Here is a 42,833-nt window from a genome sequence, read left to right as displayed (position 1 = left end):
CAAAAATAAAATACCAATCCCTTTTTTCATGTCCACTATTTAATAACGGTTCCTTCTTTTTGCTGACGATAATGATCGGCACGCATATCTTCCAGCTTATCCATTTCAGGACCTTTCAGAATCTTATTCCAATCAATTGTTGTCTTGTACTTTTTCATGGCTTTATTCACGTCAAATATACGACTGTCGTGCATTTCCAAAGTATAAGGGGTAAAATCGGGTTGGTCAGTAAAAAAGTCTTGCAACAAACTGGAAGTAACATCGTATTGATTTACGTATGGAACACCCGAAATATTGTAAATAGTTTTTAAAATGGCTCCGAAATTAGCGTGAGTTTTACTAATATGCCCCTTCTTTACATAAGGCCCGGCCATCATTAAAATAGAACGATGTGCATCCACATGATCTACTCCTCCCTGCGGATCATCTTCTGTAATGATCACCAGCATATTTTTCCAGTACTTCGTTCGAGATAAAAAATGCAGTATACGCCCCAGCGCTAAATCATTATCTGCCATGAAAGAATGCGCACTGGTATATCCATCTTCAGGTCTCGCTTTGGCAATATGGTCATTCGGCAATTGAATAGTAATAAGTGACGGCATTAACTCTTTACCAATTAGCCATTTACTCGTGAATTCTTTTTCAAACTGATTAGCCCGATACTGATCAGGAATATTGGTATTATAGCCGGGATACATTCTGCTTGTTTTGCTAAATAAAGCTTTCTGCATGGGTACCATCACCCCATGTCCTGCACCAGTTGCCGTGTCGTACCATTCTTCTCTTACGTGCGCTGTTTCGTTCGCTTCTCCAAAATTGTAAAATAATTTTTTCTTTCGTTCAAATGCTTCCCAGATTCCTCCTGCTTCTGCAAAATCTTCCGGATCCATACTTCCTGTTGATCCCGGAAATCTTCTTCCAGGAGCTGATGAAAACAATTTGGCTGTTTTACTTACACTGGAATTAGCCTCCACCCATTCATTCGGAATTACACCCATCATCCAATGATGCCCATGAATACTGGCATCACTATCACAATAAAAGTTATCGCTAAATGCAAATTGTCTTGCAATCTTGTGATGATTGGGTGTTACACGTAATCCTTTAAATCGCTCCCGCTGATTAGCCAATAAAGTATATTCATTATCAAGTCCGAATCTAGCTAAGCTACTGTCTCCCTTTGCTTCTTTAATTTGACCGAATACTTCATCGTATGTACGGTTTTCCTTTGTTATGTAAACGATATGCTTAATCGGGCTCTGATAAACACCTGGCAAAGGGGGCAATGGATTTTGGTTGATTTCAACTGTTGATTGAAAAAAAGTGTTAGACAAAGTGGTGGCCGTATACTTTGCCAGTTGAACAGAGTCTGGCATAGCCACTTTATGAAAAGAACCCAATTGCAGATCACTAATAAAAGTACCCTGTATGGGTTTTTTATACCCAATTCCACCGTTGGGACCCGCTCCTAAACCTCTAGCAGTAATGATATATAATTCTTTTTCGTCTTTGTTCAACATTACCCTGGATGGCCCCCAGCCTGTAGGTATTAAGCCAACTGTTTTCTCAGAAGCGATATCAATTACGGCAACTGCATTAAAACCCAATAACGCAACATATAATTTTTTCTCATCTTTACTAAGTGAAATTCCAAAAGGCAATAACCCCCTGTATTTATCAAGCAATGAACTTACTTTCACAGGAATGTGTTTCACTATTTTCTGCGTACGATAATCAATAACAGAAATATTATCATTCGTGGCATTTGTAATATAAGCAAATTGTTTGCCTACCGCAATTGAATTAGGACTGGCGCCTCCCACTACTTCAATATCTTCTATCAATTCCCCAACCTGATGACCGGTCTTTAATTTACTCAGCACTTTGTTGGTTGTTAGGTCAATTACGAATACACTCATTGCTTCCGGGGAAGCAGGACTTCCAACCCCAGGAATTTTTTTGCCGTCAATGATGGTTCCATTGATAGATTCCTTTGTATTGTCTCCATAAGGATGATGTGAAATAAGCATTGAATCATAATTTTGCTCGGTCATTCCCTCAATCAAAGGATAGGAATACATTCCAACGTTTGCAACAAAAGCATACTTTTTATCAGGGCTTAATGACAAACCGAAGGGCAATCTTCCACAGGGAATAGATGCTACAATTTGCTTGGTCAGCATATTAATTCTTACCATGCGAAAATTCGCGCGGTCCAAAACCAACAATTCTTTTTTATCTGAATTATACAATAGATCGGAAGTAAAACTGTCTTCAAATAAGATACTTCCCACTTTCCCGTTAAGAGAGATAGAATCAATCCTGCGCATTTGCTGAATATCATAAATTAACACAGAACCATTATCACCGCCGCTCAAATACACAATATGGGATTGTTCCCCAAAATCTACCCCAAGAAAAGAACCCTTAGAAAATGGAGAAGGTGTTTTTCCATCATATGATGGAACTCGAGTAGGCTTCATACTGATTAAGTCAATAATGGTAAATACTCCATTATGTAATGTAACCGCTTTAGTACCATCCGGAGATACCCGCATTCCGAAAGGATCATGGGTAATACGAATCATTTCTCCGGCAGGATTGATATATCTTCCGCTGGGCAATACCGATACCCCTTTTTCATCAATACGAGCATACTCAAACTTACCTGGCACTTCCAGCGCAGTCACCGTTTTTTTAGTTTGCGCATTCGCTAAGTTTAATAACAAAAGAAATAAACTGGTAATTATATAACGCATGATTTAAAGATAACTGATTAATGATAAAATGAGGTGAATACCTAAGCATCCACCCCATTCACTAAAACTAAATCGAAATATGAGAAAAACTTACTTAGCAATCCACATCAGGGTGTTGATATCATCTGTCCCTTGCCTGGTTACAGCAGCTGCTCTATTTGCTCCATTTAATGCTTGTTCTGCAACGGGGTAAATAAATCTAACTGGTACTTTATTGTTATTCAAATTGTCACGTCCAGGTAAAATTTCAGGCATACCTGTTCTTCTCCAGTCGAACCAACCTTCTAATCCTGTAAAGAATAATGCAACCCATTTTTGTAATGCAATTTTCTCTAGCTTTGCTTGTGTAGTTCCGGTATAAGCTACAGCTGGTTGCGTAAAATAATCGGCACCTGGTGTAACATTTATTCCGTAAGAGGCAGGAACCATTGAAGCATAATAGGAAAAATTAGCATTTATTCCATTAAGGTAATACGTATTTGCAGTTGTTGAAGTATTAATCATGCCTTTCTCAGCTGCTTCAGCTAAAATAAATTGTAGTTCTGCATAATTCATAATAATGCCTCTGGCTACATTCGGCAATGGTGGCGTTTGACCATTATCATTACAAACCAAACAGGCATAACTGTATCCAATTCTTGAAACACCTTGCGGTCCACCATTGTAATTTAATGCAGCAACATCGCCCAAACCATTGGGAATGCCTTCGATTTTTGGATTTCCAACAGCAACTGAATTTTGAGAAGGTCTTCCGAAAACAAAAAGTCTTGGGTCATTAATAGCTGATAACCGATCGCTCAATGTTTTACTAACCCTTATTTCATCAATAGAACCAACACGAGAACTGTACAAAGGCCATTGATTGGCAGGAACATCAGCCAGATATTTCATTTCTGCGTTGTCATCATTGGAAGTCATCAAAGGATATAAAGTGCTATTAGAAACAATGGTTTGCATTTCGGCATTTACAGACTTCTTTTTAGACAAGCGCATTAATAATCTTAATCGCAATGAGTTAGCCAATTTTTTCCACTTAAGCACTGAACCATTAAAAAGGATATCACCGGTAATAGCTTCATTACTTGTTCCGAGAATTTCATTCGCCTTTTTTAAATCGACCAATAACCCATTATAAATTTCTTCCTGTGTATCATATTTAGGCAAATACACTCCGTTTGTTTTTGCCTTAATAGCTTCGGAGTAAGGAATATCACCATAAGCATCTGTTGCTAATGAGAACAACCAACTTTTTAAAACTAAAGCAACACCCAAATAATTCTGCTGTACTGGAGTGCTTGAACCAGCCAGGTCTATAATGTTTTGAACATTACGCATATTACCATATACGTTAGACCAAATTCCATTTTTCTCACCCCACAAGTAACGGTCTTCATTTACAAACTGAATTTTAGCTGTATACTGCACCAATAAATTACCTGTACCCCAGGCTTGCCCAACTTGCTCGTTAACAGCACTTTTAATGATACCCGATAAAAGAAGGTTGGGGGTAACTTTAGTTGGGACATTCGGATTGGTATTTACCTCTGTAAAATCTTTTGTACAAGCATTTAAAAACAACAGGGAAAATGTTGTTAATGCTAGATATATTTTTTTCATGATTGTTCTTTTTTGTAATGATTAGAATTTCAAACTTAAATTAACACCAAAGCTTCTCGAAGAAGGAATAGACATGTATTCAATACCTGGCAAAGCTGTACCACCAGAATAAGACATCACTTCAGGATCAACATGTGGAACATTTGACCATACTGCTAAGTTTCTTCCAACCAAACTTAATGTTGCCGCTTTAAATGGTGTTTTTCTTAATACTTGTGCAGGAAAATTAAACCCAATTTGCAACTCTCTCAACTTTACAAATGAAGCATCATACATAACGCCCTCTGCAATTGCTCTTCCTGCTGTCCAGGCTGTATGCCATTCACGAGCAGTAATTTTTACATCGTTTGGCACTAATTGTCCATTAACCACTTTAACACCTTCGCCTATTACTCCATTACCTGGCTTTGTTAAATCGTAACCATCTGCTCTACCTTCAAGGGTTTCAACAATGATTCCCCCTTCTCTTCCTACTGTTTGTGTATGAGAGTACACCTGGCCACCCATTCTTACATCAAACAAAAATCCTAGTTTGAAATTGCCATAAGTGAACGTATTATTTATACCAGCCAGCCAATCAGGATTGTAGTTACCTAACTTAATTCTTTCGGTTGTTCTGATTGGTCTGCCATTATTATACACCATCTGACCCACAAATTTGCCAGTGCCATCATAATAAGCACCATTAGGATTAGTATTTTGTACACGAGCAAAACCAATACCATACATGTCTCCCATTCTTTCCCCAACCCTTGCTTCAACAGTTACACTTCTGCTGGCCATTACTAAATTGGTTAACCCGTCTGATAATTCAACCACTTTACTGCGATTAGTAGAAAAATTCAAATCAACAGTCCATTTAAATCCATTTTTCTTTCCAATTACTGGCACTAAATTCAACATAGCTTCAAAGCCATAGTTTCTGATAAGGCCTGCATTTATAGATCTGGTACTATAACCAGATGTTTGAGAAAGTGGGATATTAATAATCTGATTTTTGGTGTTACTCTGATAAAAAGTAAGATCTAACCCAACACGATTATTGAACATTTTAAGTTCAGTTCCAATTTCAAAGGCAGTACTAATTTCCGGCTTTAATGAAAGATTCGCTAAACGGTCTGTTTCTCCATAAATCTGTGCCGTTCCATATGCAGTGCTTGGGTTGTAAGCTTGCGTAAATGTAAAAGGATCTGTATCGTTACCTACTTGTGCAACACTTCCACGAACTTTAGCAAAGTTAATTGCAGATGGCAATTTAACCATATCACTAACAATAGCACTTACTGCTGCTGAAGTATAAAAGAAAGAATTCTTTTCAGAACCCAGCGCTTTTAATTCTGCTGGCAAAGTTAATGCGCTACTCCAGTCATTTCTACCGGTAACATCTAAAAATAAATAGTTTTTGTAAGCAACTTGAGCAGATCCATAAAGACTATTCACTCGCTTTTCAGTAGTGGTTTGTGCAACATCAACTGGTACGCGATTATTGGTAATTTTATAAATCCCCGGAATATTTAGCTGACCTGCATTTACTTCATTAAAATCAGCTTTTTGTCTGGTTTGGTTGCCACCGAATGTACCAGAAATAGTAAAATCATTATTCAGTTTTTTATTAGCGGAAAACAAGAAATCTGTATTTCTCTCTTCTGTAATTACTCGGGCCTCTCTGTATTGACCAAATGGAAAACGTTGAGTGCTGAATGCTCTTTTGTAGGAACGAACTTCCGAAGCATAATCAGTTGCAGCACGCAATTGCAAACTTAACCAACTAGCGATATCATATTTAAGTGTAATATTACCAATAATACGGTCAACTACCTGACCATTGGTATTTTCATATACAGTCAGGTAAGGATTATCATGATAATTGTAATTCCATCCAAATTGTCTTATTCCCTCTAATCCTGGCTGCCACAATCTTTTCATATCTTCTATTCTAACAGATCTGGGAAACCAGCTCGTAAATAAATACATTATACTCTCTGTCCCATAACTAATAGAGGGTCGGTTATCACTAGAACTCTTGATATAAGAAACAAAAGCACGGGCACTGAATTTATCAGATAAATTATATCCGCCACTAAAAGAAACCGTGTTTCGTTTTAAATCTGTATTAGGAACAATACCTGTTTGATCAAGATTGGTAAATGACAAACGAAAGTCACCATCCTTATTACTTCCAACCAATGCTACATTGTTTGTAAGCGTTCTTCCTGTTTGAAAGAATTTAGCTACTCCATCAACATCTGCCACCCATGGCGTGGGTGTAATTACACTTCCAGCCGGGGCATTTAAATCTCCCCCCAAGAAAGGTATTGGCTGTCCATTTAATGTTCTGGGCGAATTATATTGAGGATATAATTGTCCTTTAAAGGCAGGACCCCAACCTTCATCAGTACCATCCGTTAATCCTGCTCCGCCTCCGTTTACATAAGCAAAAGCACCTCCATTTCCATTACCCTGACCGTACACATTTTGAAATTCTGGCAACTTCAATGCATTTTCAAAAGTTAAGTTTGAGTTTACTTCAACCCCAATACCCTTGCTGCTTTTACCAGACTTTGTCTTAATTACAATAACGCCATTGGCAGCCCTGGAACCGTATAAAGCAGAGGCAGCAGGTCCTTTTAATACGTTCATGCTTTCAATATCATCTGGATTTACAAAGCCGGCACCATTACCAAAATCAACTTCAAGGTTTCCTCTGCCACTTCCTCCAACAATTGAATTAGAAATGGGTACACCGTCAATTACATACAAAGGCTGATTTTTATTCATATCTACTGAACGCTCCCCACGAATCGTAACTCTTGCAGAACCTCCAATACCTGAATTTCCTCCAATAACTGTAACTCCTGCAATTTTTCCCGCAAGCTGACTAACCACATTGGACTCTCTGGCTACCGTTAAATTATCCCCTTTTAATTCCTGGGAAGCATATCCCAATTTTTTCTTTTCTCTTTTAATGCCCAATGCAGTTACAACAACCTCATCTAATTCAGAAGAAGAAGCTTCTAAAACAATCTGCATGAAATCTGCTGAAGCTCTTACCGTTTTATCTTTAAATCCAATATTACTAATGATTAACTGATCTCCATTAGACGCATTGATTGAAAAATTCCCTTGTAAATCTGAAACTGAATTTGTTTTTGATTTTACAACTGTAATAGTAGCACCAGACAAGGGATTACCCGAAGCGGCATCAACTACTCTACCTTTAATAACTGTCTGCGCAGAAGCAGAAAAATGAAAAAGCAATATTGACAAACTGTACAATATTGCTTTCATTAAATGTTTTAACTTACTCATAATAGTTTTGCTGTTTGTTGCGCAAACCTATCATTGTAATGTTAACTCAATGTATTGTTAATGTTAACTGATTGTTGTCAATTAATCCAAGGCATCAATCAATTTTTTTGCGAGTCCAAAACTCAACGTCATGCCTGCACCACCCAAGCCATTTAAAATATAAACACGATTAATAGGAGAATAAAAAACCAAGATGACCCATCTGTCATCTTAGGGTATATGCCATGCCAGCTTGCAGAGATTTTCCAATCCGAAGCATTCATGAATCTATTTAAATATTGAATGATCAAATCATTAATATCGTATCTGTCAAAAGGATCAAAAATATTACCATACTCGTGTGAATCACCAACAGTTAGCTCTCCTTTTTCATGCTGAGACACCATTACATGTATTCCGTATTGCAAATTCAAAGGAAAATTTTCTTCTGCAAATTTTTTCAGCAAAGGCAATGATGAAGATTGCTTAAAGCTTCCGTAATGCAGCAAAGATAACCCGCCACAAACAGACGTACCTATTGTACCATGTGCAGGCATTTGAAAACGCATCATCTGTAATTTACATTTTGTAATGGGAGTCTCATTAAAAACAGCAGGGAATAAAGTTTCCATCTCATGACCAGAACAAATAAAAACATAATCAGCATGCAATATTTTATCGCTATTCTTTATATACCCTTCTCCAATTTCTGTTGCCGAAAAATTCCATAGAAACTGAACATTCATTAATTCACTTAAATAAGTACTTACATGAGCAGCAGCTATTCTTGGATCAACAATCAACTCATCAGACGAAAACAATCCACCCAATAGAGACTGTTGATTAATATATGGATAAAGCTTTGCAATTTCCCCTTTTGAAAGTAATTGAACAGGCCTACCCTCTTTATTAAAAATATCGTACAATTCATTTAAGACTGTCCATTCTATTTCATTGTTAGCCACATGCAAACTACCACTTTGATTATACCACATACCTGTACCATCACAAACCAGCTTCCATATCTCCGCTGATTTTCTTGCCAACTGATACAACTCCCCGGATGGCTGACCTATAGGCCAGACCATTCCGAAATTCCTGACAGATGCTCCTATTGCCTTAGCAGACTTATCTACTACCGTTACATTATATCCTTTGTCTGCCAATGCCCTGGCAACCGACAAACCAACAATTCCAGCACCTACAACTATTGCTTTATTTTTCATGAATAATATTTATACGTTTTATTAAACTAATATGTCCTCTAAGAGAAAATAAAATCAGAATAACACCCATTATAGAAACCCCAATAAAAAGGATAGAAAAAAAAGACACCCAGCTTATCTGAACCCGAATAAATTCTTTTAATAGCAACACAAAAACGGTTCCCAGATAGCCGAATGCATCTGCTATATACATTACAAAGCCAACATTCCCCTTTACTTCATAAGTAGAAATCATTCTTTCAAAATAAAGACAGTTAAAGGGCAAATATGCCAGGTATAATCCAGTTGTAGAAATCACCATCCATTGAAGGGGGGTTAGCTGCTGACCATTATAAAGTAACGTGGCAGCAAGGGTAATAATGAGACCTGCAATTACCAGCAAATGCGTGTAAATAAAAGCCTGTCTGTTAGATTTTATGGTAAAGAAAGAACCAATTACAATCAACACAAAAACAGCAACAATAGAACTGGTCTGAAAAAATATACCGGCATTCTCCTTATACCCGGTTTCTATCCATAATTCATTGGCAAAATCTTCACTAAAATCTCTTACAATAGTAAATAAAGTATAACTAATTACTACAGGTAACAGCAAATAACCGAACTGCATAATAAATGCGCTCCGATCCTTTTGATTCATCGGCTTTCTTTCGGATCTGTTTTGAATATCTTCCATATCCGGCAAGGGAGTATGATGCAAAAGCCAAAGTGAAATTAAAACCGGAATTACAAAAAAGGCACCTGCTATAAATGGCATCCAGAAATCATGAATATTAAAGTTTAGCAACAGCCATTTGCCAATTGATTTAGCTAGTCCGGAAGCAAAAATGAAACTACTCACCAATACCGCACCCATAATCTCTGTTGTTCTTCGTCCTTCCAAAAAACTAAAAACCATTCCAAAAACCATTCCCAGCGGTAACCCGTTTAAGAACATACAAATAATATTATACGGGGCCGGGATAATACCAAATAAAAAAAGAGAAAACCAGGCAAGGGCAATGCAACTAAAAATACCCTGAATTCTATATTGGGCATCCATAGTAGAAATAATACGGATACCTATAAACTTACTAATCATGTATCCGATAACCTGTGCAATTACAAGACTTACTTTATAAGACAACCCTAAAAAAGTCCATTGTTCATAAACACCAGCTGTATATGGCTTTCTGAATCCATACATACAAGTGTAAACTGTAAAAGAGGCGAATGAAACAACTAGTAGCAGAAATCCAGGTGATTGCCTCATTTTACTGTTAAGCCTGTGGCCTAGATGATAAGACACAGAAGAACGCATCATACAATCGATAATATTTTGTCCAACCCATGAATTACAAAATCAGGATCAGCCATTAACAACATTTCCTCGTTTTGTGCACCAGTTGTAATACCAATCGTTAATCCACAACCTGCATTCTTACCTTCCTCTATATCTGTTATGGAATCCCCTACTTTCACAACAAAAGCCGCATCCCTTATTGCCATATTTTGCATAGCAAGAAAAATCATCTCAGGATTTGGCCTGCTACTGACTACATCAGATGCTGTAATGACAGCGTCGACTGTTTGTCCAACATGCCAGTTCAACTTTTCCAAAAGCAAACTTGCTATATTAGCGTCATAGCCGGTATTTAAAACCACTTTAATATTTCTTTTCTTCAATTCATTGAAAATCCTTTCTGCATAGGGCATTGGTTTTACGTCCATAGACTGATACGCTTCAACTAGATTTAAATGAAAAGATTCATGCAGTCGCATAGCAATATTATCAGGAGCAAAAACGCCTAAGTCAATCAGCAGATCTTTAAAAGCCTGTCTTTTTTCTTTTCCAGCCCCCAATGCAAGAACCATCTCAAGTGTACAGTCATACCCATCGTTAACCAGCATCTGGTGCATGAGTTTGTACACTAGATTATCTTCGTTTACTGTAGTACCTGCCATATCAAATACCACCATAGAATATTTCTGAGCCATATGTTTTATGCGTTTTGATCTAAATGACGAATCATCATTTCCTTATAAAAATCAAGATTAGCCGGTAGTGGCTTATTGGCTATTTTGGCCTGCTCATCTATTTTCCGAATGGCAATAATGTCTTCAAAAAAAGGATTTTGTTCAAAACGGATTGCTTCATGATAGGTCATCACGCCCCCTTGCAATTTGAGTGTTTGCAGGCTTGCTTCAGATAATTGGGATAAATAAGAAGGATATTTATAACAGAGGTATCGCTTGGCAGGCACATGATTCTCAACAGCCTGAATTATTTTTTCGGAAAACCCTCTGTCTTTTAAAAATTGAGCCCCCAGATATTCATGATCAAGAAGTCCTAGCCCTTCCATATCATTTTCTGAAGTCAAGGGTTCGCATACATGGCCAATATCATGCAATAATGCTGCTAAAATCAGATCTTCAGAACATGCTTTTTCTTCTGCTATTTCAGCACTCTGGACCATATGCTCCAGCTTTGTAACCGGCTCACCAATATATTCAGAACCGCCCTTCGATAAAAGTAATTGTACAATCTCTTCTGCAATAACAGCAGTATTTCTTTTCTGCATAGATATGTTTTAACAAACCTATGCAAGAGAAACCGAGAGAAAATAATTCCTGGATTATCAAACTATGAAGGAATTGTTACCAAATTATTTCTGAATGGCATTCAACGCTTTTTCTACCAGTATATCGGCAACATTCGCCACTACAAAATACCCATTCGTTCTCCAGCGCTGACGGGCAATCAAAGCTTTGATGCGGTTCTCAATAAATGCTTTGCTTCTAACATCAATCGTATTGAAATTCAACCCTTCTTTGGCCGCATACTGAACAAAAGACTTCCATTGAGCCGGGCTTACCTGGTATTGCTGGTTAAAGTCTGTTGCTGTTTTAAACTGTGAGTATTGAGCCCGATTGGTAACAAAATCGTAATACACAAAATCATTCAGTGTACTGGTCATGAGTACCTGCAAAACAGAGCGGGTATATAAGGAAGAATCAAACAACACGGTTGAGTCCGGTGTAATTCCCCCGCCACCAAAAACTGTTTTACCTGCAGGGGTTTTGTATTTTTTTACAGAGCGGGCAACGGAATCTTTTTTAGATGCAGAATCGGTTGCATGAAAACGACCCATCAATTCTTCATTGTATTTATCGTAGCCTTCTGCATAGGATTTCTGAATATTCCTACCCAGGGGAGTAAAATACCGGGCTACCGTTAAACGAACTGCTGCCCCATCACTTAGCTGAAACTGCTGCTGTACCAGGCCCTTACCAAATGATCTTCTTCCCATGATTACTGCACGGTCCCAGTCTTGCAGAGCGCCTGCCAAAATTTCGCTGGCAGATGCAGAAGTCTCATCAATCAATACAATTAACTTACCTGTCTCGAACAATCCCGGACGCTTGGCAGTAAAATTGGTTCTGGGAGAATTATCGCCTTCTGTATAAACAATCAATTTATTATCCGACAAAAACTCATCTGCCATATCTACGGCTTCTTTCATTAACCCACCCGTATTGCCACGTAAATCCAGAATCAGGTTTTCCATTTTTTGTGCCTGCAGTTTTTCCAGTTCGGTCATGAACTCTTCATAGGTTCTTTCTGCAAACTTATTCAGGCGGATAAATCCGACTTTAGGTGCTATGATATATGCTGCGTCTACCGAACTTACCGGAATATTTCCACGGGTAATGGTGGTTTCGAGCATTTTACCCGCTCTCAGGTATTTTACTTTTACGGTTGAATTGGCCGGTCCTCTGAAGAGTTTCCGAATGGCATTCCCATCCAGTTTTTTACCGGCAATGGCAATGCTGTCATTTACAAAAATCAACTGATCTCCCGTTTGCAGCCCCACTTTCTCTGCAGGACCACCGGGCATAATATTCATCACATTCACGGTATCATTAATCTGTCGGAACTCAATACCAATGCCCTGAAAATTACCCATGATATCTTCATTGGCAGCCTGTAATTCTTCAGAAGGAATAAAAACAGAATGCGGATCAAGGTGCTTGAGCAATTCATTCGACACCAGTCCGTTAATACTGTCCTGAGAAACCTTGTCTACATACCGGGTTTTAATTAACTCTGTTAATTCCTGCAAAGAAGAACGACTGCCGGGGTTGAAAAACTGAGGAGAAAGGGTTTTCTCCTTCAACTGGAATCCAATCATCATTCCCACAATCATTACTATAGCAAATAATAATGGTAACCAAACCTGCAATTTCTTAGGACCCATAAATGCGCATTAAATTATATGTCATGTAAGCATGCAAATATCTATATTTATTGCCGAATTAAACCTTTCCTATGCCTGCCATCTTAATTGCCGACAGCGGATCCACCAAATGTGAATGGTGTTTACTGGAAAACGGCAAGAAAAAAACAGTTTTGACCCCCGCAATGAGCCCCTATTTTGTTACAGGAGACGAAATGATTCAAATCCTGAACAAACAACTCATGCCCAAGATAAAGAACACAAAAGTGGACGCACTTCATTTTTATGGAACCGGACTGGGTAATCCTGCCAATGTTGCCATCATGAAAAAAGTGTTCAAACAACTTTTTCCAAAAACAAAAACCGAGATTAATACCGATTTACTGGGTATTGCCAGGGCATCCTGCGGCAAAAACAAAGGAATTGCCTGTATTTTAGGTACCGGTTCCAATGCCTGTTATTACAATGGTAAAAAAATTGTAAACATCAGCCCGGGACTGGGGTATGTATTGGGAGACGAAGGATCCGGTGCCTATTTGGGCAAAAAAGTGATTCAATACTTTCTCTACAAAACCTTTGATGAAGATCTGATGAATCGCTTCCAGAAAAAATATGGTGAAACCCACGCAAGTATTTTAGAAAACGTTTATAAAAAACCATTGGCCAACCGATACCTGGCCAATTTTGCCCTTTTTCTTGCTGAAAACAGGGGCCATTTCATGATAGAAAACATTATTGAAGACGGACTAAACGACTTTTTCTTTACACACTTGTATAAATTCAAGGAAAGCTGGACTCAGCCCATCCATTTTGTTGGAAGCGTTGGATTTGGATTTAGAGATGTTTTAAAGGAACTTTGTAACAGTTACGAATTAGAACTTGGAAAAGTATTAAAGACACCAATGCCCGGATTAGTGGCATATCATAATCAATAAAAGATGGGGAATTTTGTAAAAGTAACCGAGCAGTCTTCCAGATACAACAATCTGGAAAAAATGAGCATTCAGGAAATCTTAACCAATATCAATAAAGAAGATAAAACGGTTCCCGATGCCGTTGAAAAAGCCATACCTCAAATAGAAAAACTGGTAGCGGCTATTTCAGACAAAATGCTGCAGGGCGGACGTTTATTTTATATGGGTGCAGGCACAAGCGGCCGTTTAGGAATCCTGGACGCCAGCGAATGTCCACCTACTTATGGGGTACCTCATGGTTTGGTAATCGGGTTGATTGCCGGTGGCGAAAAAGCCATTACACAGGCGGTGGAATTTGCAGAAGACAGTGCAGATGAGGGCTGGAGCGATTTACAAAAACACTTTATTAACGATAAAGACGTGGTAATAGGACTGGCGGCCAGTGGCACTACTCCTTATGTAATTGGCGCACTAAAAGAGTGTCGCAAAAGAGGAATCATTACAGGCAGCATCAGTTGTAATCCCAACTCACCTGTATCTGAAGCCGCAGACTTTCCCGTAGAAGTGGTGGTAGGTCCTGAATTTGTTACCGGTAGTACCCGAATGAAAAGCGGAACGGCACAAAAACTGGTGCTGAATATGATTTCAACAGCGGTTATGATTCAACTAGGTCGCGTGGAAGACAACAAAATGGTCAATATGCAGTTAAGCAATATTAAACTGGTTGACCGTGGCGTTAAAATGCTGATGGATAATCTGGGACTGAATGATTATGAAAAAGCAAAAGACCTGCTGCTGAAATATGGAAGTGTAAAAAAAGCGGTGGAGTCTTTTGAGAGTGAATAGCCTATGCATGATATAGAACCTTTTTTTAACTGGCGTCATATTTATATTGCCGAAGAAGACAAGCGCTCTCCTTTCTTTGGCAGAACTTATTCTGAGTTTGAATTTTCGCAAACCGTCTACAATTATTTTATTCATCCCCAATGGGATGAATTCGGAAGCAGGACCCTCTACCTGAAAATCATTTACGTGGATTATGAATTGCATTTTGCCATCATTGAAATGATTGGGGAATGGAACGATGCCATTGAAAATGATATCATGGAACTGAAACGGGAAATTATTGACTTGCTGGAAAAAGAAGGCATTTATAAATATATTCTCATAACAGAAAATGTGCTTAACTTCCATAGTAGCGATAAGGAATATTATCAGGAATGGTTTGAAGAAGTAACAGATGAAAACGGATGGATTGTAGCCCTTAATATGCCACAAGCCACCCAACAGGATTTTAAAGGGAAGAAGTTGCATTATTATATTGAATTAATGGAACTGCCCGACTGGAGAATATATAAGCCTTATCATCTCTTTAAAAAAATTGACGACGAACTATCAAAACGCATTACACTATGAACCAGGAAATCATAGATCTTTACGACGAGTACACGCACAAGCCCTTGAGCAGACCCGAATTCTTAAGCAGATTGGCTTTGCTAACCGGAGGCATGGCAGCGGCATTAAGTGTTTTGCCAATGATTGAAGTAAACGCGGCCAACGCAAATATCACCGCCTCCGATGATCTGGAAACTGAAACCATAACTTACGAAGGTATTAATGGCACTATGAGTGCTTATGTAGCCAAACCCAAGAACGCAAAGAAACTGGCTGCAGTAATTGTGATTCACGAAAACAGGGGATTGAATGCACATATAGAAGATGTAGCCAGAAGGGCAGCAAAAGCGGGTTACCTGGCAATTGCTCCCAATATACTTTCTCCCTTGGGCGAACTCCCCAAAAATGACGATGAACTAAGGGCCAAATTTTCTACCCTGAAACCGGAAGAGAGCCTTGACAATTTTATTCGCGCTGTTGCTTATGCAAAAACCAGAAAGGATTGTAACGGTTCTGTTGGTTGCGTGGGATTTTGCTGGGGTGGTGCCATGGCCAATAACCTGGCGGTAAATATTCCCGATTTAAAAGCGGCTGTTGCCTATTATGGAAGACAACCTGAAACTGCTAAAGTTGCACAAATTAAAGCAGCAGTCATGTTGCATTACGGGGGATTAGACACGCGGGTAAACGAAGGGATTCCGGCCTATGAAGCAGCTTTAAAAGCGAGCAATGTTAAATACGAATTGTTTGTGTACGACAATGTTAACCACGCCTTTCACAACGATACAGCTCCGGCACGCTATAACGAGGCAGCAGCAAAATTATCCTGGGAAAGAACCCTGGGCTTTTTTGCCAAATACCTTAAAGCTTAAGCCGCACTGTTGCTGGCCACAAAAACAAATACAATATCTCCGGGATTGAATAAAAAAGATAGGGTATTTACTTTTAAGATAAATCCATCTACCAGTACTTCAATGGCATAGTAGGCGCCAAAGAATAGTACTTTCTGTACCACTCCTTCTACCCAATGTGGATGAGAAGGCTTTGTTACACTGATAGCCAGCTGCTCAGGTCTTATCAATGCTCTTTTGCCTCTGACGCCCTCTCCTAACATTTGTACAAATACTTCGTGGGTCTTGGTATTAATCAGATTGTATTCTCCCATTAAGGCAGCTACATATTCATTCACCGGATGATGATACAATTGTCTGGGGGTTCCCTGTTGAACCAACTGTCCGTCCTGCATAATTAATATGCGATCGGCCCAGGACAACAAATCGGTGGCATCATGAGAAACCAGCACACAGGTAACTTTTAGTTTGTCACTTATATCTTCAATTACGGATCGAATCAAAGCTTTGTGAACCCTGTCTAAATTGGAAAACGGCTCATCCAGCAATAAAAGTTTCGGATACGAAGTCAATTGCTTGGCAAGGGCAATCCGCTGTTTCTCTCCCCCGGATAATTCATCGGAACGACGCATCATCAGATGGGCAATTCTACAAACTTCGAATATTTGCTGCGCAGAACGATAGTCCAGCTGATTGGTCATTGATAACAGCTCATGCACTTTATAATTATTGCGCAGCTCATAATGCTGAGACAAATAGGCAATCTTAGGATGCCCGGGCAGCAACTGTTCATCAGGTCCCAATACCCGCATCCCTTCAAAATATACATTACCGCCTGTTGGCTGCGCCAGTCCTGCAATCAGCTTCAGTAGTGTGGATTTTCCAGACCCCGTTTCTCCGGCAATGGCCACCCGCTCTCCTTCCTGCATGGTAAAATGCAGAGGATACAATATCGTATTCTCGCCCTCCTGTTTAAATAGTTCCTGTAAGTCTAGAAAAACCATAACACAAATTACAAAATTGTACCTTCATGGTCTAATACAAATTCGTAAATGTTCAGACACCCTATTGGCAAGGAAAGTTTATTCACCAACCTTGCAGTAGCGTCTATCCTTTCCACTGTTGCGGGCATGGTAAACGTGGTAGGATTTCTGGCCATTCAGAAACTAACCACCAATGTTACCGGCCATTTCGCCTTCTTTATAGAAGCTTTTGATCGCTTTGAATTCTGGGAAGGCATCATATATCTCTATTACATTTTATTCTTTTTGCTGGGCGCATTCTGTTCTAATCTTTTGATTGAATGGTTAATTAGAACTGCCAGAAAATATGCTTTTTCTGTTCCCGTGCTTGTTGAAATTCTCTTGCTATCTGTTACGGGTTTATGGATGCCAGAACTGATGCAGAAAAACTCCGATGCCATTGCGTTTCTACTGCTTTTTTCAATGGGATTACAAAATGCAATGGTTACCAAAATATCCGCTGCCAACATACGTACAACCCATTTAACCGGGTTATTTACCGACCTTGGAATTGAGCTTTCCCAATGGTTTTTTTATCATAGTATTGAACAAAAAAAGAAACTGAGCAATTCCATTAAATTACGCTTTACCATCATTCTTTTTTTCTTTGCAGGAGGTGTAATTGCAGGACTTGTTTACAGTCGCTTACAGGGATTAACTTTATTACTGGCTGCCATTATTTTATTAATTGGCTTAGTTTGGAATAGAATTAAAAAAATGCTTTCATGATTACAGAACAATTACGCAATGAATTTCTGGTTCGCAAAGACCTTACTTTTTTAAACTTCGGATCCTTTGGTGCTTGCCCCAGACCCATTTTTGAGCGCTATCAACAATACCAGCTAGAGCTGGAACAGGAGCCTGTATTATTTATTGTAAAAACCGGATTGGAATACCTGCAACAGTCAAGAGAAGCATTGGCCGCTTTCCTGAATTGTTCTGCCGACGATATCGTTTATCTGATTAATCCATCTCATGCGGTAAACCTGGTTGCCAAAAACTTCCCTTTAAAAGCAGGAGACGAAGTACTAACTACCCATCTGGAATATGGCGCCTGCGACAGAACCTGGGAATACTATTGTGCGCAGGCTGGTGCCCATTATAAAAGACAACCCATTTCATTGCCTTTAACAACCAAAGAGCAATTCGTTGAAGAATTTTTCAAGGGCGTAAGCAACAGAACCCGTCTGATTTTCATCAGTCATATTACCAGTTCAACCGGTTTGCGATTCCCTATTGAAGCCATTTGTGCCAAAGCAAAAGAAATGGGCATCCCTACTTTTATAGATGGCGCACATGGTCCCGCACAAGCACCGATAAACCTGAATGAATTGGGTGCTGATATGTACACAGGAGCTTGTCATAAATGGATGATGACACCAAAGGGCAGTACGTTTCTGTATGTAAATAAAGCCTATCAGCGAATGCTGGATCCATTGGTAATCAGCTGGGGATTCAATAGCACAACGCCTTCCCACTCTTCTTTCTTAGACTATCATCAGACACAGGGAACCAGAGATTTCTCGGCCTTTCTTTGCATACCCAAAGCCATTGAATTCATGCAGCAATACAACTGGCACAATGTAGCTAAGGAATGCAGGCAATTGGTTCATGACAATGCACAACGTTTTTGTGAATTGGTAAACAGCCAAGCGCTTGCACCGGTAAACAAAGATTTTATTCTGCAATTATTCAGCATTCCTATTCGCACAAAGGATCCTGTTGCATTAAAAAATATGCTGTTTAATGAATATAAAATTGAAATACCTGTTATGCCTCATGGAGACCAGGTCTTCCTGCGATATTCCATTCAGGCATTTAATACACAGGCCCATCTGGACACTTTATACGCTGCAGTGAAAGACATTATTAAAACCACCGATTTAATTCAGGTAGATTAAAGCGTACTGATATAAAGGTCTTCAACTTTTTTTCGGGCCCAGGGAGTTTTACGCAAAAAGGTTAGCGAGGATTTAATACTCGGGTTGTTTTTAAAGCAATTGATATTGATGATTCTGGCCAGATCTTCCCAGCCAAAATGTTGCACTAAATAAGTTAAGATCCACTCCAGTGTTTTGCCATGGAGTGGATCTTTGGAAACAAAGTTTTCAGACATACTGCAAGTTAATTATAATGTCTGGACGCCCGGTTATCCTTGCCACGACCATTTCCATTTCCTCTGCCTCTTCCATTATTATTGAATTCCCTGCTACCCCTGCCGTGGGGCTCCTGACGCATTTCCCTGTTTGAAGGCATGGGGCGGGTTGGATAAACTGCAGGACGCATATTTACAGGAACCCTTTCTCTTGAAACCCGATAACCTACACTGAAACTTTGTGGACGGGAATAAGTGGTTCTGAAATATCCCTGCTGATATCGGTTCACATAAATGGGCGACCTGGATCTCCAGCCATTATTTCCGTAATGCCATTTATACCATCCAGGATTGCGATACACATTGGTTCTGCGGTAATACCCAAAATAAATATTGAAATAGTTGTAATGAAAACCGGCATACCAATGCCAGGAATAAGGCCTCCAGGGTCTCCACCATTGCGGATAACGGTTCCAGCCCCAGTTAGATACCCATGGATTATATGCAGGCACATATATATACTGCACAATAGGCCAGTTGGCTACCTCAACATAGGTAATATTGTTTTTTGCAGCAGGAATATATTCCTCTGCAAACTCAGACTGAAAGCCCGGATTCGGTCTTTCATTTCCTTCATAGTTGGGTTCAATGATATAGTTTTTCCCATACAGGTCTTCGTCGCCCACTACCTGAACGTATACTTTTTTTTCAGACTCACGTGTAACAACAAAAACGGCAATGTCCTGATCTTCGGACTTATCCAATCCCACTTTAAGAGTTATGCTGTGCACATTATCTTTCACCTTATCTTCTACCCTTATATAATCAATCTGATCGTCTCCATTTAAATCAAGGTTATTTATTTTTTCTCCGGATCATTAATGGCTCTTTCAAATGCCTCCAGTGTTTTGGATTCCTGAAATACTTTTAAGGCTGCATACAAATTAAAATTGTCGCCCGGGAATCCCAGCGACTTAGGAGTCTGTGACTGTGCCTGTACCTGTAAAACAGTGGCAAAGAGTAAGAGCATCCAGCTGGCTGTCTTTTTCATATTCCTGAGTTTTAGGTAGATAAAAACAAAATACATGCCAGTAAGATGGTAGTATTCTAATTTTGGCATTTATTTGCGTTTCATGAACCTACAAATCGCTTCACTGAATTCCGGCTCTAATGGCAATTGTTACTATATTGGCAATGAAGATGATGCGGTACTGATTGATATTGGGCTTTCGCTTAGAGAAACAGAAATCAGAATGAAACAAATGGGCTTATCACTTCAGAAAGTAAGGGCCATATTTATTTCACACGAGCATACCGACCATATCAGAGGCCTTTCAACTGTAGCGAATAAATACAAAATCCCCATTTACATTACACCTGAAACCGCAAAGGGTGGCCCTAAACTCATCAGACATTTATCTAACAGTTTCACAGAGAACCAACCCATTTATGTGGGCCGGCAAAATTCGGCCGACAACCAAATTATGGTTACCCCCTTTCGCAAGGAACACGATGCTGCAGACCCGCATAGTTTTGTAGTAAGTTATCAGGGCATTCATATTGGCGTAATCACCGATATTGGAATTGCCTGCGACCGGGTCTCCCATTATTTTCAGCAATGTCATGCTGCTTTTCTGGAATCGAATTATGATGAAGTGATGCTGCGCAATGGTCGTTATTCTCAGCCGCTGAAAGACAGGATTACCAACGGTCAGGGACATATATCGAACAGACAGGCATTGGAGCTATTCAGAAATTACAGGCCCAGAAACATGAGCCATTTATTGCTTTCCCACTTGTCAAAAGAAAATAACCACCCCGACCTGGCTTTGCAATCCTTCCTTCCCCATGCAAACGAAACGGAAGTATTAATTGCTTCCAGATATGGTCCAAGCCCCGTTATCACAATCAGCCCCGAAACAAGACACTCACTTGAACATTTAAAAACGAAGACCGCCACACCAAAAGCAACACAGGGCAGTCTGTTTGATTAGAATATCCTTACATTTAAGGAACAAATACGAATCATGAAAAAGTTCCTTTTTACCATTCTCTTTTTTGCAGCAAGTTTTGGTACAGCCTCGCCGCTTTTGGCACAACATAAAAGCCCCTACACCTTATTTGATGCGAATGGGAAAAAAGTTTCCTATGCAAAAATGATCCGCAAATTAAAGGAACAGGATATTGTTTTGTTCGGAGAGTACCACAACAATGCCATTGCACATTGGTTGCAACTGGCTGTTACCAAAGACCTGCATGCAGAAAGGCAAATGGTGCTGGGTGCTGAAATGTTCGAAGCCGACAACCAGGAACCTTTGAATCAATACCTGGCAGGCAAACTCTCTGCAAAAGGACTGGACTCCAACGCCAGACTTTGGAAAAATTATCCCACAGACTATGCTCCATTGGTGAATTATGCAAAGGCGAATGCCATTCCCTTCATTGCCACTAATATCCCAAGGAAATATGCGGCAATGGTAAACAAAGGAGGTTTCACCAAACTGGACAGCATTCCTGCAGAAGAAAAAAATGGATAGCACCTTTACCAATGGCATATGATGCCAATTTACCCGGCTATGTAAATATGATGAAAATGATGGGCGTTCACGCAACCGAAAATATGCCCAAAGCGCAAGCCAGCAAAGACGCAACCATGGCGCATTTCATATTACAAAATCACACACCCGGTTCCTTGTTTTTACATTATAACGGAGCCTATCATTCAGACAATTTTGATGGCATTAACTGGTACCTGAAACAACAAAAACCGAATATAAAAATTGGCACTATTTCTACGGTAAGTCAGGCCAATATAAAAAGTCTGCTTGCCGAGAACAAAGGCAAAGCAGACTTTATTATTTGTGTAGATACAGATATGACCAATACCTACTAAGGGTATAGCAAATATTTTTTACGCATGGATTTGTATTCAGACAACCCGGGTTCCCAGCTGGCATAAATTTCTTCCACAGATTTACCCTCTGCTACCTGCTTTCTGAATACATCGTTACCTATCAGTTTATTGATATCTCCAATTTGATTGCTCTGAGAACGATCAAAGAATTTGTCCTTTTCAGGAAACTTATTGTACAAATCAATCATCCACTGAATCTGGATCCTGTTCTTCTTTTTTAATTCAGCAAGATCTACCTTACGCAAATCAATTCCATAGCATACCTTGTCCATATGCAATGGCGTCTCAGCCATCCCTTTGATAGAGGTAGGTGTGTACGAAAAATCATAAATACCCTTGTACAAAGGACTACCAAAAATGGTAAAAGGATATTGTGTTCCTCTTCCGTGATTCAACACGGTACCTTCAAACAAACAGGTTGTAGGATAAAGTATGATGCTTTGTTGCGTATTCAGATTGGGAGATGGTTTTACCGGCAATACATAATCCATATCGTGTGCATAGTTCGCCACCTTAATGATTTTCAGTTTGGCCTGCATCTTATTGGGCAACCAACCTTCGCCATTAATCATCTGGGCAAATTCTGCAATGGTCATACCATGCGCAATCGGAATGGGGAACATCCCAATACCCGATTTGAATTTCATATCCAGAATAGGGCCATCCACCAGGTATCCGTTGGGATTGGGTCTGTCTAAAATCAACAACTCTTTCCCGTTTTCGGCACAGGCTTCCATGATATGGCTGAGCACATTAATATAAGTGTAGAAACGACAACCCACATCCTGAATATCAAAAATCATCAGGTCTACATCTGCCATGTCTTCTTTGGAAGGTTTGCGCTTAGGTCCATAAAGAGATACCACTTTAACACCTGTTGTCGGATCTACTTCATCGGCAACTTTAATTCCTGCACTGGCATTTCCTCTGAAGCCATGTTCAGGACCAAACACTTTTACAATGTTTACACCACGCTTTAACATGCTGTCTACAAAATGCTTGTCTCCTACAATGGTAGTTGGATTCGCCAGCAATGCCACTCTTTTCCCTTTTAAATAAGAGAGGTATTTATCGGTTTGATCAGCACCTGTTTTAATGGACTGATTTTTCATTGGAGCAGTTACGCGCAATTGACCGCCACGCATGGAATTGCCAGCTGCTGCTTTATTGCCTCCATTCTTATCAGCAACAAATGCAGAACCCAGCAACCCCAATCCAACCAGTATCCCAAAATATTTTTTCATTGTATATCTATTGTCTGAAATTAATTATCATAACCACCGGCACGCTTGGCCTTTGATTGTGCAGGCCATGTTTGCGGACCACGTGGACCTGCAGGCAATTCAGCCTTATCCGTTGGCAAACGCTCAGGATCTTCACAAGCCATGTATACCAAAATAGCTGTTAGAATAGCATTGTGTTTTACATCATCAAATACAATTTTATCGTAGGTATCACGATTGGTATGCCAGGTATAGTTGCCATAAGACCAGCCCAATGCACCTAAATTAAATGCAGGGGCACCCACTGCAATGAAAGAAGCATTGTCGGATCCACCACCCGCAGGAGAACCAGGGAAACTGGTCTTCACGGTATCTCTGATATAGGAAGGAGCGGCCGCTAACCAGCGTGTGATAAAGTCTTTGGCATATTTAAATCCGGCACCACCTAAATTAACCACACGACCTGTTCCATTGTCCTGATTAAATAAAGCCTGTAAATTTTTAACTACTTCCGGATGATCTTCCACAAAAGCACGTGAACCGTTTAAGCCCTGCTCTTCTGATCCCCAATGACCAACAAGGATTGTTCTCTTTGGATTGGGATAAACCGCTTTCAAAATGCGCATGGCTTCCATCATCACTAAAGTACCTGTACCGTTATCGGTAGCACCTGTTCCGCCATCCCATGAATCAAAGTGTGCAGACATCATTACATATTCATTGGGCTTTTCAGTGCCTTTAATTTCTGCAAGGGTATTGAATGTAGGAACCACACCTAACTCTTTGGATTGTGCAAACACATTCAGCTTAGGCGCTTGTCCTGATTCTGTTAAACGATATAACAATGCATAATCTTCCAGTGCAATATCAATAGTGGGTACTTTTTTGGTATTGGCTGCAAAAATTTTATTTACGCCAAAACCATTGCTCCACAAGCTTCCTATTACACCCACTGCACCTGCATTTTCCAAAGCCTGTGCTAGTTTGGCTGCATTTAATCCTGTTTTGCTGATACGTTTTCTCCATGCATCGGTAGCTTCCGCTCTCTCTTTGCGGATTTTATCAATGGATGCTTTGGTACCAAATTCATTCCAGTTATAGTCGGGTCTTCCGGTTGGTTGCGGCATGGCAATCAACACATATTTTCCTTTTACATTGGGCAACCATGCCTGAAAAGCAAGGGAGTCTGCTACATCCGCCAGGATGATGGTTTCTGCAGTTACCGGCTTTTTCATAGAAGGGCTGAATGCCAGCTGTGTTCCTTCCAGTGATTTGGTCCAGGGTGCTACCATATCAATATGGGTAACGCCACGATCCCAACCTCTCCAGGTACCATAGTTTTCTCTTTTTGCTTCTATACCCCAGTTCTTGTACTGTGCAATAGCCCAGTCACTGGCCTGCACCATTTTAGACGAACCCACTAATCTGGGTCCAATTCCGTCCATCAATTCATGACCCAGTCTTTTTAACTGAGAGTTGTCATTGGCTTCTTTAATGATGGCTTGAACAGTTGGATTCAATTGTTCCTGAGCCAGAACAGGCATCGAAATAAAACCAAGACCTACTGCCAGCAAGCCCAGTTTTTTGTTGAAAGTTTGTGGTATGTTTTTCATAAAGTAATAATACAAAACTTATGCATGTACCCATGCGGTTTTGCGGTTTTTATTATAAATGGATGAATATTATAAACCCAAATGATGTTTAGCTGCAGTGTCCTTGGCAATAGCATAACCCGCATCGGCATGTCTGATAACTCCAATGCCCGGATCGTTGCGTAAAACCCTTGCCAGTCTTGCTTCTGCGGCATCGGTTCCATCGGCAACAATCACCATGCCTGCATGAATGGAATAGCCCATTCCTACCCCGCCACCATGATGCAGGGATACCCAGCTGGCACCTCCGGCAGTGTTCATCAGCGCATTTAATATAGGCCAGTCTGCAACGGCATCAGAACCATCCATCATGGCTTCTGTTTCTCTGTTGGGAGAAGCAACAGAACCTGTATCCAAATGGTCTCTTCCAATAACAAGCGGGGCTTTTACTTTTCCGGTTCTTACCAGTTCATTAAATGCCAATCCTGCTTTTTCTCTTTCCCCCTGACCCAACCAGCAGATTCTGGCGGGCAATCCCTGGAAGGCAATTTTTTCTTTTGCCATTTTCATCCAGCGTTGCATGCTTTTGTTTTCGGGGAACAGGTCTTGTATTACCTGATCGGTCACTGCAATATCAGCAGGGTCTCCGCTTAAGGCAGCCCATCTGAAGGGCCCCTTTCCTTCACAGAATAAAGGACGGATATAGGCAGGCACAAATCCCGGAAAATCAAAAGATCTTCCGGCAGGTAGAGTAAGTATATTTCCCTTCGCTGATTGCTGTTCTTCGTATTCCTGAGCCCTTGCTCTGATATTGTTTCCATAATCAAAAGTAATGGCCCCCTTGTCCATTAAACGCAACATCAGTTGCACGTGCAGATACATGCTTTCATAGCTTCTGGCAATATATCCTTCGGGATCAGACACGCGCATTTTAGCAGCCGCTTCATTACTCATGTCATGCGGTGTATAACCAATCAAAGGATCGTGTGCAGATGTCTGGTCTGTTAAGGTATCCGGAATAATATTTCTGTTCAGCAATGCATTTAACAAATCCACCGCATTGCACAATACCCCAATACTTTTGGCTTCACCTCTTTCCTTATACATTAGCGCCTGATCAATGGCCTGATTGATGTCCGTGAATTTTTCATCAAGGTAACGAGTCTCAACTCTTTTGCAGATCCGCCATTCTTCTACTTCTGCAATCAATGCCACCCCTTCGTTCATGGTGATGGCCAGCGGTTGTGCTCCCCCCATACCTCCCAAGCCTGCCGTTACATTCAGCGTGCCTTTTAAGGTTCCGCCAAAATGTTTATCAGCAAGGGCTGCATAGGTTTCAAAAGTTCCCTGCACTATACCCTGCGAGCCAATATAAATCCAGCTGCCTGCGGTCATTTGACCATACATCATCAGTCCCTTCTGTTCCAGTTCGGTAAAGTGTTTCCAGTTGGCCCAGTTGGGAACCAGCTGCGAATTACTGATAAGTACACGAGGAGCATCTGCATGTGTGCGCATGATACCCACGGGCTTTCCGCTTTGAATCAACAAAGACTCATCGTTCTCCATTGATTTTAATGCAGCAATGATGGCGTCGAGGGCTTCAAAATTCCGGGCGGCTTTACCTCTTCCACCGTAAACAATTAAATCTTCCGGACGCTCTGCCACCGCAGGATCCAGGTTATTCAGCAACATGCGTAAAGCAGCTTCCTGAATCCAGCTTTTACAGGAAAGCTGAGTGCCTGTTGGGGTTTTGTACTTGTGGGTTTCGTAAGACATGGCAATCTTTTAGAAATCGTTAAAAATTATTTGTGCAATACAGCTTTGAAGATCGGTTTAATAAACCAGGTCTTCATAAGCAGCCTGTAATTCATTATAGGCATGCTGATCTTTGGCTTCCTTAGCCGCTGCCATCCCCTTTTCGTACCAGGATACAGCCAGTTCATTCTCCCCTGTTCTTTCCAATAATTTAGCCAGATGGTAATAAGATCCTACATAATCCGGGGCATCCGAAAGAATGGCTTCAAATAACAGACGGGCTTTGGCATCCTCCCCCACTTTAATCCACTCCAGTGCCAATGCATGTCTAAGAAACAGATCCGCAGGATTATCTTTCAGCATTTCTTGAATTCGCTCTATTCGGTTCATGCAACTAAAGTATGAAATTCCGTAGTTTTACAAGGTGGAAAAAGACCAATACAAAGAAGACGAAAAAGAATTAGACAAAGCCCTCTCCAACGAAGCCTTGTCTAAGATGGATAATTCATTAACGAATTCAGAATTGGCTGCCCTGGCGGCATTTTTTGCGAAAGAAAGCAAGAAAGAAGATGATAAGTCTTCAACTAAGGAATGATGCCTGAAACTTTTTGGTTATTTTTTGGTTAAATACAAACAGTTATTAGTTTCTCATAGTATATTTGCGATAGTTGCATAAACAACTATTTAATAGATAAATCATAACCATATGAAGATTTTAGTTTGTGTTAGCAAAACACCGGACACCACTGCCAAAATTGCCTTTACCGATGGCAATACCAAATTTGATGAAGCAGGTGTGCAATGGATTATTAATCCTTACGATGAATGGTATTCGTTGGTAAGAGCCATTGAATTAAAGGAAGCCAACCCGGCAGCTACCATTCACCTGGTAACTGTGGGCAATGCAGATGCAGAGCCCATCATCAGAAAAGCATTGGCCCTGGGTGGTGACGAAGCCATACGTGTGAATACCGACAGCAGTGATGCTTTCTATATTGCTGCACAAATTGCGGAAGTAGCCAAACAAGGCGGATATGATTTGGTTTTTACCGGAAAGGAAACCATTGACTACAACGGATCTTCTATTGGAGGTATGATTGCTGAATTGATAGATGCACCTTATATTTCCCTGGCCACCAAATTTGATTTGAATGGCACTACTGCAACAGTAGTTCGTGAAATTGAAGGCGGAGAAGAAACAGCAGAAGTAGCACTACCCTTGGTAGTAAGTTGTCAGAAAGGCGTGGCTGAACAGCGCATTCCCAATATGCGTGGTATCATGGCTGCCAGAACCAAGCCATTAAAAGTGGTTGAACCTGCTGCAGTGGATGCATTAACTACTGTAGTTGGATTTGAATTGCCGCCGGCAAAAGCGGGTGTAAAGCTGGTAGCACCAGACAACGTGGAAGAACTGGTAAGATTATTACACGAAGAAGCAAAAGCCATCTAAATTTTCAAAGCATGTAAATGCTTTTAACCATTCAAATTGTATAAAATGTCAGTTTTAATATTTATCGATCAAACAGAAGGTCATGTAAAAAAATCTTCTCTGGAAGCCATCACTTATGGTGCTGATCTTGCCAAACAATTGGGCACTACTGCAGAAGGTATTGTGTTGGGAACTGTTACCGAAGATCTTTCTGCATTGGGCAAATACGGCGTAACTAAAATTCATCATGTTGCCAATGAAACATTGAATCACCTGGATGCACAATTGTATGCTAGTGTAATCAGTGAAGCTGCTGCTGCAAGTGGCGCAAATGTGATTGTATTTTCTCACAACCAGACTGGTAAAGCTGTTGCTGCCCGTGTAGCTGCAAAACTAAAAGCAGGATTGGTAGCAGGTGCTTGTGCACTTCCTGATACCAGCAACGGTTTTGTGGTTAAGAAAACGGTTTTCTCCGGTAAGGCTTTTGCTAATATCAGCATTCAGTCTTCTGTAAAAGTAATTTCATTGAATCCGAATTCCTATAAAACAGTTGCAACTGAAGGAACCGCCTCAGTTGCTGATTTTGCTGCAACCGTTGGTCAGCCTCGTGTAAAAGTAACGGCAGTAAATAAAATTACGGGTGAAGTACCTTTAACTGAAGCAGATATTGTGGTAAGTGGAGGTCGCGGATTAAAAGGACCAGAGAACTGGGGTATTTTATTAGACCTTGCCAAAGAATTGGGAGCTGCTACTGCATGTAGCCGTCCTGTAGGCGATGCGCATTGGAGACCTCACCACGAACACGTTGGACAAACCGGTGTTCAGGTTGCTCCTAATTTATATATTGCCATCGGCATTTCCGGTGCCATCCAGCACCTGGCAGGTGTAAACCGCTCTAAAGTGATTGTTGTAATTAATAAAGACCCTGAAGCACCTTTCTTTAAAGCAGCTGACTACGGTATTGTAGGAGATGCTTTTGAAGTGGTTCCTCAGTTAACTGCAGCTATTCAAAAATTGAAAGCAGGCGCTTAATTCAAAAGGGTTTTATCCCAATTGAATCCCACCTTTTTCTCGATAGTCTTCACGCACAGGCGTGAAGACATCGAGTATAAAGCAATCTGTTATAGCTCTTCCACTGTGCAAAGCATTGGAAGGGATCACAAAAACCTGACCAGGGCTTAGTTCATATGGTACATCTTCAACGGTCAGTTCAAATTTTCCTTCCAGTATATAAGACACCTGTTCCTGCGGATGCGAATGTGTTGGCAGTACCGCACCTGCTTTGGCTTTCACGTGAGAGTAAGTAGCTTGTGCTGTATGTATAAACTGTGCATCATAACCCTCAATTAAGTTGCAAGAAGGTATCTCTTGAATATTGTATAAAGGCATAACTGGTATTTAGCTTCGTAATATGCATAAAAATTTGGGTAAATTTGCAGCCATGCAAAAAACAACAAAGCAAAACCATCCACTTTTCAGTGCAGTAGGTTATGTAGAAGGAATTTCTTTACTGGTTTTATTGGCTATTGCCATGCCCCTGAAATACCTGGCTGGTTTTCCCCTGGCAGTTAAATATACAGGCTGGGCTCACGGCCTTTTATTTGTTGTATATCTGGCTTTGGCACTTTGGGTAAAAGAACAGGAGAAATGGCCTTTCCGCTACCTGATCTACGCTTTTCTGGCGGCATTTTTCCCATTTGGAACTTTCTATTTTGATAAATGGCTGAAGAAACAGCAGCGGGCATAAATCATTCGCTTTTTTGAGTTAATTTAGCAACCACTATGAAGAAGATTGAACTGGAAATTGTTGCACTTTCACATAGCATTACACAGACACACTCTTATGCAGTTGTGCTGGGTGAAGTAAACGGACTTCGTCGTCTGCCCATTGTGATTGGAGGATTTGAAGCTCAGGCCATTGCAGTAGCGCTGGAAAATATGCATCCCAGCAGACCCCTGACCCACGACCTCATGAAAAACTTCATGAATGCCTTTGGCGTGGAATTACAGGAGATCATCATCAATGATTTACAGGAAGGAATTTTCTATTCAAAACTGGTTTGCTATACCGATAACGATACGGTTGAAATTGACAGCAGAACCAGCGATGCCCTGGCATTGGCGGTACGCTTTGGATGTCCCATATTTACCTATGATAATATTCTGGAATCTGCAGGCATTGCCCTGGAAGAAGGCGGAGCTGCCAAACCCAAAATGGAAGGGGTGGGTATGGAAGAGCCCGCAAGCAGCAGCGACCGTTCCGACTTAAGTTCCCTGAACATTGAAGAGCTCAACCATTTATTGAATGAAGTGCTGGAGCAGGAAGATTATATCAGAGCCATTGCCATTCGCGATGAATTGAAAAAAAGAAAATAGTGCCTTGCACTAAACCTTATGGTTGTTTTTCCCAATTGTAAAATAAATCTTGGATTACACATTACGGGTAAAAGACCGGATGGCTTTCATTCATTGGAAACTGTATTTTATCCTGTTGCCCTGACGGATATGCTGGAAATAATTACAGCTGATGCTGTTTCCTTTCACTCTACAGGACTCACCATTCCCGGCGCTACCGAAGGCAATCTTTGTTTGAAAGCCTACCATCTTTTAAAAAAAGACTTTCCAGATCTGCCACCTGTGCAAATGCATTTGCACAAAAACATTCCCATGGGCGCTGGTCTGGGTGGAGGAAGTGCTGATGGCGCATTTGCTTTGCAATTGTTAAATAACAAATACAAGCTGGAGCTAAGTTCCGAACAACTCATTGCTTACGCCGCCCAACTGGGCAGCGACTGTCCTTTTTTTATTCTCAATCAGGCTTGTTACGCAACGGGAAGAGGAGAAATACTGCAACCGGTTTCTCTTGATTTATCCAGTTGGCAGTTTGTGCTGGTGAACCCTGGCATTCATGTGAATACAAAATGGGCTTTTGAACAAATAACCCCTGGTCCATCGGGGAAAAATCTGGTATCGATTATTCAGTCTCCTGTTGAAGAATGGAAAGATTCATTGAGCAATGATTTTGAAGCGCCCATCGCTAAAGCTTACCCTGCCATTCAGGAAATCAAAGATCAGCTGTATGCATTAGGCGCAAGCTATGCGGCCATGAGTGGAAGCGGATCAACTTTGTTTGGACTATTCAATAAAAAGCCATCACCGGCAATAAGCGAATATTTCAAGGGAAACGTATACATTACATCTTAAATCTTTTCTAATCTAATTGTCTTTTTATTAGATTTTATTCACACTAACGCCAATTAGTTTAAATATTATTTTTTATTGAGGGCCTTTTTCTTTAATTTAGGTCAGATTGCCGCCATTATTAACCCACGTTTAAACTGGACTAAATGTTTAGTACCCAAAACAATGGAGGCCTCTACAATGCCGCATTTGAACACGATGCCTGCGGCATAGGATTCGTTGCCAATATCAACGGACACAAAAGTCACCAGCATATTTCAGATGCGTTAACGGTTTTAGAAAACATGGAACACCGTGGTGCCTGTGGTTGCGAAAACAATACAGGGGATGGAGCAGGCATTCTGATTCAGATTCCACATGAATTCTTTTTCGACGAATGCATTCAGTTGGATAAGCACTTGCCTGATGCTGGTAAATACGGTGTCGGCATGATTTTCTTTCCCAAATCTGTCGGCCTTCGTGAAGAGTGCAGAGACATTTTTAATCGCGCAGCAGAAAAACTGGGATTGGAAATCATTGCCTATCGCAAAGTTCCTGTTAACAAAGAAAATATTGGCCCTTCTGCCCTATCGGTTGAGCCCTGTATGGAACAGGTATTCATTGCCTGCCCCGACACTATTCAGGACCAAGAGGCATTCGAAAGAAAATTATTTATTCTTCGCAACTATGCTTCGCACACCATCAACAATACCATCAAGAAAGATGAGATTGGATTTTACATTGTCTCGCTTTCTTCCAGAACCATCATCTACAAAGGCCAGTTAACCAGCCATCAGGTTCGTCATTACTTTACCGACCTGAACAACAAAAGAATGGTATCGGCATTCGGACTGGTTCACTCCCGTTTTGCCACCAACACTTTTCCTTCCTGGAAACTGGCACAGCCTTTCCGATACATTGCACACAACGGCGAAATCAATACGCTTCAGGGTAATTTAAACTGGCTTCGATCCAGCGAGAAAGGATTTACGACTCCGGCTTTTACTAAGGAAGAACTGGATATGATTCTTCCCATTGTTACCAGTGGGCAATCGGATTCGGCCTGTTTGGATAATATGATTGAATTACTCACTTTAACAGGCCGTTCTCTACCACATGTAATGATGATGCTGATTCCGGAAGCCTGGGATGGCAACGATAGCATGGATCCGGTAAAGAAAGCATTTTATGAATACCATGCCTGTTTAATGGAGCCCTGGGATGGACCTGCTTCTATTTCTTTTACCAACGGACAAATGATTGGTGCCACATTAGATAGAAATGGTTTAAGGCCATCCCGTTATACCATCACATACGACAACAGAGTCATCATGGCTTCGGAAACAGGTGTGTTACCCATTGACCCGGCCAATGTAAAAGAGAAAGGAAGATTGCAACCGGGAAAAATGTTTGTGGTAGACATGAACGAAGGAAGAATCATTTCCGACGAAGAACTCAAACAAAAAATCTGTTCACAGAAACCCTATGCTGAGTGGCTGAATAAATACAAAATCCGATTAGAAGAACTACCCGAACCGCGTGTAATGTTCACGCATCTGGAGCACGATCAGGTATTCAAATACCAGAAAGCTTTTGGCTATACAACCGAAGACCTTGATACTATTATTGCTCCCATGGCCATTGATGGAAAAGAACCCATTGGATCCATGGGCAACGATGCACCGCTGGCAGTGCTTAGCAATAAGCCACAACACCTGAGTTCTTACTTTAAACAACTATTTGCACAGGTAACCAATCCCCCGATTGATCCTATTCGCGAAAAAATGGTGATGTCTCTGGCAACTTTTGCAGGAAGCAACGGAAACCTGTTGGTGGAAGAAGCAACGGCCTGCCATAGCGTGGCTTTGCAGCATCCGATTCTGAACAACCATGAACTGGAAAAAATCAGAAGCATCGATACGGGAGTATTTCAGGCCAAAACCCTGCAAATGTATTTCAGAGCAGATGGAAAGCCAGGCTCTTTAAAAGCGGGGATTGATCGTCTTTGCCGTTATGCAGTAGATGCAGTTCAGGATGGATTTGAAGTGATTATTTTAACCGACCGCGCCATTGATTCTGAACACGCTCCTATTCCTTCTTTACTCGCCACAGCAGCCGTGCATCATCACTTAATTAAAAAAGGCTACAGAGGTCAGGTTGGCATTATTGTAGAAGCCGGAGATGTGTGGGAAACGCATCACTTTGCCTGCCTGATTGGATTTGGCGCAACAGCTATCAATCCATACCTGGCATTGTCTTCTATCAGAGACATGAAAATGTCGCAGAAACTTTTAACCGATTTAGATGTAGAAAAACTCAAGAAAAATTATATCAAAGCCGTAAATGAAGGTTTGCTGAAAGTGTTTTCCAAAATGGGGATTTCCACTTTGCAGAGTTACCAGGGCGCACAGATTTTTGAAATCATTGGCATCAATAGTTCCGTTGTTGATTCCTATTTCACAGGAGCCACTTCCCGTATTGAAGGAATGGGACTGGATGAGATTGCCAGAGAAACTTTGGCCAAGCACTTCTTTGCTTTCAGCAAGAAAAATAAAGTAATTGACAGGCTTCCGCTAGGTGGCGTATATCAATGGAAAAGAGAAGGCGAATTTCATTTGTTCAATCCACAAACCATTCACTTATTACAAGATGCAACAAGGAAAAACGATTATAGCATTTTCAAAAAATATTCCTCGCTTATCAATAATCAGAGTGAACATGCATGTACTTTGAGAAGTCAGTTTGAATTTACTAGTCATCGCCCTTCTATTTCTATTGACGAAGTAGAACCCGCAGAAAATATCTATAAGCGATTTGCAACGGGTGCTATGTCTTTCGGCTCTGTTTCCTGGGAAGCCCATACCACACTGGCCATTGCCATGAACAGACTGGGAGGAAAAAGCAATACCGGAGAGGGTGGTGAAGATGAAATCCGTTATACACCATTACCCAACGGCGACTTCATGCGCTCTGCTATTAAACAGGTAGCTTCTGCCCGCTTTGGGGTTACTTCTTTGTATTTGTCTGAAGCAGATGAAATTCAGATTAAAATGGCTCAGGGGGCCAAGCCTGGAGAAGGCGGACAATTACCCGGACATAAGGTAGATGAATGGATTGGTAAAACCAGACATGCTACACCTGGTGTTGGTTTAATTTCCCCTCCACCCCATCACGATATTTATTCCATTGAAGATCTGGCACAGTTGATATTCGATTTAAAAAATGCCAACCGCGCCGCACGCATCAATGTGAAGCTCGTGTCTAAAGCAGGTGTGGGTACCATTGCAGCTGGTGTGGTTAAAGCCAAGGCAGATGTGGTATTGATAGCAGGGCACGACGGAGGAACAGGTGCTTCTCCGGTGAGTTCCGTGAAACATGCGGGATTGCCATGGGAAATAGGACTGGCAGAAACCCACCAGACACTGGTTAAAAACAAACTCCGTTCAAGGGTTGTGGTGCAGGCAGACGGGCAAATGAAAACAGGAAGAGATATTGCCATTGCTGCTTTACTGGGTGCGGAAGAATGGGGCGTTGCCACCGCAGCATTAATTGTAGAAGGATGTATCATGATGCGCAAATGCCATCTCAATACTTGTCCGGTTGGTGTAGCTACACAGGATGAAACCTTACGCAAACGCTTTACAGGTAATCCGGACCATGTGGTTAATTTCTTCCGTTTCATTACACAGGAACTGCGTGAAATTATGGCGGAGCTTGGCTTCCGTACGGTGAATGAAATGATTGGCCAATCCGCCTATTTACAACAGAGAACAGATGTTGAACATTGGAAATACACCCAATTGAATTTGTCTAAAATCTTATTTCAGGAACCCGCTAAAGATGGAACGGGTTTATTTGCATCAGAATTGCAGGACCATGGTTTAAGTGAAGTACTCGACTGGAAATTACTGGCTGCAGCAAAACCCGCAATTGAAAAGGGAGAAAAAGTACAGGCAGCTTTCCCGATTATCAATACAGACAGAACAGTAGGCACCCTTGTTTCCAATGAAATTACCAAAGTATACAAGAGTAAAGGATTGCCCGAAGACACCCTGCACTTCAGCTTCAAAGGCACAGCTGGTCAAAGTTTTGGCGCTTTCAACACCCATGGACTTACACTGGAACTGGAAGGAGATGCCAACGATTATTTCGGCAAAGGATTGAGTGGGGCCAAACTGATTGTGTATCCGGATGCCAAAGCAGGATTTGTTGCAGAACAAAACAGCATTATCGGCAATGTGGCTTTGTATGGTGCCACATCAGGAGAAGCCTTTATCAGAGGGAAAGCAGGAGAACGTTTTGCAGTAAGAAATTCAGGTGCTAAGGTTGTTGTGGAGGGAATTGGAGATCATGGTTGCGAATATATGACTGGAGGCATTGCTGTCATACTGGGTTCTGTCGGTAGAAATTTCGGGGCCGGCATGAGTGGCGGCATTGCATTTATGTATGACCCTGCTAAAACATTTGCCTCCAATTGCAATTTGGAAATGATAGAGTTGGATCCGCTGGATGAAGGGGATGCTGCTGTATTGAAAGAAATGATTGAAAAACATTACAGATATACAAAAAGCAGTGTTGCCGCATTCCTCTTAAAGGATTTTGAAAATCAGCTGACACAATTCATCAAAGTGTTTCCAACCGATTTTAAAAACGCACTGGCAAAGACAAAAGAAAACAGCACTGTATTAAAATAATTTGTTTCCACTTAGCATTTCGGGTAATTGAAAAATCATTTTATGGGCAAACCCACTGGATTTTTAGAATTTCACAGAACAGCTCCTGCAAAAGAGCCTGCATTAAGCAGAGTAAAACATTATAAAGAATTTGTTGCTCCCATGCCGGAAGAAATATTAAACCAGCAAAGTGCCCGGTGCATGAATTGCGGGGTTCCTTTTTGCCACAATGGTTGTCCGTTGGGCAATGTAATTCCGGAGTTTAACGATGCTGTATACCGGAAGAATTATGCAGAAGCCTATGAGATCCTTTCTTCTACAAATAACTTCCCAGAATTTACCGGACGCATCTGCCCTGCACCCTGTGAATCTGCTTGCGTACTGGGTATCAATCAACCTCCGGTTGCCATAGAAGAAATAGAAAAACATATTATTGAAATTGCGTTTGAAAAAGGATTTGTACAACCTTATAAACCCCTGTATCGTTCCGGCAAAACAGTGGCTGTGATTGGTTCCGGACCCGCAGGCCTGGCTGCAGCCGCACAACTGAATTACGCAGGCCATCAGGTTACTGTTTTTGAAAGAGACGATAAACCCGGCGGACTTTTGCGATACGGCATTCCCGATTTCAAACTGGAAAAATGGGTGGTGGAAAGAAGAATCGCCTTACTGGAACAGGAAGGCATTCAGTTTAAATGCAATGCCAATGTGGGTATAAACATCAGCATCAATGATCTCTTGAGAGAATACAATGCCATTATACTCGCTGGTGGTTCTACTATTCCCAGAGACTTGCCGATTGAAGGAAGAGAACTGAATGGGGTGCATTTTGCCATGGACTTTTTAAAACAGCAGAACAAGAGAGTGGCTGATATTGCTTTTGATGCTGCGCCAATTGTTGCCACAGGCAAACATGTAGTGGTGATTGGAGGTGGAGACACAGGAAGTGATTGTATTGGAACATCCAATCGTCAGCAAGCCGCCAGCGTAACGCAGTTTGAGTTGATGCCCAAACCACCGGAAAACAGAACCCCATACATGCCCTGGCCGCAATATCCCTTTATTTTAAAAACCACTTCTTCCCACGAAGAAGGTGCCAACAGGGAATGGGCCATCGCTACCAAAAAATTCATTGGCGACGAAAAAGGCAATTTAAAAGCATTGGTAACGGTGAGCCTGGAATGGAAAATAAATGAAGAAGGGAAAGCAGCAGGCTTTGTGGAAATAACCGGAACTGAAAAGGAAATACCCTGTGAACTGGCTTTACTGGCGATGGGATTTGTGAGCCCGCAAAAAGAAGGCTTGCTGGAAAAACTGGAAATTGAACTGGACACAAGAGGCAATGTGAATGCAACAGAAAAAACCTACCAGACCAATATTCAAAAAGTGTTTGCTGCCGGAGACATGCGCAGAGGACAAAGTTTAGTAGTATGGGCCATCAGCGAGGGAAGGGAATGTGCCAAAAAAGTAGATTCCTTTTTAACAGGGGCAGCGAATATTTGGTAATCCTTTGAGTGTTTTATATCTTTTGCCCTTATGGGACCCATTAAGAAAGGACTACTATTTGTATTTTCTATTTATGCCCTAATCACTTTTATCATTGTAATGCTGCTGGTATTCCCTTTTGCCATGCTGGCAGCAACGGCAGGTAAAATAAGAGGTGGAAATTTAGTATATCGTTGTTGCCGCGTTTGGGCGCAACTATGGTATTATACCATTGGCGTAGTACACGAAGAAATATATGAGCACCCCCACGATACCAGCAGGCAATATATTTTTGTTGCCAACCATATTTCCTACATGGACATCCCCCCTATTGTGCTGGCCATTCACCAGCCCATGCGCGCATTGGGTAAATATGAAATGGTTAAAGTTCCTGTATTCGGCTGGATCTATAAAGCAGCTGTTATCCTGGTAAACAGGCAAAACGCAACCAAAAGAGCACAAAGTGTAAGAGCTTTAAAAGCGGCCATCAAAAACAATATCTCTATTATCATTTTTCCTGAGGGTACTTTTAATGAAACCAGACAACCCCTGAAATCCTTCTTTGATGGTGCTTTCAGAATCGCCATAGAAACACAAACCCCTATTAAACCTATTTTGCTGGTAGACACATTAAAAAGATTGCACTATCGTTCTGTCTTTGAAATGACGCCAGGACAGAACAGGGTGGTTTATCTGGAAGAAGTTCCCGTAAAAGGACTAACCATGACAGACCTTCCTGCATTTAAAAACCATGTGTATAAAATCATGGAAGCTGGTTTAAAACGATATAACAGTTATCCAACACCATAGCTGTATTTTTGCTGTAATGAAGCCTTTGTTTGTTGAAGTCATTATTCCCCTTGCCCTGCCTAAAAATTATACATGGAAGGTGCCTGAGCAATTCCAGGATTCCATTGTACCGGGCATTCGGGTGGAAGTGGCACTCAGAAAAAACAAACGATACGCTGGTATTGTAAAAAAAGTATTGTCCGAAATTCCAGCCGGTTTAAATCCCGCCCCTATACTGAATATCCTGGATACCCAACCCGTTGTACATGCTGAACAATTACTGCTTTGGGAATGGATTGCCCAATACTATATGTGCTCCGAAGGAGAAGTGATGCAGTCTGCCATTCCTGCCAATTTAAAATTGTCCAGTGAAAGTATCTTACAGTGGAATGAAGAAAGAAGTCTTGATTTCAGCGACCTAACCGATGCAGAATTTATTGTGGCTGAAGCATTGGAAATTAAAGGCGAGTTAAAGATCAGTGAGGTTCAGCAATTACTGGATACGCATAACACATACCCGGTTGTAAAAAAGCTGATAGAGAAAGGAGTTTGCTTTGTTTGGGAGGAGCTTAAAGAAAAATACAAACAAAAAACAGAGACTTATATTTTATTGCATCCGCAATATGCAATAGAAGAGCAGCTGGAACAACTTTTAAACAACTGGAGCAGGGCACCCAAACAAATGGAATTGTTGCTGGCTTATTTGCATTTAAAGAATACAATCGGAATTGTAACTCAGCCAGAGTTGCTGAAAAAAGCCAGTGCAAGCGCGGCACAATTAAAAGGATTAATTGAGAAGGGAATATTGATTGCCGAAAAAAGAAATATTGACAGACTGCCTTCTCTTCCCAAACTATTGCAATTAGATTTTACGCTTTCCCCTGCGCAGGAAAAAGCACTGGAAGAAATCAGGAATAATTTTGAGAATAAATCTGTTTGTCTTTTACACGGCATAACTGCCAGTGGTAAAACTCAGATATACATGAAGCTGATTGAAGAGCAGATTCAACAGGGCAAGCAGGTATTATACTTATTACCTGAAATTGCACTTACTGCTCAGATGATCCGCAGATTGCAGAAAAGCCTGGGAGGGCATATTGCTATTTACCATTCCAAATTCAATCCCAACGAACGCGTTGAAATCTGGAATAAAATAAACTCAGGAGAAACCAAAGTAGTCTTGGGTGCCCGATCTGCTTTGTTTTTACCCTTTAACAACCTGGGTATGGTTATCTGCGACGAAGAGCACGATGCTTCTTACAAGCAACAGGATCCTGCACCCAGATACCATAGCAGAGATACGGCCATTTATTATGCATCCCTGTTTAAAGCAAAAGTATTGCTAGGCTCCGCTACCCCATCTATTGAAAGCTATTACAATGTGGAACAGAGGAAATATGGTCTGGTAACCTTAACTGAAAGATTTGCAGATGTAGCTCTTCCGGAAATTCAACTGATCAATTTAAAAAAGATACCTGCAAAAGAAAGAAGTGCCAAACCTCTTTCAGATGAATTACTGTCGGCAATTCAGGAAGCCCTAAACAATAAAAAACAAGTTATTCTTTTTCAGAACAGAAGAGGCTATGCGCCTTATCTGCTTTGCGATACCTGCGGATGGATACCCCATTGCAATCATTGCGATGTAACCCTGACTTTTCATAAGGCTAAACAGAAATTATCCTGTCATTACTGTGGCACCATCTATCCCCTGCTTCAAACCTGTCATGCTTGCGGCAGCCATCATTTTATTCAGAAAAATTTTGGTACAGAAAAAATAGAAGAACTGGTAGCCGAAGCTTTTCCGGAAGCCGTAATTGCCAGAATGGATTACGATAGTATCCGTGGCAAACACGACCATGATAATCTCATAAAACAATTTGAGCAACACAAGATAGATATCCTGGTGGGCACGCAGATGGTAGTGAAAGGACTGGATTTTGAAAAAGTAAATCTGGTAGGGATTGTAGACGCCGATGGTATATTAAATTTCACTGACTTCAGGGTTAATGAAAGAGCTTATCAGTTAATGGAACAGGTTAGCGGAAGAGCGGGCAGAAAAGATGGACTGGGCAAAGTATTGGTTCAGGTAAGTAATCTTCACCATCCGGTTCTCCCTTTTGTGCAGCAACACCACTATCAGGGATTGTATCAATTTGAAATTGCCAACAGAAAAGAATTCCATTACCCTCCTTTTACAAGATTGATACAGGTAATTTTTAAACACAAGGACAAACAGATTGCAGAAGAAGCTGCCAATATGATGAAGCAGGGACTATCGCCACTATTTGGTCAATATATCAACGGTCCTTCACAACCTGTTGTAGACAGAATCAGGAACCAATATCTTTGGGAGCTGCTGATAAAGCTACCCAAGGATGCAAAAACGGTTCAGTCCTGCAAAATAGCCATACAGCAACAAATGCTCATTCTGCATACGCATCAGCGATACAGATCTGTTCATATTATTCCAAACACCGACCCTGTTTATTAAAAATGAAAAAAATAGCACCTAATATTTCTTTGCAACCCTATAATAGCTTTGGGATTGATGTTTTGGCCAGACATTTTGTACCCGCTGATAGCCTGAACGAAGTAAAGGAAATATTGGAATGGAATAAAACCCAACAACAGCGATTGCTAATATTGGGTGGCGGAAGTAATGTATTATTTACGCACGACTACGACGGACTGGTTCTCCAGAATAATCTAAAGGGGATCAGCAAAATAAAAGAAGATGACCACTTCGTTTACATCAAAGCAATGGCAGGAGAAAACTGGCATTCCTTTGTACAGTTTTGTGTAGAAAACAAATACCAGGGAATTGAAAACCTGAGCCTTATACCGGGGAATGTGGGTGCTTCTCCTATGCAAAATATTGGCGCCTATGGTGTTGAAATCAAAGACGTTTTTGAAAGTTTGGATGCGTTGCACTTACCCGATGGAGAGATGGTTTCATTTACTCATGCCCAATGCAAATTCGGATACAGGGAAAGTATTTTTAAACAATCGCTTCGCAATCAGTTCCTGATTGTTTCGGTTACCTACAAATTAAGAAAGCAACCTAAGTTCACAGTTAATTATGGAAATATTGAACAGGCACTGGAACAAATGGGAGTGAAGGAATTGAGTATTGAAGCCATTGCCAATGCAGTCATTCAGATTCGGCAAAGCAAATTACCAGACCCAACTAAAATTGGAAATGCCGGCAGCTTTTTTAAAAACCCGGTCATTCATCAAACCTTTTACGAAGCACTACAGAAATTATATCCTGAAATTCCGGGTTTTCCGGGTAACGATAAGTTCATGACCAAAGTACCTGCTGCCTGGCTGATTGAACAAACAGGCTGGAAAGGATATCGAAAAGGAGATGCAGGATGCTATCCATTGCAACCATTGGTACTGGTGAATTACGGCAAGGCAAGCGGCACAGAAATCTATGCTTTATCCAGTGAAATCATTGAAAGCGTTCAGGAAAAATTCGGTATACTTTTAGAGAGAGAAGTAAATATTTACTAATCTAAAAATAAAAAACTAAGGCATTGGAATTATAGTTCAACAACTTGTGCTATTAAGGCTTCCATGGATAGTGCCCCTGCATTGAACCATACAAATTCCGGATCTTTTTTAAACCAGGTCATCTGGCGTTTGGCGTATTGTCGCGTATGAATCTTGATTTGCTCTATGGCCTGATCTCTGGATATTTTACCATCCATATAATCAAACACTTCTTTATACCCCACTGTCTGCAACGCAGTCTGGTTGCGATAAGCTATTACAGATGCGGCTTCTTCAAACAAACTAGCCGCTACCATTTCATCCACCCGTTGATGAATTCTTTTGGTCAATAATTCCATTGGCATTTCAAGCCCGATTTTTACAATGCGAAAAGGACGCTCTTTTTTTATTGCATTTCTGAAATGAAGAATGGACTTACCGGTTGCATTCAACACTTCCAAAGCCCGCATTAATCGCTGAGGATTCATTTGTTCCGCCACTTCCCAGAAGGCAGGATCTCTGTGTTTAATTTCAGATTGCAGCCATATCATGCCCTTAGCTTCATAGGAAGCAATGATGGCTTCTCGTATGGCAGGATCAATAGTGGGCATGGGATCAATTCCTTCGCAAAAAGCTTTGATATATAACCCGGTTCCGCCAACCATTACAAGTGATTCGTTTTGCGCCAATAACTCAGCTGTCTTTTGCAGTGCAAATTGTTCAAAATAAGCTGCATTAAGATTTTCACTGATGGAGTGGTCTGCAATAAAATAATGTTTAACTGCAGCTAGTTCAGTCTCACCGGGCCTTGCTACCCCAATGGCCAGTTCTTTAAAACATTGTCTGGAATCGGCAGAAATGATAGAAGTACCCAGGTGCCTGGCCAGTTCTATTGCAAAGGTAGTTTTGCC

At 40.9% G+C, this 42,833-nt stretch carries 36 protein-coding genes and 1 pseudogene; 19 read left to right on the top strand and 18 right to left on the bottom strand.

Annotated features, from left to right (window positions below; translation table 11 throughout):
- Positions 1–35 precede the first annotated feature (35 nt).
- The 8 genes from P767_RS0102530 to P767_RS0102495 form a co-directional block, all read right to left on the bottom strand.
- The gene (locus P767_RS0102530; protein WP_026763284.1) at positions 36–2,762 is read right to left on the bottom strand and encodes a bifunctional YncE family protein/alkaline phosphatase family protein; all 2,727 of its coding nucleotides are present in this window, start codon (positions 2,760–2,762) and stop codon (positions 36–38) included.
- 90 nt (positions 2,763–2,852) lie between these two features.
- Positions 2,853–4,379: a SusD/RagB family nutrient-binding outer membrane lipoprotein gene (locus P767_RS0102525; protein ID WP_026763283.1), complete on the bottom strand. Its 1,527-nt coding sequence runs from the start codon at positions 4,377–4,379 to the stop codon at positions 2,853–2,855.
- A gap of 21 nt (positions 4,380–4,400) precedes the next feature.
- Positions 4,401–7,688 carry a SusC/RagA family TonB-linked outer membrane protein gene (locus P767_RS0102520; protein WP_026763282.1) on the bottom strand — a complete coding sequence of 1,096 codons (3,288 nt, stop codon included), beginning with the start codon at positions 7,686–7,688 and terminating at the stop codon, positions 4,401–4,403.
- Between the two features lie 152 nt (positions 7,689–7,840).
- The gene (locus P767_RS15435; RefSeq protein WP_051417009.1) at positions 7,841–8,893 is read right to left on the bottom strand and encodes a TIGR03364 family FAD-dependent oxidoreductase; all 1,053 of its coding nucleotides are present in this window, start codon (positions 8,891–8,893) and stop codon (positions 7,841–7,843) included.
- Positions 8,883–10,145, bottom strand: a complete 1,263-nt coding sequence (locus P767_RS15430; protein WP_037352109.1) for a DUF5690 family protein — start codon at positions 10,143–10,145, stop codon at positions 8,883–8,885. The genes P767_RS15435 and P767_RS15430 overlap by 11 nt, the downstream gene beginning before the upstream one ends.
- 47 nt (positions 10,146–10,192) lie before the next feature.
- A complete protein-coding gene (locus tag P767_RS0102505; RefSeq protein WP_037351576.1) occupies positions 10,193–10,870 on the bottom strand; it encodes an HAD-IA family hydrolase in 678 nt (225 codons plus the stop codon).
- Positions 10,871–10,875: 5 nt separating this feature from the next.
- On the bottom strand, positions 10,876–11,454 hold the full coding sequence (locus P767_RS0102500) for an HD domain-containing protein (RefSeq protein ID WP_026763280.1): 579 nt from the start codon (positions 11,452–11,454) through the stop codon (positions 10,876–10,878).
- An 84-nt stretch (positions 11,455–11,538) separates the two neighbouring features.
- Entirely contained in the window at positions 11,539–13,131 is a 1,593-nt protein-coding gene (locus tag P767_RS0102495) for a S41 family peptidase (protein ID WP_026763279.1), read from the bottom strand.
- A 71-nt stretch (positions 13,132–13,202) separates the two neighbouring features.
- Between P767_RS0102495 and P767_RS0102490 the strand changes: the two genes are divergently transcribed.
- From P767_RS0102490 to P767_RS0102475, 4 genes are read left to right on the top strand one after another with little or no spacing between them, the layout of a single operon-like run.
- Positions 13,203–14,045 carry an N-acetylglucosamine kinase gene (locus P767_RS0102490; protein WP_026763278.1) on the top strand — a complete coding sequence of 281 codons (843 nt, stop codon included), beginning with the start codon at positions 13,203–13,205 and terminating at the stop codon, positions 14,043–14,045.
- 3 nt (positions 14,046–14,048) lie between these two features.
- The gene (gene murQ, locus P767_RS0102485) at positions 14,049–14,870 is read left to right on the top strand and encodes an N-acetylmuramic acid 6-phosphate etherase (RefSeq protein ID WP_026763277.1); all 822 of its coding nucleotides are present in this window, start codon (positions 14,049–14,051) and stop codon (positions 14,868–14,870) included.
- A gap of 3 nt (positions 14,871–14,873) precedes the next feature.
- Positions 14,874–15,440: a hypothetical protein gene (locus tag P767_RS0102480; RefSeq protein WP_026763276.1), complete on the top strand. Its 567-nt coding sequence runs from the start codon at positions 14,874–14,876 to the stop codon at positions 15,438–15,440.
- Positions 15,437–16,291, top strand: coding sequence for a dienelactone hydrolase family protein (locus P767_RS0102475; RefSeq protein WP_026763275.1), 855 nt, complete (start codon positions 15,437–15,439; stop codon positions 16,289–16,291). Before P767_RS0102480 ends, P767_RS0102475 begins: the two co-directional genes overlap by 4 nt.
- Here P767_RS0102475 and P767_RS0102470 read toward each other — a convergent pair.
- Positions 16,288–17,274: an ABC transporter ATP-binding protein gene (locus tag P767_RS0102470; protein ID WP_026763274.1), complete on the bottom strand. Its 987-nt coding sequence runs from the start codon at positions 17,272–17,274 to the stop codon at positions 16,288–16,290. The genes P767_RS0102475 and P767_RS0102470 overlap by 4 nt on opposite strands.
- Positions 17,275–17,322: 48 nt before the next feature.
- On the opposite strand from P767_RS0102470, the gene P767_RS0102465 reads away from it, so the two are divergent.
- Both P767_RS0102465 and P767_RS0102460 read left to right on the top strand, forming a co-directional pair.
- On the top strand, positions 17,323–18,021 hold the full coding sequence (locus P767_RS0102465; protein WP_026763273.1) for a YoaK family protein: 699 nt from the start codon (positions 17,323–17,325) through the stop codon (positions 18,019–18,021).
- On the top strand, positions 18,018–19,193 hold the full coding sequence (locus tag P767_RS0102460; RefSeq protein WP_026763272.1) for an aminotransferase class V-fold PLP-dependent enzyme: 1,176 nt from the start codon (positions 18,018–18,020) through the stop codon (positions 19,191–19,193). Before P767_RS0102465 ends, P767_RS0102460 begins: the two co-directional genes overlap by 4 nt.
- Here the strand turns inward: P767_RS0102460 and P767_RS0102455 are convergent.
- The 3 genes from P767_RS0102455 to P767_RS17425 form a co-directional block, all read right to left on the bottom strand.
- Positions 19,190–19,408: a VF530 family protein gene (locus P767_RS0102455; protein WP_026752148.1), complete on the bottom strand. Its 219-nt coding sequence runs from the start codon at positions 19,406–19,408 to the stop codon at positions 19,190–19,192. The genes P767_RS0102460 and P767_RS0102455 overlap by 4 nt on opposite strands.
- Positions 19,409–19,416: 8 nt before the next feature.
- A complete protein-coding gene (locus P767_RS15425; protein ID WP_157611334.1) occupies positions 19,417–20,151 on the bottom strand; it encodes a hypothetical protein in 735 nt (244 codons plus the stop codon).
- Positions 20,152–20,246: 95 nt separating this feature from the next.
- Positions 20,247–20,438 (bottom strand): hypothetical protein, encoded by a 192-nt coding sequence (locus tag P767_RS17425; protein WP_157611333.1) that lies wholly within the window; start codon positions 20,436–20,438, stop codon positions 20,247–20,249.
- Between the two features lie 82 nt (positions 20,439–20,520).
- Between P767_RS17425 and P767_RS15420 the strand changes: the two genes are divergently transcribed.
- Both P767_RS15420 and P767_RS19120 read left to right on the top strand, forming a co-directional pair.
- The gene (locus P767_RS15420; RefSeq protein WP_051417000.1) at positions 20,521–21,381 is read left to right on the top strand and encodes an MBL fold metallo-hydrolase; all 861 of its coding nucleotides are present in this window, start codon (positions 20,521–20,523) and stop codon (positions 21,379–21,381) included.
- A gap of 33 nt (positions 21,382–21,414) precedes the next feature.
- Positions 21,415–22,280 (top strand): annotated as a pseudogene (locus tag P767_RS19120) (ChaN family lipoprotein).
- Here the strand turns inward: P767_RS19120 and P767_RS0102435 are convergent.
- The 4 genes from P767_RS0102435 to P767_RS0102420 all read right to left on the bottom strand — a co-directional run bounded on the left by P767_RS0102435 (position 22,277) and on the right by P767_RS0102420 (position 27,261).
- Positions 22,277–23,545, bottom strand: a complete 1,269-nt coding sequence (locus P767_RS0102435; protein WP_026763271.1) for an exo-beta-N-acetylmuramidase NamZ family protein — start codon at positions 23,543–23,545, stop codon at positions 22,277–22,279. The pseudogene P767_RS19120 and the gene P767_RS0102435 overlap by 4 nt on opposite strands.
- 20 nt (positions 23,546–23,565) lie before the next feature.
- Positions 23,566–25,137, bottom strand: a complete 1,572-nt coding sequence (locus P767_RS0102430) for a M20/M25/M40 family metallo-hydrolase (RefSeq protein WP_026763270.1) — start codon at positions 25,135–25,137, stop codon at positions 23,566–23,568.
- Positions 25,138–25,206: 69 nt separating this feature from the next.
- Positions 25,207–26,892, bottom strand: a complete 1,686-nt coding sequence (gene hutU, locus P767_RS0102425) for a urocanate hydratase (RefSeq protein ID WP_037351573.1) — start codon at positions 26,890–26,892, stop codon at positions 25,207–25,209.
- A gap of 57 nt (positions 26,893–26,949) precedes the next feature.
- Positions 26,950–27,261 carry a hypothetical protein gene (locus tag P767_RS0102420; protein WP_026763268.1) on the bottom strand — a complete coding sequence of 104 codons (312 nt, stop codon included), beginning with the start codon at positions 27,259–27,261 and terminating at the stop codon, positions 26,950–26,952.
- Positions 27,262–27,295: 34 nt separating this feature from the next.
- Between P767_RS0102420 and P767_RS18265 the strand changes: the two genes are divergently transcribed.
- The 3 genes from P767_RS18265 (at position 27,296) to P767_RS0102405 (ending at position 29,332) form a co-directional block, all read left to right on the top strand.
- Entirely contained in the window at positions 27,296–27,466 is a 171-nt protein-coding gene (locus P767_RS18265) for a hypothetical protein (RefSeq protein ID WP_157611331.1), read from the top strand.
- Positions 27,467–27,577: 111 nt separating this feature from the next.
- Positions 27,578–28,321, top strand: a complete 744-nt coding sequence (locus P767_RS0102410) for an electron transfer flavoprotein subunit beta/FixA family protein (RefSeq protein WP_026763267.1) — start codon at positions 27,578–27,580, stop codon at positions 28,319–28,321.
- Positions 28,322–28,366: 45 nt separating this feature from the next.
- Positions 28,367–29,332: an electron transfer flavoprotein subunit alpha/FixB family protein gene (locus P767_RS0102405; RefSeq protein WP_026763266.1), complete on the top strand. Its 966-nt coding sequence runs from the start codon at positions 28,367–28,369 to the stop codon at positions 29,330–29,332.
- Positions 29,333–29,344: 12 nt separating this feature from the next.
- On the opposite strand, the gene P767_RS0102400 is transcribed toward P767_RS0102405, so the two are convergent.
- Entirely contained in the window at positions 29,345–29,689 is a 345-nt protein-coding gene (locus P767_RS0102400; protein ID WP_026763265.1) for a cupin domain-containing protein, read from the bottom strand.
- Between the two features lie 52 nt (positions 29,690–29,741).
- Here P767_RS0102400 and P767_RS0102395 point away from each other — a divergent pair, with 52 nt between their 5' ends.
- From P767_RS0102395 to murB, 8 genes are all read left to right on the top strand, one after another.
- Entirely contained in the window at positions 29,742–30,047 is a 306-nt protein-coding gene (locus tag P767_RS0102395; protein ID WP_026763264.1) for a DUF3817 domain-containing protein, read from the top strand.
- Positions 30,048–30,082: 35 nt separating this feature from the next.
- Complete coding sequence (locus tag P767_RS0102390; protein ID WP_026763263.1) at positions 30,083–30,676, top strand: bifunctional nuclease family protein; 594 nt, start codon at positions 30,083–30,085, stop codon at positions 30,674–30,676.
- An 18-nt stretch (positions 30,677–30,694) separates the two neighbouring features.
- A complete protein-coding gene (locus P767_RS0102385; RefSeq protein WP_026763262.1) occupies positions 30,695–31,504 on the top strand; it encodes a 4-(cytidine 5'-diphospho)-2-C-methyl-D-erythritol kinase in 810 nt (269 codons plus the stop codon).
- A 143-nt stretch (positions 31,505–31,647) separates the two neighbouring features.
- A complete protein-coding gene (gene gltB, locus P767_RS0102380; protein ID WP_026763261.1) occupies positions 31,648–36,174 on the top strand; it encodes a glutamate synthase large subunit in 4,527 nt (1,508 codons plus the stop codon).
- Positions 36,175–36,216: 42 nt separating this feature from the next.
- Positions 36,217–37,659 (top strand): glutamate synthase subunit beta, encoded by a 1,443-nt coding sequence (locus tag P767_RS0102375; protein WP_026763260.1) that lies wholly within the window; start codon positions 36,217–36,219, stop codon positions 37,657–37,659.
- 30 nt (positions 37,660–37,689) lie between these two features.
- A complete protein-coding gene (locus P767_RS0102370) occupies positions 37,690–38,448 on the top strand; it encodes a lysophospholipid acyltransferase family protein (protein ID WP_026763259.1) in 759 nt (252 codons plus the stop codon).
- 16 nt (positions 38,449–38,464) lie between these two features.
- Positions 38,465–40,918 carry a replication restart helicase PriA gene (gene priA / locus P767_RS0102365; protein ID WP_037351570.1) on the top strand — a complete coding sequence of 818 codons (2,454 nt, stop codon included), beginning with the start codon at positions 38,465–38,467 and terminating at the stop codon, positions 40,916–40,918.
- Positions 40,919–40,920: 2 nt separating this feature from the next.
- Positions 40,921–41,943 carry a UDP-N-acetylmuramate dehydrogenase gene (gene murB / locus P767_RS0102360; RefSeq protein ID WP_026763257.1) on the top strand — a complete coding sequence of 341 codons (1,023 nt, stop codon included), beginning with the start codon at positions 40,921–40,923 and terminating at the stop codon, positions 41,941–41,943.
- Between the two features lie 29 nt (positions 41,944–41,972).
- Here murB and miaA read toward each other — a convergent pair.
- Positions 41,973–42,833: tRNA (adenosine(37)-N6)-dimethylallyltransferase MiaA (gene miaA / locus P767_RS0102355; protein WP_026763256.1), on the bottom strand; the 861-nt coding region annotated here is incomplete at its 5' end.

It is taken from the genome of Sediminibacterium salmoneum NBRC 103935 (genome assembly GCF_000511175.1).
Taxonomy (GTDB): Bacteria; Bacteroidota; Bacteroidia; order Chitinophagales; family Chitinophagaceae; genus Sediminibacterium; species Sediminibacterium salmoneum.
This window is presented reverse-complemented; position numbering and strand designations above follow the sequence as displayed.

Bases quoted from the DNA above. Each gene is read 5' to 3' on its own strand.
- P767_RS17425 (WP_157611333.1), bottom strand. From the start codon at position 20,438: ATGAAAAAGACAGCCAGCTGGATGCTCTTACTCTTTGCCACTGTTTTA.
- gltB (WP_026763261.1), top strand. From the start codon at position 31,648: ATGTTTAGTACCCAAAACAATGGAGGCCTCTACAATGCCGCATTTGAA.
- P767_RS15430 (WP_037352109.1), bottom strand. From the start codon at position 10,145: ATGAGGCAATCACCTGGATTTCTGCTACTAGTTGTTTCATTCGCCTCT.
- P767_RS0102390 (WP_026763263.1), top strand. From the start codon at position 30,083: ATGAAGAAGATTGAACTGGAAATTGTTGCACTTTCACATAGCATTACA.
- P767_RS0102395 (WP_026763264.1), top strand. From the start codon at position 29,742: ATGCAAAAAACAACAAAGCAAAACCATCCACTTTTCAGTGCAGTAGGT.
- P767_RS15420 (WP_051417000.1), top strand. From the start codon at position 20,521: ATGAACCTACAAATCGCTTCACTGAATTCCGGCTCTAATGGCAATTGT.
- P767_RS0102455 (WP_026752148.1), bottom strand. From the start codon at position 19,408: ATGTCTGAAAACTTTGTTTCCAAAGATCCACTCCATGGCAAAACACTG.
- P767_RS0102460 (WP_026763272.1), top strand. From the start codon at position 18,018: ATGATTACAGAACAATTACGCAATGAATTTCTGGTTCGCAAAGACCTT.
- P767_RS0102435 (WP_026763271.1), bottom strand. From the start codon at position 23,545: ATGAAAAAATATTTTGGGATACTGGTTGGATTGGGGTTGCTGGGTTCT.
- hutU (WP_037351573.1), bottom strand. From the start codon at position 26,892: ATGTCTTACGAAACCCACAAGTACAAAACCCCAACAGGCACTCAGCTT.
- murQ (WP_026763277.1), top strand. From the start codon at position 14,049: ATGGGGAATTTTGTAAAAGTAACCGAGCAGTCTTCCAGATACAACAAT.
- P767_RS0102500 (WP_026763280.1), bottom strand. From the start codon at position 11,454: ATGCAGAAAAGAAATACTGCTGTTATTGCAGAAGAGATTGTACAATTA.
- P767_RS15435 (WP_051417009.1), bottom strand. From the start codon at position 8,893: ATGAAAAATAAAGCAATAGTTGTAGGTGCTGGAATTGTTGGTTTGTCG.
- P767_RS0102495 (WP_026763279.1), bottom strand. From the start codon at position 13,131: ATGGGTCCTAAGAAATTGCAGGTTTGGTTACCATTATTATTTGCTATA.
- P767_RS0102385 (WP_026763262.1), top strand. From the start codon at position 30,695: ATGGTTGTTTTTCCCAATTGTAAAATAAATCTTGGATTACACATTACG.
- P767_RS0102430 (WP_026763270.1), bottom strand. From the start codon at position 25,137: ATGAAAAACATACCACAAACTTTCAACAAAAAACTGGGCTTGCTGGCA.
- P767_RS0102410 (WP_026763267.1), top strand. From the start codon at position 27,578: ATGAAGATTTTAGTTTGTGTTAGCAAAACACCGGACACCACTGCCAAA.
- P767_RS0102475 (WP_026763275.1), top strand. From the start codon at position 15,437: ATGAACCAGGAAATCATAGATCTTTACGACGAGTACACGCACAAGCCC.
- P767_RS0102505 (WP_037351576.1), bottom strand. From the start codon at position 10,870: ATGGCTCAGAAATATTCTATGGTGGTATTTGATATGGCAGGTACTACA.
- P767_RS0102370 (WP_026763259.1), top strand. From the start codon at position 37,690: ATGGGACCCATTAAGAAAGGACTACTATTTGTATTTTCTATTTATGCC.
- P767_RS0102400 (WP_026763265.1), bottom strand. From the start codon at position 29,689: ATGCCTTTATACAATATTCAAGAGATACCTTCTTGCAACTTAATTGAG.
- P767_RS0102420 (WP_026763268.1), bottom strand. From the start codon at position 27,261: ATGAACCGAATAGAGCGAATTCAAGAAATGCTGAAAGATAATCCTGCG.
- murB (WP_026763257.1), top strand. From the start codon at position 40,921: ATGAAAAAAATAGCACCTAATATTTCTTTGCAACCCTATAATAGCTTT.
- P767_RS0102490 (WP_026763278.1), top strand. From the start codon at position 13,203: ATGCCTGCCATCTTAATTGCCGACAGCGGATCCACCAAATGTGAATGG.
- priA (WP_037351570.1), top strand. From the start codon at position 38,465: ATGAAGCCTTTGTTTGTTGAAGTCATTATTCCCCTTGCCCTGCCTAAA.
- P767_RS0102465 (WP_026763273.1), top strand. From the start codon at position 17,323: ATGTTCAGACACCCTATTGGCAAGGAAAGTTTATTCACCAACCTTGCA.
- P767_RS0102530 (WP_026763284.1), bottom strand. From the start codon at position 2,762: ATGCGTTATATAATTACCAGTTTATTTCTTTTGTTATTAAACTTAGCG.
- P767_RS0102405 (WP_026763266.1), top strand. From the start codon at position 28,367: ATGTCAGTTTTAATATTTATCGATCAAACAGAAGGTCATGTAAAAAAA.
- P767_RS0102525 (WP_026763283.1), bottom strand. From the start codon at position 4,379: ATGAAAAAAATATATCTAGCATTAACAACATTTTCCCTGTTGTTTTTA.
- P767_RS0102520 (WP_026763282.1), bottom strand. From the start codon at position 7,688: ATGAGTAAGTTAAAACATTTAATGAAAGCAATATTGTACAGTTTGTCA.
- P767_RS0102480 (WP_026763276.1), top strand. From the start codon at position 14,874: ATGCATGATATAGAACCTTTTTTTAACTGGCGTCATATTTATATTGCC.
- P767_RS0102375 (WP_026763260.1), top strand. From the start codon at position 36,217: ATGGGCAAACCCACTGGATTTTTAGAATTTCACAGAACAGCTCCTGCA.
- P767_RS0102470 (WP_026763274.1), bottom strand. From the start codon at position 17,274: ATGGTTTTTCTAGACTTACAGGAACTATTTAAACAGGAGGGCGAGAAT.